The organism is Cupriavidus sp. DL-D2 (assembly GCF_039710735.1).
Lineage (GTDB): Bacteria > Pseudomonadota > Gammaproteobacteria > Burkholderiales > Burkholderiaceae > Cupriavidus.
In genome coordinates, this window is the sequence record NZ_JBDKXK010000006.1 from 1 (window position 1) to 54,824 (window position 54,824).

General features: G+C 64.3%; 57 protein-coding genes and 1 tRNA gene (1 of these 58 running past the window's edge). 22 read left to right on the forward strand and 36 right to left on the reverse strand.

The features are described 5' to 3' along the window. The 7 genes from ABDB81_RS05720 to phnG all read right to left on the reverse strand — a co-directional run. A partial coding sequence (locus ABDB81_RS05720; RefSeq protein ID WP_346810295.1) for an alpha-D-ribose 1-methylphosphonate 5-triphosphate diphosphatase occupies window positions 1-1,091 on the reverse strand: 1,091 nt, incomplete at its 3' end. Window positions 1,092-1,122: 31 nt separating this feature from the next. Further along, on the reverse strand, window positions 1,123-1,851 hold the full coding sequence (gene phnL / locus ABDB81_RS05725; protein WP_346810298.1) for a phosphonate C-P lyase system protein PhnL: 729 nt from the start codon (window positions 1,849-1,851) through the stop codon (window positions 1,123-1,125). Window positions 1,852-1,853: 2 nt separating this feature from the next. Next, the gene (gene phnK / locus ABDB81_RS05730; RefSeq protein WP_346810299.1) at window positions 1,854-2,630 is read right to left on the reverse strand and encodes a phosphonate C-P lyase system protein PhnK; all 777 of its coding nucleotides are present in this window, start codon (window positions 2,628-2,630) and stop codon (window positions 1,854-1,856) included. Beyond that, window positions 2,627-3,532 (reverse strand): alpha-D-ribose 1-methylphosphonate 5-phosphate C-P-lyase PhnJ, encoded by a 906-nt coding sequence (locus tag ABDB81_RS05735; RefSeq protein ID WP_346810301.1) that lies wholly within the window; start codon window positions 3,530-3,532, stop codon window positions 2,627-2,629. Before ABDB81_RS05735 ends, phnK begins: the two co-directional genes overlap by 4 nt. Continuing rightward, window positions 3,529-4,686, reverse strand: a complete 1,158-nt coding sequence (locus ABDB81_RS05740) for a carbon-phosphorus lyase complex subunit PhnI (protein ID WP_346810304.1) — start codon at window positions 4,684-4,686, stop codon at window positions 3,529-3,531. The genes ABDB81_RS05735 and ABDB81_RS05740 overlap by 4 nt, the downstream gene beginning before the upstream one ends. A 3-nt stretch (window positions 4,687-4,689) precedes the next feature. Next, on the reverse strand, window positions 4,690-5,322 hold the full coding sequence (gene phnH, locus ABDB81_RS05745) for a phosphonate C-P lyase system protein PhnH (protein WP_346810306.1): 633 nt from the start codon (window positions 5,320-5,322) through the stop codon (window positions 4,690-4,692). 1 nt (window position 5,323) lies between these two features. After that, a complete protein-coding gene (phnG, locus tag ABDB81_RS05750) occupies window positions 5,324-5,833 on the reverse strand; it encodes a phosphonate C-P lyase system protein PhnG (RefSeq protein ID WP_346810309.1) in 510 nt (169 codons plus the stop codon). A gap of 178 nt (window positions 5,834-6,011) precedes the next feature. Here phnG and phnF point away from each other — a divergent pair, with 178 nt between their 5' ends. From phnF to phnN, 4 genes are all read left to right on the forward strand, one after another. Beyond that, a complete protein-coding gene (gene phnF / locus ABDB81_RS05755) occupies window positions 6,012-6,746 on the forward strand; it encodes a phosphonate metabolism transcriptional regulator PhnF (protein WP_346810312.1) in 735 nt (244 codons plus the stop codon). An 87-nt stretch (window positions 6,747-6,833) separates the two neighbouring features. Further along, window positions 6,834-8,045 (forward strand): alpha-D-ribose 1-methylphosphonate 5-triphosphate diphosphatase, encoded by a 1,212-nt coding sequence (locus ABDB81_RS05760; RefSeq protein WP_346810315.1) that lies wholly within the window; start codon window positions 6,834-6,836, stop codon window positions 8,043-8,045. Next, a complete protein-coding gene (locus ABDB81_RS05765) occupies window positions 8,042-8,773 on the forward strand; it encodes a DUF1045 domain-containing protein (protein WP_346810318.1) in 732 nt (243 codons plus the stop codon). Before ABDB81_RS05760 ends, ABDB81_RS05765 begins: the two co-directional genes overlap by 4 nt. A gap of 35 nt (window positions 8,774-8,808) precedes the next feature. Beyond that, a complete protein-coding gene (phnN, locus tag ABDB81_RS05770; RefSeq protein WP_346810440.1) occupies window positions 8,809-9,339 on the forward strand; it encodes a phosphonate metabolism protein/1,5-bisphosphokinase (PRPP-forming) PhnN in 531 nt (176 codons plus the stop codon). 190 nt (window positions 9,340-9,529) lie between these two features. Here phnN and ABDB81_RS05775 read toward each other — a convergent pair whose 3' ends face one another. From ABDB81_RS05775 to ABDB81_RS05830, 12 genes are all read right to left on the reverse strand, one after another. Continuing rightward, window positions 9,530-10,066, reverse strand: coding sequence for a phosphonate degradation HD-domain oxygenase (locus ABDB81_RS05775; protein ID WP_346810320.1), 537 nt, complete (start codon window positions 10,064-10,066; stop codon window positions 9,530-9,532). 2 nt (window positions 10,067-10,068) lie between these two features. Next, entirely contained in the window at window positions 10,069-10,881 is an 813-nt protein-coding gene (gene phnE / locus ABDB81_RS05780; protein ID WP_346810323.1) for a phosphonate ABC transporter, permease protein PhnE, read from the reverse strand. A gap of 75 nt (window positions 10,882-10,956) precedes the next feature. Further along, window positions 10,957-11,946, reverse strand: a complete 990-nt coding sequence (gene phnD / locus ABDB81_RS05785) for a phosphonate ABC transporter substrate-binding protein (protein WP_346810325.1) — start codon at window positions 11,944-11,946, stop codon at window positions 10,957-10,959. A gap of 62 nt (window positions 11,947-12,008) precedes the next feature. Next, window positions 12,009-12,863 carry a phosphonate ABC transporter ATP-binding protein gene (gene phnC, locus ABDB81_RS05790; RefSeq protein ID WP_346810327.1) on the reverse strand — a complete coding sequence of 285 codons (855 nt, stop codon included), beginning with the start codon at window positions 12,861-12,863 and terminating at the stop codon, window positions 12,009-12,011. 94 nt (window positions 12,864-12,957) lie between these two features. Continuing rightward, window positions 12,958-14,415, reverse strand: a complete 1,458-nt coding sequence (gene rng / locus ABDB81_RS05795; RefSeq protein ID WP_346810329.1) for a ribonuclease G — start codon at window positions 14,413-14,415, stop codon at window positions 12,958-12,960. Window positions 14,416-14,496: 81 nt separating this feature from the next. Continuing rightward, window positions 14,497-15,099, reverse strand: coding sequence for a Maf family protein (locus ABDB81_RS05800; protein ID WP_346810331.1), 603 nt, complete (start codon window positions 15,097-15,099; stop codon window positions 14,497-14,499). A gap of 226 nt (window positions 15,100-15,325) precedes the next feature. Beyond that, window positions 15,326-15,805, reverse strand: coding sequence for a 23S rRNA (pseudouridine(1915)-N(3))-methyltransferase RlmH (gene rlmH, locus ABDB81_RS05805; RefSeq protein WP_160471714.1), 480 nt, complete (start codon window positions 15,803-15,805; stop codon window positions 15,326-15,328). Window positions 15,806-15,827: 22 nt separating this feature from the next. Continuing rightward, on the reverse strand, window positions 15,828-16,610 hold the full coding sequence (gene rsfS, locus ABDB81_RS05810; protein WP_346810335.1) for a ribosome silencing factor: 783 nt from the start codon (window positions 16,608-16,610) through the stop codon (window positions 15,828-15,830). 45 nt (window positions 16,611-16,655) lie between these two features. Continuing rightward, window positions 16,656-17,360, reverse strand: a complete 705-nt coding sequence (locus tag ABDB81_RS05815) for a nicotinate-nucleotide adenylyltransferase (RefSeq protein WP_346810441.1) — start codon at window positions 17,358-17,360, stop codon at window positions 16,656-16,658. 5 nt (window positions 17,361-17,365) lie between these two features. Next, window positions 17,366-18,286 (reverse strand): oxygen-dependent coproporphyrinogen oxidase, encoded by a 921-nt coding sequence (gene hemF / locus ABDB81_RS05820; protein WP_346810338.1) that lies wholly within the window; start codon window positions 18,284-18,286, stop codon window positions 17,366-17,368. A 176-nt stretch (window positions 18,287-18,462) separates the two neighbouring features. Further along, a complete protein-coding gene (gene purD / locus ABDB81_RS05825) occupies window positions 18,463-19,731 on the reverse strand; it encodes a phosphoribosylamine--glycine ligase (protein ID WP_137922917.1) in 1,269 nt (422 codons plus the stop codon). Between the two features lie 82 nt (window positions 19,732-19,813). After that, window positions 19,814-20,539, reverse strand: a complete 726-nt coding sequence (locus ABDB81_RS05830) for a YebC/PmpR family DNA-binding transcriptional regulator (protein WP_137922918.1) — start codon at window positions 20,537-20,539, stop codon at window positions 19,814-19,816. A 284-nt stretch (window positions 20,540-20,823) separates the two neighbouring features. On the opposite strand from ABDB81_RS05830, the gene ABDB81_RS05835 reads away from it, so the two are divergent. Next, window positions 20,824-22,356 carry a helicase HerA-like C-terminal domain-containing protein gene (locus ABDB81_RS05835; RefSeq protein ID WP_346810341.1) on the forward strand — a complete coding sequence of 511 codons (1,533 nt, stop codon included), beginning with the start codon at window positions 20,824-20,826 and terminating at the stop codon, window positions 22,354-22,356. A gap of 85 nt (window positions 22,357-22,441) precedes the next feature. Here ABDB81_RS05835 and ABDB81_RS05840 read toward each other — a convergent pair whose 3' ends face one another. The 3 genes from ABDB81_RS05840 to ABDB81_RS05850 form a co-directional block, all read right to left on the reverse strand. Continuing rightward, the gene (locus tag ABDB81_RS05840; protein ID WP_137922920.1) at window positions 22,442-22,600 is read right to left on the reverse strand and encodes a DUF3149 domain-containing protein; all 159 of its coding nucleotides are present in this window, start codon (window positions 22,598-22,600) and stop codon (window positions 22,442-22,444) included. Window positions 22,601-22,708: 108 nt separating this feature from the next. After that, the gene (upp, locus tag ABDB81_RS05845; RefSeq protein WP_137922921.1) at window positions 22,709-23,359 is read right to left on the reverse strand and encodes a uracil phosphoribosyltransferase; all 651 of its coding nucleotides are present in this window, start codon (window positions 23,357-23,359) and stop codon (window positions 22,709-22,711) included. 157 nt (window positions 23,360-23,516) lie between these two features. Beyond that, window positions 23,517-24,509: a tripartite tricarboxylate transporter substrate binding protein gene (locus tag ABDB81_RS05850; protein ID WP_137922922.1), complete on the reverse strand. Its 993-nt coding sequence runs from the start codon at window positions 24,507-24,509 to the stop codon at window positions 23,517-23,519. 210 nt (window positions 24,510-24,719) lie between these two features. Between ABDB81_RS05850 and ABDB81_RS05855 the strand changes: the two genes are divergently transcribed. Genes ABDB81_RS05855 through ABDB81_RS05865 form a run of 3 tightly spaced genes read left to right on the forward strand, consistent with a single transcriptional unit; the run spans window position 24,720 to window position 26,911 of the window. Then, window positions 24,720-25,652, forward strand: coding sequence for a DMT family transporter (locus ABDB81_RS05855; RefSeq protein ID WP_346810344.1), 933 nt, complete (start codon window positions 24,720-24,722; stop codon window positions 25,650-25,652). A 51-nt stretch (window positions 25,653-25,703) separates the two neighbouring features. Then, window positions 25,704-26,492, forward strand: a complete 789-nt coding sequence (locus ABDB81_RS05860) for an SDR family oxidoreductase (protein ID WP_137922923.1) — start codon at window positions 25,704-25,706, stop codon at window positions 26,490-26,492. Further along, window positions 26,492-26,911: a methylglyoxal synthase gene (locus ABDB81_RS05865; RefSeq protein ID WP_137922924.1), complete on the forward strand. Its 420-nt coding sequence runs from the start codon at window positions 26,492-26,494 to the stop codon at window positions 26,909-26,911. The genes ABDB81_RS05860 and ABDB81_RS05865 overlap by 1 nt, the downstream gene beginning before the upstream one ends. 62 nt (window positions 26,912-26,973) lie before the next feature. Here ABDB81_RS05865 and ABDB81_RS05870 read toward each other — a convergent pair whose 3' ends face one another. The 6 genes from ABDB81_RS05870 to ABDB81_RS05895 all read right to left on the reverse strand — a co-directional run bounded on the left by ABDB81_RS05870 (window position 26,974) and on the right by ABDB81_RS05895 (window position 33,468). Then, window positions 26,974-27,267 (reverse strand): YkvA family protein, encoded by a 294-nt coding sequence (locus ABDB81_RS05870; RefSeq protein ID WP_346810345.1) that lies wholly within the window; start codon window positions 27,265-27,267, stop codon window positions 26,974-26,976. A gap of 161 nt (window positions 27,268-27,428) precedes the next feature. Beyond that, the gene (locus tag ABDB81_RS05875; RefSeq protein WP_137922926.1) at window positions 27,429-28,568 is read right to left on the reverse strand and encodes a BMP family ABC transporter substrate-binding protein; all 1,140 of its coding nucleotides are present in this window, start codon (window positions 28,566-28,568) and stop codon (window positions 27,429-27,431) included. 97 nt (window positions 28,569-28,665) lie between these two features. Beyond that, window positions 28,666-29,586 carry an ABC transporter permease gene (locus ABDB81_RS05880; RefSeq protein WP_137922927.1) on the reverse strand — a complete coding sequence of 307 codons (921 nt, stop codon included), beginning with the start codon at window positions 29,584-29,586 and terminating at the stop codon, window positions 28,666-28,668. Between the two features lie 15 nt (window positions 29,587-29,601). Further along, window positions 29,602-30,696, reverse strand: a complete 1,095-nt coding sequence (locus tag ABDB81_RS05885; RefSeq protein ID WP_346810349.1) for an ABC transporter permease — start codon at window positions 30,694-30,696, stop codon at window positions 29,602-29,604. Further along, a complete protein-coding gene (locus tag ABDB81_RS05890; protein WP_346810352.1) occupies window positions 30,689-32,254 on the reverse strand; it encodes an ABC transporter ATP-binding protein in 1,566 nt (521 codons plus the stop codon). Before ABDB81_RS05890 ends, ABDB81_RS05885 begins: the two co-directional genes overlap by 8 nt. A 296-nt stretch (window positions 32,255-32,550) precedes the next feature. Further along, window positions 32,551-33,468 carry a pirin family protein gene (locus tag ABDB81_RS05895; RefSeq protein WP_346810355.1) on the reverse strand — a complete coding sequence of 306 codons (918 nt, stop codon included), beginning with the start codon at window positions 33,466-33,468 and terminating at the stop codon, window positions 32,551-32,553. 743 nt (window positions 33,469-34,211) lie between these two features. On the opposite strand from ABDB81_RS05895, the gene ABDB81_RS05900 reads away from it, so the two are divergent. Genes ABDB81_RS05900 through ABDB81_RS05915 form a run of 4 tightly spaced genes read left to right on the forward strand, consistent with a single transcriptional unit; the run spans window position 34,212 to window position 37,749 of the window. After that, window positions 34,212-34,925, forward strand: a complete 714-nt coding sequence (locus tag ABDB81_RS05900) for an ABC transporter permease (RefSeq protein ID WP_346810358.1) — start codon at window positions 34,212-34,214, stop codon at window positions 34,923-34,925. 15 nt (window positions 34,926-34,940) lie between these two features. Beyond that, on the forward strand, window positions 34,941-35,879 hold the full coding sequence (locus ABDB81_RS05905) for a glycine betaine ABC transporter substrate-binding protein (protein ID WP_137922932.1): 939 nt from the start codon (window positions 34,941-34,943) through the stop codon (window positions 35,877-35,879). Between the two features lie 11 nt (window positions 35,880-35,890). After that, window positions 35,891-36,535 carry an ABC transporter permease gene (locus ABDB81_RS05910; RefSeq protein ID WP_137922933.1) on the forward strand — a complete coding sequence of 215 codons (645 nt, stop codon included), beginning with the start codon at window positions 35,891-35,893 and terminating at the stop codon, window positions 36,533-36,535. After that, the gene (locus ABDB81_RS05915; RefSeq protein ID WP_137922934.1) at window positions 36,532-37,749 is read left to right on the forward strand and encodes an ABC transporter ATP-binding protein; all 1,218 of its coding nucleotides are present in this window, start codon (window positions 36,532-36,534) and stop codon (window positions 37,747-37,749) included. The genes ABDB81_RS05910 and ABDB81_RS05915 overlap by 4 nt, the downstream gene beginning before the upstream one ends. A gap of 116 nt (window positions 37,750-37,865) precedes the next feature. Here the strand turns inward: ABDB81_RS05915 and ABDB81_RS05920 are convergent, their stop codons facing one another. Both ABDB81_RS05920 and ABDB81_RS05925 read right to left on the reverse strand, forming a co-directional pair. Further along, window positions 37,866-39,443 carry an aldehyde dehydrogenase (NADP(+)) gene (locus ABDB81_RS05920; RefSeq protein ID WP_137922935.1) on the reverse strand — a complete coding sequence of 526 codons (1,578 nt, stop codon included), beginning with the start codon at window positions 39,441-39,443 and terminating at the stop codon, window positions 37,866-37,868. Between the two features lie 193 nt (window positions 39,444-39,636). Further along, window positions 39,637-40,386 (reverse strand): FadR/GntR family transcriptional regulator, encoded by a 750-nt coding sequence (locus ABDB81_RS05925; RefSeq protein WP_137922936.1) that lies wholly within the window; start codon window positions 40,384-40,386, stop codon window positions 39,637-39,639. 275 nt (window positions 40,387-40,661) lie between these two features. On the opposite strand from ABDB81_RS05925, the gene gudD reads away from it, so the two are divergent. From gudD to ABDB81_RS05950, 5 genes are all read left to right on the forward strand, one after another. Continuing rightward, window positions 40,662-42,011, forward strand: a complete 1,350-nt coding sequence (gene gudD, locus ABDB81_RS05930) for a glucarate dehydratase (RefSeq protein ID WP_137922937.1) — start codon at window positions 40,662-40,664, stop codon at window positions 42,009-42,011. A 60-nt stretch (window positions 42,012-42,071) separates the two neighbouring features. Beyond that, entirely contained in the window at window positions 42,072-43,100 is a 1,029-nt protein-coding gene (locus ABDB81_RS05935) for a tripartite tricarboxylate transporter substrate binding protein (protein ID WP_137922938.1), read from the forward strand. A gap of 351 nt (window positions 43,101-43,451) precedes the next feature. Beyond that, window positions 43,452-44,084, forward strand: coding sequence for a CsgG/HfaB family protein (locus ABDB81_RS05940; RefSeq protein WP_137923068.1), 633 nt, complete (start codon window positions 43,452-43,454; stop codon window positions 44,082-44,084). 30 nt (window positions 44,085-44,114) lie between these two features. Continuing rightward, window positions 44,115-44,558 carry a DUF4810 domain-containing protein gene (locus tag ABDB81_RS05945; RefSeq protein WP_137922939.1) on the forward strand — a complete coding sequence of 148 codons (444 nt, stop codon included), beginning with the start codon at window positions 44,115-44,117 and terminating at the stop codon, window positions 44,556-44,558. Then, a complete protein-coding gene (locus ABDB81_RS05950; protein WP_346810369.1) occupies window positions 44,555-45,217 on the forward strand; it encodes a DUF799 domain-containing protein in 663 nt (220 codons plus the stop codon). The genes ABDB81_RS05945 and ABDB81_RS05950 overlap by 4 nt, the downstream gene beginning before the upstream one ends. An 84-nt stretch (window positions 45,218-45,301) precedes the next feature. Here the strand turns inward: ABDB81_RS05950 and ABDB81_RS05955 are convergent. After that, window positions 45,302-45,391, reverse strand: a tRNA-Ser gene (locus ABDB81_RS05955). A 321-nt stretch (window positions 45,392-45,712) separates the two neighbouring features. Here ABDB81_RS05955 and ABDB81_RS05960 point away from each other — a divergent pair. Next, on the forward strand, window positions 45,713-46,204 hold the full coding sequence (locus tag ABDB81_RS05960) for a glycine zipper 2TM domain-containing protein (protein WP_171020300.1): 492 nt from the start codon (window positions 45,713-45,715) through the stop codon (window positions 46,202-46,204). Window positions 46,205-46,284: 80 nt separating this feature from the next. Here ABDB81_RS05960 and hemW read toward each other — a convergent pair whose 3' ends face one another. The 5 genes from hemW to ABDB81_RS05985 form a co-directional block, all read right to left on the reverse strand. Beyond that, on the reverse strand, window positions 46,285-47,547 hold the full coding sequence (gene hemW, locus ABDB81_RS05965; RefSeq protein ID WP_346810372.1) for a radical SAM family heme chaperone HemW: 1,263 nt from the start codon (window positions 47,545-47,547) through the stop codon (window positions 46,285-46,287). Next, window positions 47,544-48,158 (reverse strand): RdgB/HAM1 family non-canonical purine NTP pyrophosphatase, encoded by a 615-nt coding sequence (gene rdgB, locus ABDB81_RS05970; protein ID WP_137922943.1) that lies wholly within the window; start codon window positions 48,156-48,158, stop codon window positions 47,544-47,546. Before rdgB ends, hemW begins: the two co-directional genes overlap by 4 nt. Before the next feature lie 17 nt (window positions 48,159-48,175). Next, complete coding sequence (rph, locus tag ABDB81_RS05975; RefSeq protein WP_137922944.1) at window positions 48,176-48,892, reverse strand: ribonuclease PH; 717 nt, start codon at window positions 48,890-48,892, stop codon at window positions 48,176-48,178. Between the two features lie 115 nt (window positions 48,893-49,007). After that, complete coding sequence (locus ABDB81_RS05980) at window positions 49,008-49,922, reverse strand: PP2C family serine/threonine-protein phosphatase (RefSeq protein ID WP_137922945.1); 915 nt, start codon at window positions 49,920-49,922, stop codon at window positions 49,008-49,010. 87 nt (window positions 49,923-50,009) lie between these two features. Then, window positions 50,010-51,086: a serine/threonine-protein kinase gene (locus tag ABDB81_RS05985; RefSeq protein WP_137922946.1), complete on the reverse strand. Its 1,077-nt coding sequence runs from the start codon at window positions 51,084-51,086 to the stop codon at window positions 50,010-50,012. 206 nt (window positions 51,087-51,292) lie between these two features. Here ABDB81_RS05985 and ABDB81_RS05990 point away from each other — a divergent pair, with 206 nt between their 5' ends. The 4 genes from ABDB81_RS05990 to ABDB81_RS06005 form a co-directional block, all read left to right on the forward strand. Continuing rightward, complete coding sequence (locus tag ABDB81_RS05990) at window positions 51,293-52,228, forward strand: YicC/YloC family endoribonuclease (RefSeq protein ID WP_137922947.1); 936 nt, start codon at window positions 51,293-51,295, stop codon at window positions 52,226-52,228. A gap of 4 nt (window positions 52,229-52,232) precedes the next feature. Beyond that, window positions 52,233-52,883 (forward strand): guanylate kinase, encoded by a 651-nt coding sequence (gene gmk, locus ABDB81_RS05995; RefSeq protein ID WP_137922948.1) that lies wholly within the window; start codon window positions 52,233-52,235, stop codon window positions 52,881-52,883. A gap of 84 nt (window positions 52,884-52,967) precedes the next feature. Then, complete coding sequence (gene rpoZ, locus ABDB81_RS06000; protein WP_006578656.1) at window positions 52,968-53,171, forward strand: DNA-directed RNA polymerase subunit omega; 204 nt, start codon at window positions 52,968-52,970, stop codon at window positions 53,169-53,171. A 313-nt stretch (window positions 53,172-53,484) separates the two neighbouring features. After that, on the forward strand, window positions 53,485-54,824 hold the 5' portion of the coding sequence (locus ABDB81_RS06005; RefSeq protein WP_137922949.1) for a bifunctional (p)ppGpp synthetase/guanosine-3',5'-bis(diphosphate) 3'-pyrophosphohydrolase. The gene runs 1,081 nt beyond the window's last position; 1,340 of the gene's 2,421 nt are visible here — the first part of the coding sequence; the start codon lies at window positions 53,485-53,487; the stop codon falls past the right edge of the window.

The window sequence follows — 54,824 nt, forward strand, 5'->3', positions numbered from 1 at the left end:
TGGCCAGCTACGCTGGCCACGGCGATCACATCGGCGCGCTTGCCGACGGCCAGGCGACCGCGATCGTGCAGCAGGCAGGCGTCGGCCGGATTGGCGCTGACCAATGCCAGTGCCTCGTTGAGCGGCAGCTCTGCCTGCTGCGCGGCGGCAAACGCGGCGGCGATCAGCGTCGAGGGCTGGTAGTCCGAGCAGAGGATGTTGCCCACGCCTGCCAGGATGGCGTCGATGGCCCGCATCGATCCGCTCTGGCTCTTGCCGCGCAGCACGTTGGGTGCGCCAAGGATTGTCGGCAGCGCATGGCTTGATGCCGCCTGCGCCGTCTCCACGTTGATCGGGAATTCGCTCATGCGCACGCCAAGCGCCTGCATGGCAGCGATGCGCTGGGGCGAATCGTCGTCGTGGCTCGCAGTGGGAATGCCCAGTGCATGGGCTTTCGCTACCAGCTGGTTCACGCGCTCGGTGGCGCCATCCATATCGGCAAACTTCTTCGCGGCGGCCTCGGCGGCGGCCTCGCGGCTCATGCCGTGGTTGCCCATCATGTACGTGAGGTAGGCGTCGAGTGTCTTGAACTGACCCTGGCCCGGCGAGTGGTCCATGACCGACAGCAGGTCCACCACCCCTTCTGACATCAGCATTTCCAGCGCGGGCACGGCGGATGCGTCGCTCACTTCATAGCGGCAGTGGATGCGGTTATCGACAAGGCTGTGGCTGCGATAGGCGGCCACAGCGCGTACCAGCGTGGCCGCGGTCTCGTTGTTGCGCACGCCGAACGCATTGCTGGCGAACGACAGCGCGTGATACGGCGTGGTGATGCCGGCTGCGGCGTTGCGGCGATCGACCTGCGCCACGGCGAAATCGAGCGGGAACAGCACATTGGCGCGCGGCTCGGCTTCCTTTTCGATGGCGTCGCAATGCACGTCGATCAGGCCGGGCATCACGGTGTGGCCGCGCAGGTCGACGATCTGCGCGTGAGCCGGTGCCGAAGCCGGTTCGATGGCGGTGATCTGGCCGTCTGTGATCACCATCGCGCTGTCGTGCAGCACGCGGTCAGGCAGCACCAGCGTGGCGTGCGTGAGGTAGGTAGCAGTCATGTCCGGTTCCGGTTCAGAGCGTCGGGCAGGTTCAGGCGTTGGCGGCCACCACGGGCTGCAGCGGCAGCGCGCGGGTGGCGACGGCATCGCGTACGGCTTCGTCATGGAAGATGCCGATCAGCGCGCGGCCCTCGGCCAGCACTTCGCGAATCAGTTCGATCACCACGGCGCGGTTATCGGCGTCGAGCGATGCGGTGGGTTCGTCTAGCAGCAGGATCGGATGTCCGCCGATCAGACCGCGCGCGATGTTCACGCGTTGCTGTTCGCCGCCCGAGAACGTGGCGGGTGGCAGATCCCACAAACGGCGCGGCAGGTTCAGGCGTTCGAGCAGCACGGCAGCGCGGGCGCGGGCGTCTTCCATACTGGTGCCACGCTGCTGCAGCGGATCGGCCACCACGTCGAGCGCCGAGACGCGCGGGATGGCGCGCAGGAACTGCGAGACATAGCCGATCACATCGCGGCGCAGCTTCAGCACGCGTTGTTCAGGCGCCTGGGTCAGCTCCACCCACGGCTCGCCGGCTTCGCTCGTATCGCGCAGGCGGATGGTGCCTTCGGTGGCGAGGTAATTGCCATAAAGGCAGCGCAGCAGCGTGCTCTTGCCGGTGCCGGAACGGCCCGAGAGGACGAGGCATTCGCCACGCGAGGCATCGAAATCAATGGCCTGCAACACCGGCAGGCGGATGCCACCCTGGTTGTGCAGCGTGAACATCTTGCCGAGGCCGCGTACCTCGATGAGCTTGGCGGAATCGTTCTGCATCATGTTCAGCCCTGAAGAATGGAGGAGACCAGCAACTGCGTGTACGGGTGTTGCGGGTCGTCAAGAATCTGATCGGTCAGGCCCTGTTCCACCACGCGCCCGCCCTGCATCACCAGCGTGCGGTGTGCCAGCAGGCGTGCCACGGCCAGGTCGTGCGTGACGAGAATGGCGGCGAGACCAAGGTCGTTGACGAGGCGGCGCATCAGATCGAGCAGGCGCGCCTGCACGGAGACATCGAGCGATGCCGTGGGCTCGTCCATGAACACGAGACGCGGATGCGTGACGAGGTTGCGCGCGATCTGCAGGCGTTGCTGCATGCCGCCCGAGAACGTGCTCGGCACATCGTCGAGCCGCCCGAGATCGATCTCCATTTTTTCGAGCCACGCACCGGCGATTTCACGCAGATCACCGTAGTGTCGATTGCCCACGGCCATCAGGCGTTCGGCGATGTTGGCACCGGCGCTGACCTGCATGCGCAGGCCGTCGCGGGCATGCTGACGCACGAAGCCCCAGTCGGTACGTGCGAGCAGACGCATGCGTGCGCTGGAGAGTGCGGCGAGATCGGTCAGGCCGGTCTCGCGCATGTCATAGCTGACGCTGCCGCGTTGGGCGCGTACCTGCATCGACAGCGCTTGCAGCAGCGTGCTCTTGCCCGAGCCGGATTCACCGACCACGCAAAGCACTTCGCCGGGATAGAGATCGAAATTGACGTCGTGGCAGCCGTGCACGCCATCCCAGGTGTGCGTGAGGTTGCGGACGGAGAGCAGGGGCGTGGGGTTCATTGTGCGGCTCCTGCCTGATCCAGCGCCTGTGTCGCTTGCCGGTTGGCGCAGTACTCGGTGTCCGAGCACACGAACATGCGTGTACCAGCATCGTCGGTGATGATTTCGTCGAGGTAGCTGTCGGTGGCACCGCATTGCGCGCAGCAGCTTGCCCACTTCTCGACCGTGAACGGATGATCGACAAAATCGAGGCTCTTGACCGAGGTGTACGGCGGCACGGCATAGACACGCTTCTCGCGGCCAGCGCCGAACAGCATCAGCGCGGGGCTGCGGTCGAGCTTGGGATTGTCGAACTTCGGGATCGGCGACGGACGCATCATGTAGCGCTGGTTCACGATCACCGGATAGTCGTACGTGGTGGCGATGTGGCCGTGGTGCGCGATGTCCTCGTACAGCTTCACATGCATCGATCCGTACTCGGCCAGCGCATGCATCGTGCGCGTCTCGGTCTCACTCGGCTCCAGCCAGCGCAGCGGTTCGGGGATCGGTACCTGATAGACCATGGTCTGCCCAGCGCCCAGCTTTGTCTCCGGAATGCGGTGACGCGTCTGGATGATCGTCGCTTCGACGGTGCGCTGGGTGGTTTGCACACCGGTCACGCGGCCGAAGAAGCGGCGGATGTTGATCGCGTTCGTGGTGTCGTCCGATCCCTGGTCGATGACCTTGAGCACATCCTGTCGACCGATGATTGCAGCGGTGACCTGAATGCCGCCCGTGCCCCATCCATAGGGCAGAGGCATTTCGCGGCTGCCGAATGGCACCTGATAGCCGGGAATCGCCACGGCCTTCAGCAATGCGCGGCGCAGCATGCGCTTGGTGGATTCGTCGAGGTAGCCGAAGTTGTAGTGGTCGTCGCGCGCAACGCCCTGCGGCGGATTGTGGATCTGGGTGGCGGTGCTCATGCCAGGGATTCCTCTTGCGATTGCGATGCCGGTTGCGATTGCGGCGGCTGTTGCTGATCGGATGCAATGCCCGATGTGGACGATGCCGCTTCCTGCTCGGCGCGCAGGCGGCGCAGCAGCTCCAGATTGGCCTGGAAGTCCACGTAGTGGGGCAGCTTCAAATGCTGCACAAAGCCCGAGGCTTCCACGTTGTCGCTGTGGTACAACATGAACTCCACATCGTTGGCCGGATTGTCGGCGGCCTCGCCCAGTTCGGCGGCGCGCATCGCGCGGTCTGCCAGTGCCATCGACATGGCCTTGCGTTCGTTGTAGCCGAACACGAGTCCGTAACCGCGCGTGAGACGCGGCGATTCATCGGCGTTGCCATCGAACTGGCTGATCATCTGGCACTCGGTGACTTCCACTTCGCCGATGGTCACGGCGAAGCCAAGTTCCTCGATGAACATTTCCACTTCGGTGCTGCCGTAGCGGATTTCCGCTGCAAACGGGTGCGAGTTGCCGTAGCCGCGCTGCGTGGAGTAACCCATCGACAGCAGGAAGCCTTCGTCGGCGCGCGCCAGGTTTTGCAGGCGCGCGGGACGTTCGGCGGGGAACGTCAGCGGTTCGCGCGTGAGGTCCGGCGGTGTGGGATCTCCAGCAGGAATCGTGTCGGCTTCGACAAACGATTCGGCTTCGAGCAGTCCCGTCACGCGCGGCATGTTCGGGGAGAGCGGTTCGGGCGACGGCGGCAGCGGCGCGGGATCGCGGCCCGCTTCGAGCGAGAAGTCAAGCAGGCGCTGCGTGTAGTCGTACGTGGGTCCAAGCACCTGCCCACCGGGGACGTCCTTGAACGTGGACGAGATGCGGCGCTGCAGCTTCATCTTGCCGGTATCGAGCGGTGCGGTGTAGCCGAAGCGCGCAAGCGTGGTGCGGTAGGCGCGCAGCAGGAAGATCGCTTCGATCTGATCGCCGGCTGCCTGTTTGATGGCGAGCGCCGCGAGGTGCGGGTCGTAGAGCGAGCCTTCGGCCATCACACGCGATACGGCCAGTGGCATCTGTTCGCGGATCTGCGTGAGCGTGAGTTCGGGCACCGACGTGTCGCCGCGACGGTATGTGTCGAGCATCTGGTAGGAGTTCAGGATGGCGCGTTCACCACCCTTGACGGCTACGTACATGGCTCAGTCCTCCAGTGCCACTTGCGTGGTGCGCGTCATCGCGCAGAATTGGTTGCCGCTGGCGAGCAACACATCGACGCCGAGCGGGAACAGCGCATTGTTTGCGTGCCATTGCGCAACGAAATCGGCGGGCAAGCCGATGGCACGCAGCGTCTGCGTGGTCTCGATGCCAGGGCCGCGCAGCGTGTACGTGGTGCCGTCGGTGAGCGATGGCAGCTCGACGATCAGCGTGGCCGAGCGATCGGGATACTCGGGCAGGCCCTGCGCGCATGCGGCGAGTGCAGGCATCGCATAGCCAGCAGGCACGCAGACGAACGTGGCATCGCCCACGGTATCGACCAGCGGACAGCCGCAATGAAAACGCAGGAAGGCGCGTGCCGCAGCAGGAATCTCGGCGGGCAGCCATACGGGCGTGTCGGGATCGGCCAGCGTCAGCAGCAGGGCCGAAAGCGCGGGCGACAGGCCATCGGGTTGGCCGGTGGCGACTGGCAGGGTGTCGAGCCGACCCGGATGCGCGAACGCTTCGAGCGTGGCGCGGAAGACCTGCTGGGCATCGTCGACGGGATTGTCGAAGCCGGACAGCAGCGAAGTAGCGGGGGTTTGCATCGGATTCTGCGTGGAGATCTGGGAAGGCATATCAGTCTTCTCCGCGTGCCATCGTGAAGAACTCCACGCGGGTTTGCGCGGCGGTGGCGGCCTGGTGTGCAGCGTGCGCATCGAGCGCCTGCGAGAGCGGGGCGATCACGGTGTCCTGCACACGCTGGTGCCAAGTGGGGCGTTGCAGCAGTGCATCGAGCACGGCAGCCTGTTCGGCGTGGCGCGTGCCGCGTCCCTGTACATAGGACACGCCTGCGGTGGCTGCCTGTCCTTCAACTGCGTCGAGCACCACGGCGCAACGCGTGACCGACATCTCGCCCAAGTTGAACTGCACGCCGGTGCCGCCGGCACGCGCCCGCACCATGGCCATGCCAGATTCGGGCTTGCGCAGCAGGCGATACGTGGGCGGGGTCGTTGCTTCCAGCAAGCGCGAGTAGGCAGCGTCAAGCGCATCCGACTGGGTCAGGGCCAGAATCCGCAGCCACGCGGCGCGCGCCCGATTCGCCGCATCCGCCTCACGGCTGCCCGGATTGGCGGTTTCTTTTTGCATGATCACCCCTATACGTCTATACGTTTAGATGTAAACTAACACAACACGGCGATACTAGACCACAGCCAGATGAACGTTTCATGACGGGTGCCGGCTTTGCTCGGACACGCCAACGGCGCTGCCGGAGTGAGGCACAATCGCACGCTATCGATGAAGCATTGATGACACAGGGTTGAAGATGTCTGAACGGGAAGTGGAACGCGGCTCGGGCGTAGCCGTATGGCGCCAGATTGGCGAGGCCTTGGCGGACGACATCCGCAACAAGCTCTATGGTCCTGGCGAGCAACTGCCACCGGAGCCGGAACTGGCCACGCGCTTCAGCGTCAATCGTCACACCATCCGGCGTGCGATGGGCGAACTGGAACTGAGCGGCCTGGTGCGGATCGAGCAAGGACGTGGCACGTTCGTGCAGGAACATGCTATCGATTACGCGATTGGACGCCGCACGCGTTTCTCGCAGAATCTCGCTGCGCAAGGCATGCGCGGTCACCTGGAAATTGTGGAGAGCCAGAAGATCCGCGCGCCGGAAGTGGCCAAGCATCTGGGCCTGTCGCGGACGGCTGACGTGCTGCATATCCAGATGGTGGGCAAGGCCGAGGGACGCACCATCGACGTGGCCGAGCACTACTTCGATCTGAAGCGCTTTCCGGAGCTGGACGAACTGGCGCGTGAAACGCAATCGATCTCGCGCGCACTCGCCAAGTACGGAATTGCCGACTACACGCGCAAGTGGTCGCGTATCACCGCTGCCATGCCCAGTGCGCCGGTGGCACGGTTGTTGAACCAGCCGAAGACCCGGCCCGTGCTGCAAGTGGAGGCGCTCAACGTCGACATCGATGGCGAGCCAGTGCAGTACAGCATGACCCGCTTTGCCGGAGACTGGGTACAACTCACGGTGGCCGACAACGACTAAACTGGGACGTGTCGTGGATCGATGCGGCGGTCCGGTCGCATTGGTCTAGACATCTGTCTGTCATGTGCCCACGCTAACGTAACGCCCATGCATACGACCACGCAAAACCATACGGCCGCCCTGAGCGGCATCACCGGCCGCCGGGTGCTTGGCGCAGCCGGCATTGCCCCCGCTACCCTCGGCTTTGCGCAAGGCAGCATTGCCCCGCAAACGCCGACGAACGGCCCCTGCATCGATGCACGCAACCTGCTTGTGCTGCCGGGCATCGTCGACATCCACGGTGACGCGTTCGAACGTTCGGTCATGCCGCGTCCCGGCGTGAGCTTTCCGTACCGCCCGGCGCTCCTCGACGTGGATCGGCAGTTGCTGGCCCACGGTATCACCACCGAGTTTCACGGTGTGACGCTCTCGTGGGAAGGCGGCCTGCGCGGCGAAGCCTATGCGATTCGCATGTTCGAGGCGCTGGCGCAACTGCAGCCGGTGCTTGGCGCGTCGCACAAGGTGCATCTGCGCTTCGAGGCGTATCACCTCGCCGGCGTGGAAACCGCTATGCAGTGGATGAAGGAAGGGCGTGTCAACCTGCTGGCGATCAACGATCACCTGCCGACGCTGGCGCGCCGCATGAACGACGATCGCAAGCTTGCGCAGTACGCGGAGCGTGCCGAGTGCGAGATGGAAGCCTTCCGCACGCGCTTGCGAAACGCCAGCCGCCACGCGCAGGATGTACCCGCCGAGATGTCGCGATTGATCGCTGCGGCGCGCGCCGCCCATCTTCCCGTCGCATCGCACGATGATCCGGATGCGGCCACGCGTCAGCACTATCATCGCCAGGGCTGCGGCATCGCAGAGTTCCCGCTGACTGTCGAGGTGGCCGCACTGGCGCGGCAGCTTGGGGACGAGACCGTCTTCGGCGCCCCCAATGTGCTGCGCGGCAAGAGCCACACCGGCGCACCCAACGCCACCGAGATGATTGCGGCGGGACTGTGCACCGTGCTGGCATCCGATTACTACTATCCCGCGCCTTTGCAGGCAGCGTTCCGGCTTGTGCAACTGGGTATTTGCGATCTCCCCGCTGCGTGGCATCTGGTTTCGCGTAACCCGGCACGCGCGGCGGGGTTGCGCGATCGCGGAGTGCTGATGCCGGGCATGCGCGCTGACGCCATTCTCGTGGACGACAGCGATCCGGGCCTGCCGCGCGTATGCGCCGCCATCGTCAATGGCGAGCTGCGCCATGCCAGCACCGCGCTGCCGATGATCGATGCAGCGTCACTTGGCCAGCGCGCCAGCCTGGCCGCATGAGCCGCGCTGCGCATCGCTACGCCATCTACCTGGCCCCTGCAGAGCCGTTTCGCAGCTTTGGTGCGCAATGGCTGGGACGGGATGCGGAAAGCGGCGAGGCCATGCCTCTACCGCCCGGCATCGATCAGCGTCCCGCTGATTGGGTTGAGGCACCCGCTCACTACGCGCTGCACGCTACGCTAAAGCCGCCGTTCCGTTTGGCTGAAGGCATGGACGCCACGATGCTCGACCATGCCGCACGCGAGTTTGTCGCGAGCCGTTCGTCGTTCAACGCGCCGCTGGTGCTGCGTGCCTTACGCGGGTTTCTGGCGTGGTGTCTCGCGGATACGAAAGGGCATGGCGGCCGGCAGATGCACGCGCTGGCCGATGCCTGCGTGCGCGACTTCGACCGTTTTCGTGCGGCCCCCTCTGCTGCCGATATCGCGCGGCGCAATCCCTCGGCATTGAGCGCCGTCCAGCGCGCCATGCTGGATACGTGGGGCTATCCGTACGTGTTCGATACCTTCACTTTCCACATCACGCTGACGGGCATGCTCGACGCAGCGGATGAGACTGCCGCGCTGGAGATGCTTCATAAGGCCGGTGGTGCATTGCTGGAGCAGCCGCTGCGCGTCGATGGCATCAGCATTTTCGCGCAGGCCGAACCCGGCGCAGATTTCGTGCTGGCCCGGCACTATCGCTTCGACGGCACCACTGCCGACGGCGCGGGCGCGGAGTTTCTGGCGTGACGAAGATATCGAAAGGCAACGGCCTGTTCTACGTGATGGGGCCATCGGGCAGCGGCAAGGATTCGCTGCTGCGCGCACTACGCGAGCGCATACAACCTGCAGACCCGATCGTGGTCGCGCATCGCTACATTACCCGTGCGGCCGATGCCAACGAGGCATCTGTTGCGCTGACCTCTGACGAATTCCAGCGCCGTATCGGCCTGGGTTGCCTGGCACTGCACTGGCAGAGCCACGGCTTGCATTACGGCATTGGCGTGGAGATCGACCAGTGGCTGGCGCGCGGCCTCAAGGTCATCGTCAATGGTTCGCGCGAATATCTGCCTGTTGCCGCAAAGCGGTACCCGGAGCTTTGCGCCGTGCAAGTGCGCGTGAAACCCGATGTGCTGGCCGCGCGGTTGCGGCAGCGTGGGCGGGAATCGGAAGAAGGGATTGCACGGAGATTGCAACGTGCGGCGCAGGGGTTCGATGTGCCGGAAGGCGTGCGCGTGGTGGAGATCGATAACAGCGGGGTGCTGGAGGAATCGGCGCAACGGTTGGTGGATCTGGTTCAGACGGATCGCGTTTGAATTGAATCACCAACGGCCCCTAAATCCCTGACGGTTTGCTCCCCTCTCCCGCTTTGCGGGAGAGGGGCGGGGGAGAGGGCCAGCGGTGCAAGCTGCGACAAGTCGGCAAGCAGAGCCACCATGCCCTCTCCCCCAACCCCTCTCCCATTTCATGGGAGAGGGGAGCAAAGCAAAAGCAAATCAAAGACCCTCAGACCGCTGCCCGCAAACACCGTCCCGCCATCTCCAGATAGTGTTCCAGCGGTGGCGTTTCCAGATCCACCACCTTAGCCAGGTCGTCATAGCGTCGTAGCCGCACGGCCTCCAGCGCATGCGGCCGCGCCGCAAACGCCTCGGCCTCGTCACGGCCATAGATCCCGCCCTGCAACTGCAAACTGTGCACCGACACCGGCGATAGCGTATCGAAGTACGACGCATCCACCGCGCAAAGGTAGCGCTTGGCGGCAACGTGCAGTCGAATCGGTTCGGTCACATCGGCACCAAACAGCGTGCTCAGTGCATCGGCGCCGGTTTCCTGGTGGCGCATATCCGTGGTGATGCTTTCGGCCAGCATCAGGTGTCCCACGTCATGGAGCAGCGCGGCAACGATCAGCGCTTCGCTTTCGCCGGCCCGCTCGGCCAGCAGGGCGCATTGCAGCGCGTGAGCGGTCTGGCTGATGTCCTCGCCGCCGTAGTAGGCAGTGCCGTGCTGGGCGAACAGGTTTTCGATATGGGGAAGCGTCAGCATGATCAGACCAGTACCTTGCGAATTTGCGCGGAGACGATATCGATGGCCGTCACGAACACGATGATGATCAGCATCACGGCGCACGTCTGGCCGTACTGGAAGCTGCGGATGATTTCCCACAGCACGGTGCCGATGCCACCGGCACCGACGATGCCCACCACCGACGCCGAGCGCACATTCGATTCAAAGCGATACAGCGCGAACGACAGCCACAACGGCAGTACCTGCGGAATCACGCCGTAGACGATCTCGGCAAGCGGGCCAGCACCCGTGGCGCGCACACCTTCGACGGGACGCGGGTCGATGGCTTCCACGGCTTCGGCAAACAGCTTGGCCAGCACACCCATCGTGTGTATCCAGATGGCCAGCACCCCAGCGAACGGACCCAGGCCCACGGCTACGATGAAGAGCATCGCGAACACCATCTCGTTGATGGCGCGGCATGCATCCATGATGCGGCGGGCGGGCTGATAGATCCATACCGGCACGATATTGGCCGAGCACAGCAGGCCCAGCGGCACGGCCAGCACCACGGCCAGTGCAGTGCCCCACAGCGCGATCTGTACGGTCACCAGCATCTCTTCGAGATAGTGGCGCCAGTCGCGGAAATCGGGCGGGAAGAATTCGGCGGCGAATTTCGCCATGTTGCCGGAATCGCGCAACAGGTCCATCGGACGCATGTCGGCGCCTTGCCATGACAGGGCGAGCATGGCCAGCACGATGCCCCATACCATCATCATCGGTAGCGATGTACGAGGCGGGCGAACAGTGCTTTGGGGCGAGGGGGGCAGGCCAGGCTTGGCAGTGACGGTCATCGGGTCAATCCGGAAGTCATACGGAGCGGGAGGGCGGGCGTCGATGCCAGTCCTCCCGTAAGGCTTGCTACGTGCTTACTGCGTACTCGTTGCAGCGGCAGCCTTGTCGAGATCGGCCAGGCGGCGCGTCAAGTCGGCCAGCTTCTTTTCCTTGTCGGCGTCGGCCAGCGTGGTGTCGGATTCAATGCGGCTCTTTTCGCGCGCCAGTTCGATCTGGCGAATCGGTACCAGTTGCGCATCGGACGATGCGCGGAAGCCCTGGTACGTCAGCGTGGTCAGGATCTGCTTTTCGCGTGCAGCGTCGGCACCCTTGCCGTAGTTGACGAAGAAGGTCTGGATCTTCTTCTTCATTTCCGGCGTCAGGTCCTTGCGATACACCATCGGGTCAGCCGGAATCAGCGGCGACTTCCACAGCACGCGCAGATCGTCATAGGCGTTCTTGCCCGTGTTGATGCGATAGCGTTCCAGGTTCTCGGTGTTGTTCACGGCCACGTCGATCTGCTTGTTCAGCACGGAGAGCAGATTCGTTTCGTGGTTGCCGATGCGTACGGCCTTGAACAGCGTCTTCGGATCTACCTTGTTGGCGTTCCACAGGTAGTAGCCCGGCACGGCCGTGCCCGACGTCGAGTTCGGATCGCCGGCGCCGTAGGTCAGATCCTTGCCGCGCTTGATCACATCTTCCACGGACTTGATGTTGCTGTCCTTGCGCACCACCAGCAGCGACCAGTAGCCCGGGTTGCCGTCCTTGTCGATCACCGAGGCGAACACTTCGCCGTTGGCGCGGTCCACGGCTTCCATGGCCGATTTGTTGCCGAACCAGGCGATCTGCACCTTGTTGAAGCGCATGCCTTCGATGATGCCGGCATAGTCGGAAGCGAAGAACGGCTTGACCTGCACGCCGAGCGTCTTGCTCAGATCGTCGATCAGGGGCTGCCAGGCGCTCTTGAGGTTCGACGACGATTCCGTCGAGATGAAGCCAATGTTCAGGGTCTTGGCGTCCTGGGCGAAAGCGGGCAGCGCCACGACACCCGAGGCCACCACGGCGAGAAAGGTTCTGCGAAGCATCGAAAACTCCGTTGGGAAAGCTGATGGACTGATGGGAAACGCTTGGGGGAATACAGTGCGGATCAGGCCGCGGCCAGATCCATGCGGACCATGGCCGGGACTGCCACGCCAATGGCGGGCGCCGGTTCTTCCGGCACGCTGTCGTGCAGCAGTTCGTCGGCTTCGGTGCCGTAGAGGTCGCGCAGCATGCTTGTTGTCAGCGCAGCCGAAGGGCCGTCGTACACCACCTTGCCGTGCCGCAATGCCACCACGCGCGGGCAGTAGCGCATCGCCACATCCACCTGATGCAGCGACACCACCACGGCCACCTTGCGGGTGCGATTGATCTGGGTGAGCAGCGACATCACGCGGCGCGACGATTCCGGATCGAGCGAGGCGATCGGCTCGTCGGCCAGGATCACGCGAGCGTTCTGCACCAGCGTGCGCGCGATGGCCGCACGTTGCTGCTGACCGCCGGACAGCGTCGATGCACGCTGAAACGCATAGTCGTCTATACCAACCTGAGCCAAGGCATCGAGCCCGGCCTGCACTTCCTCGGCCTTGAAAATGCGGGTCAGTGCACGCCACGCGGGGATGCGCGTCAGCATGCCTACCAGCACGTTGGTGATCACTGGCAGGCGGCCTACCAGATTGAACTGCTGGAATACGAAACCGGTCTCGGCGCGCACCTTGCGAACATCGCGGGCCAGACGGCCATGGCGCTGCACGGTGCGGCCGTTGACGAGGATCTCGCCGGAACCTGCATCGCCCGTGACGAAGCCGGCCACGTGGCGCAGCAGCGTCGACTTGCCCGAACCCGATGCGCCCAGCAGCGCAACCATTTCGCCGGGGGCGATGTGTAGCGTGACATCGTCGAGCGCCTTGCGGTCCGCGCGGAACGATTTGCTCAGTCCGCGGACTTCAATTGCATGCGTCATGCCGACTCCCTTGCTTGAATGACCTGCGCATTCTGGGGGGAGTCGATGACAGAACGATGACTTGTACCGGAGGTTTTCCGATGGGGAGCAAAGGCTACATCAGGATGATGTCGTACTGCTCCTGGTGAAACGTAGACTCCACTTGCAGCGAGATCGGCTTGCCGATGAAGTCACCGAGCATGGCCAGATGCTGGCTTTCTTCTTCGAGGAACAGGTCGATCACATCCTGCGAGGCGAGGATGCGGAATTCGCGCGGATTGAACTGGCGCGATTCGCGCATGATCTCGCGGAAGATGTCGTAGCAGACCGTGCGCGGCGTCTTGACCTGACCCTTGCCCGTGCAGACCGGGCACTGTTCGCACAGCACATGCGCGAGCGATTCGCGCGTGCGCTTGCGCGTCATCTCGACCAGGCCGAGTTGCGAGAAACCGTTGACCGTGATGCGCGTGCGATCACGCGACAGCGCGCGCTTCAACTCCGACAGCACCGCATCGCGATGCTCGACATTTTCCATGTCGATGAAGTCGATGATGATGATGCCGCCCAGGTTGCGCAGGCGAAGCTGGCGCGCGATGGTGTGCGCCGCTTCGAGGTTGGTCTTGAAGATCGTGTCGTCGAAGTTCCGCGCGCCGACGTAACCGCCGGTGTTGACGTCGATGGTCGTCATCGCCTCGGTCTGGTCGATCATCAGGTAACCGCCGGACTTCAGGTCCACGCGCCGCGACAGCGCCTTCTCGATCTCGGCATCGATATTGAACAGGTCGAAGATCGGCCGCTCGCCGGTGTAGTGCGACAGCCGCGACAGCACGGCCGGCGTGTACTCCTGCGCGAACTCCACGAGCTTCTGGTAGTTCTCGCGCGAGTCCACCTGGATCACGCCGGTGGCATCGTTGATGAAGTCGCGCAGCACACGCTGCGCAAGATTCAGATCCTGATAAAGCAGGCTGGGCGACGGTTGCGTGGTGGCGTTCTGGCGGATCGACGCCCAGATCTTGCGCAGGTAGGATATATCGTTGCCGAGCTCCTCGTTGCTGGCTTCCTCGGCGATGGTGCGCACGATGAAACCGCCACGCTCGTCAGTGGGGACGAGTCCCTGCACGCGGGCACGCAGCGCTTCGCGATCCACTTCGCCCTCGATGCGTTGCGAGATGCCGATGTGTGGGTCCTGCGGCAGGTAGACCAGCGTACGGCCAGCGATGCTGACCTGCGTGGAAAGCCGCGCGCCCTTCGTGCCGATCGGGTCCTTGATGACCTGCACCATGAGCGCCTGGCCTTCGAACAGCGTTTTTTCGATGGCAGCGTGGCCGTTCTTCTCGCCATCGCGCGGATGCCAGATGTCCGCCACATGCAGGAAGGCCGCACGCTCGAGTCCGATATCGATGAAAGCGGACTGCATGCCCGGCAGGACTCGCACGACCTTGCCTAGGTAGATGTTGCCGACCAGCCCGCGGGTGAGCGTGCGTTCGACATGCAATTCCTGCACGGCCGCCTGCTGCACGATGGCCACGCGCGTCTCTTGGGGCGTGATATTGACGAGGATGTCTTCGGTCATGGCGATAGATGCGGCTGGATGCGCGTCGCCGGTTGGCCGGCGCTTGTTGTTGTCGCCCGGTGCGACCGGGCATCGTGCCTGTCAGAAGCGCAGATCCGCTTCGCGCAGCAGCGCCGCCGTCTCGAACAAGGGCAAGCCCATGATACCCGAATAGCTTCCGTCGATTCGCTCGACAAACTCCGCCGCGCGGCCCTGGATGCCATACGCACCGGCCTTTCCGAGCGGCTCGCCACTGGCCACATAGCGCTCGATCTCGGCACCGCTCATCGCACGGAAAGTGACGTGGGAGATCGACAGCGCATGGCGCTGGCCTCGCGCCGACACTACGGTCACGGCGGTCAGCACCCGATGCGTGGCGCCGGACAGTGCCGACAGCATCCTTGCTGCATCGGCCGCATCGGCGGGTTTGCCGAGAATCTCGCCACCCAGGCAGACCGTGGTATCCGAAGTCAGAATCGGCGCCTCGGCCAGCCCACGCCGGATGCGGCGCTGCAGCGCAGCGTCGGCCTTGAGTGCGCACACGCGCTGCACGTAGGCATCGGGGGTCTCGCCGGGTAACTCGACCTCCAGCGCCTCGGCATCCTCGCTGGCATCGGCAAGCAGCAATTCATGCGTGACGCCAAGCTGGGTCAGCAGTTCACGACGGCGGGGAGATTGGGAGGCGAGATAGAGGAGGGCGGTCACGGGGATCGGTGCGAAAAAGGAGTGCGCCGATTGTACGCGTGGTAGCGAGGTGCCGAGTGTTTGCTCCCTCTCGGTTTTCTCCCCTCTCCCGCTTGCGGGAGAGGGGCGGGGGTGAGGGCCAGCGGTTCTATCCACGACAAGTCGCAATTTGTACCGCTATGCCCTCACCCCCAACCCCTCTCCCATTGCATGGGAGAGGGGAGCACAACAATAGGAAGCGAGAAACTCACACCCGATGATACGGATGCCCCTGCGTCACCGACCACGCGCGATACAACTGCTCGGCCAGCAGTACCCGCACCATGCCGTGCGGCAAGGTCAGGCTGGAGAGTCGGAATAACGTGTGCGCGCGCGCCTTGAGCGCGGGGTCGAGGCCATCGGCGCCGCCGATCAGGAAGGCGACGTCGCCGCCTTCGCGTTGCCAGCCGGTCAGTTGCTCGGACAACTGGACAGTCGTCCAGTCCTTGCCGCGCTCGTCGAGCGCGACGATGCGGCATTGCTTCGACAATGACCCGAGCACGGCGTCGATGCGCGCGGCTTCGCGCTGCATCACCGTGGCGGCGTTGTTGCTGGAAGAGCGGGCTTCCGGCTTGACCTCGCGCAGTTCGATGCGCAGTTCAGGCGGCATCCGCTTTGCATACTCCGCAAAGCCGGATTCGATCCACGCGGGCATCTTGTGGCCGACGGCCACGATCACGAGTTGCATGTGCGATGCCCGGTGGCTCGGGTCAGGCCGAGCGCTTGCGCGCTGCGGTCTTGGCAGGGGCCTTGGCGGCCGTCTTGGTGGCGGCAGTCTTGCGAGCCGGTGCCTTGGCGGCCGTGCCGGTGGCAGTCTTGCGAGCCGGTGCCTTGGCAGCGGTGCCGGTGGCGGTCTTGCGAGCGGGCGCCTTGGCAGCGGTGCCCGTGGCGGTCTTGCGGGCCGGAGCCTTCTTGACAGCCGTGCCAGTCGAAGTCGTGCGCTTGGCCGGCGTCTTGCGGGCGCGGGCGCCCATCGTGGCCAATGCGTCGGAATCGGTATCCTCGTGGCCCATCGGCGGGGAGGGTTCCTTCATGCCTTCCGGCAGGCGGGCCAATGCCGGACGCAGGTTGGACGGGCGACGCACGCGCGGCGATGGTTCCGAGTCCTCGTCGTCCATCGGTTCGCTGGCCTTGGCCAGGCCCTTTGCGGACGACAGCTTCACGCGCACCGGCTTGTCACCCCAGATTTCCTCGAGGTTGTAGTACATGCGCAGTTGCGGCTGCAGGATGTGCACCACGGCATCGCCGCAGTCCACCAGCACCCATTCACCGGTTTCCAGACCTTCGACGGCGATGATATGACCGCCGGCGTCCTTGACCGTTTCCCGTACCGACGCCGCCAGCGCCTTGGTCTGGCGGTTCGAACTACCGCTGGCGATCACCACCCGGTCGAACAGTTCGGTCAGGTGAGTGGTGTCGAACACCTTGATGTCCTGCGCCTTCACATCCTCGAGTCCGTCGACGATCGCGCGCTGCAGTTTACGAATATCCATGGTGTCTTTCTTGTTCAGCTTCATTCGGGTAGGGTGCGCGTCGGCTCAGGGGTTCTGGTATAGCCCGTGACGCGCGATGTAGTGTGCCACGCCGGCCGGCAGTTGGTCATCTGCCTGGTCCGGCAGCACGCCGCCTGCCAGATGCTGGCGCAGGCCGGTGGACGACAGGTCGACGGCAAGCGTCTGGTCGATCCACATATGTCCGGAGGGCGTGCATTGTATCAGGTGCGTGTCCGCCTGACGTTGCTGCATGGCTTCCAGCACCGGACCCTCCAGCGCATCGAGATGGAAACCCGGGCGCGTGGCGATGCACAGGTGCACATATTTGAACAGTGCCTCCCAGCCGTGCCATGTGTGCAGGCGCAGCAATTGGTCGGCACCCATCAGCCAGGACAGCGATGCCTGGGCGCCATAGGCCTCGCGCAGGTGCCGCACGGTATCGATGGTGTAGCTGGGGCCCTCGCGCTCCACCTCCATGCGGCTCACGCGTACCTTGCCGCGTGCCGGGGCGAGCGTGGCCGCAGCCAGTTCCGTCATCGCCAGCCGGTCGGCGGCGGGTGTCACGTGATCACCCTTCTGCCAGGATTGCCCGGTCGGAATCCAGACCAGTTCATCGAGATCGAGGTGGTCCAGCGCAAGCTCCGCCAGTGCGATATGGCCACGATGCGGCGGGTCGAAAGTGCCGCCCAGGATACCCAGGCGATAGGGGCGAGTCGTTTCAGTGCCGGTCGGGCGGGTGGCTTCGGTCATCGACATCAGGCCCAGTCCCGCGCGGGCAGGAAATCGGTATAGAGCGCCGCTTCCGGCGTGCCCGGCTCCGGTTGCCAGTCGTAACGCCACGAGACCTGCGGCGGCATCGACATCAGGATGGATTCGGCGCGGCCGCCCGACTGCAGGCCAAACAGTGTGCCGCGGTCGAAGACCAGGTTGAACTCGACATAGCGGCCGCGCCGATACGCCTGGAAATCCCGCTCGCGTTCGCCATAGGGCGTGTCCTTGCGCGCATTCAGGATCGGCAGGTAGGCGTCCAGAAATGCATCGCCAGCCGAGCGCATCATCGCGAAACTCTGCTCGAAACCCAGCGCCGAGAAGTCATCGAAGAAGATGCCGCCGATGCCGCGCGCTTCGCCGCGGTGTTTCAGGAAGAAATATTCGTCGCACCATTGCTTGAAGCGCGGATAGAGATCGTCGCCGAACGGTGCCAGCGCAGCCTGGCAGGTCCGGTGGAAGTGCGTGCAGTCGTCCGCATTGCCGTAGTAGGGCGTCAGGTCCATGCCGCCGCCGAACCACCAGACCGGTTCTTCATCGGGCGCGTCGGGCTTGCGGGCGATGAAGCAGCGCACGTTCATATGGACCGTCGGGACATACGGATTGCGCGGATGAAAGACCAGCGAGACGCCCATCGCCTCGAAGCCACGTCCCGCCAGCTCCGGCCGGTTGGCGGTGGCCGACGGCGGCAACGTGCTGCCCCGCACGTGCGAGAAACCCACGCCGGCCCGTTCCATGATCTTGCCGCCTTCCAGGATGCGGGTGCGGCCATTGCCCTGCAAGCGCTCCATGGGAGGCTTTTCCCAGTTGTCTGTCAGGAACGGCTGGCCATCGACAGCAGCGATGGCGTCGGTGATGCGGTCTTGCAGGCCGAGCAGATAGTCACGGACTGCCTGGGATTCGATCATGATCGTGGATGGGGGTGGGCCGGTGGCAAAACGGCCGGGCTGCGTGCGCCGGCCGTCATTGCGGTGTCATGATTGTACCGGCTTGATCCGCCCCGCGGGCTGCGGGGGCAATGTGGGCCGACTTCGAGACCCACTTCACGCCAACGCTGGCCGGATCCGTGCGGGTGACCGACTCGTTAGCGCTTGATCGCGCGATAGCCGATGTCGGTGCGGAACTGCATGCCGTCGAAGCGGATCTGCTCCACGGCGGCATAGGCGTTCTTCTGCGCGGCCTTGACCGTGTCGGCCAGGCCTACCACGCACAGCACGCGTCCACCGGACGTCAGCAGCGTGCCATCGGTCAGGGTGGTGCCCGCATGGAACGTCACGGCGTCGTCGGTCTCGGCCGGGATGCCGGTAATGGCATCGCCCTTGCGCGGGTTCTCGGGGTAGTCGTACGCGGCCATGACCACGCCCAGCGCGGTGCGGCGATCCCAATCCAGTTCAATCTGGTCGAGCTTGCCGTCCACGGCCGCTTCCATCACGTCCACGAGGTCGGTCTTCAGGCGCGCCATGATCGGCTGCGTCTCCGGATCGCCCATGCGGCAGTTGAATTCGAGCGTCTTCGGGTTGCCGTCCTTGTCGATCATCAGGCCGGCGTACAGGAAACCGGTAAACGGGATGCCGTCCTTTTCCATGCCGCGCACGGTGGGCAGGATGATCTCGCGCAGCGCACGGGCGTGCAGCGCAGGCGTGACCACCGGGGCCGGCGAATACGCGCCCATGCCGCCGGTATTCGGGCCCGCATCCGCGTCCAGCAGGCGCTTGTGGTCCTGGCTCGTGGCCAGGGCCAGCACGTTCTTGCCGTCGACCATGACGATGAAGCTCGCTTCCTCGCCCTCCAGGAACTCCTCGATCACCACGCGCGCACCGGCGTCACCGAGCTTGTTGTCGGCCAGCATCATGTCCACGGCGCTATGCGCTTCTTCCAGCGTCATGGCCACGACCACGCCCTTGCCAGCGGCCAGGCCATCGGCCTTGATCACGATCGGCGCACCTTGTGCGTCGATGTAGGCATGGGCGCCGGCTGCGTCCGAGAACGTCTGATAGTAGGCGGTGGGGATGCCGTGGCGATGCATGAACGCCTTGGCGAAGTCCTTCGACGATTCGAGCTGGGCAGCGGCCTTCGTCGGTCCGAAGATGCGCAGACCGCGTGCGCGGAACACGTCGACGATACCAGCGGCCAGCGGCGCCTCGGGGCCGACTACGGTGAACGCCACGCCTTCACGCTCCACAAAGGCGGCGAGCACCTCTGGATCGGTCAGCGGCACGTTCTGCAGACGCTTGTCGAGCGCCGTGCCCCCGTTGCCCGGGGCCACGTAGACGACCTGCATCTTGGGCGACTGGGCCAACTTCCAGGCCAGTGCGTGCTCACGCCCACCCGAACCGACAACCAAAACTTTCATGATCCACTGCCAGAAAAGAAACGCATGCGAGAAGCGGCAGCTGGACGAGGCCGGGCTGCCGCCATGGGGCGCGGTGCGAGGGTCAGTCCTCGATCACCGCGTTGGTAAAGACTTCCTGTACGTCGTCCAGGTTTTCCAGCGCGTCCAGCAGCTTTTGCATCTTGACGGCGTCGTCGCCGGTGAAGCTCACGTCGTTCTGCGGCTTCATGACCACATCGGCCACCTCGGCCTTGAAGCCGGCGGCTTCCAGCGCCGCCTTGACCTCGCCGAAATCGTTCGGCGGGCAGGTCACTTCGATCGAGCCATCTTCATTGGTCACCACGTCGTCGGCACCGGCTTCCAGTGCGGCGTCCATCAGCTTGTCCTCGGGCGTGCCGGGGGCGAACAGGAACTGGCCGCAGTGGGTGAACATGAACGCCACCGAACCTTCGGTGCCCATGTTGCCGCCGTGCTTCGAGAACGCGTGGCGGACTTCGGCCACGGTGCGGGTACGGTTGTCGGTCAGGCAGTCCACGATGATCGCGGCGCCCGACAGGCCGTAGCCTTCGTAACGGATTTCTTCGTAGTTCGCGCCTTCCAGGCCACCCACGCCGCGCTGGATCGCGCGCTGCATGTTGTCCTTGGGCATGTTCGCGTCCATGGCCTTTTCCATGGCCAGGCGCAGGCGCGGATTCGATTCGGCCTCACCGCCGCCAAGCTTGGCGGCCACGGTGATTTCCTTGATCAGACGCGTCCAGACCTTGCCGCGCTTCGCGTCAGCGGCGGCTTTCTTGTGTTTGATATTGGCCCATTTTGAATGACCGGCCATGTTTCTCTCCGAAGCGGAAAACGTGTCGTGTGATGTGGGAGCCCGGTGGCATGGCGCCGGCGGGATGCCGCGCGTGACCGGTTTCGGGTCGGTTTCCAGGTTTGTCCCTGACGATCCGGTGGCCACGCCATGTGATTGATGTGCCAATCTGCTGGCTATAATCAGCGCAGGATTTTATCACGCGCCCCTGCCGTGCCGCACCATGATCGATGGCCGGACACCGAGCGCCGCGCGGTTTCCTGCCTGTTTTCTGTCAATTGACACGCCGACTGCCGAGACCCGCCATGGCCGACCCCATCCTCATTGCCAAAAATGCCGATCACGACCTGATGCTGCTGCCCGAAATGGGGAACCGGCACGGCCTGATCACCGGCGCCACCGGTACCGGCAAGACCGTCACGCTGCAGACCCTGGCCCAAGGGTTCTCGCGCCTGGGTGTCCCCGTTTTCATGGCGGACGTCAAAGGTGATCTAACGGGCATTTCCCAGGCCGGCGTGGCATCGGACAAGCTCAAGGCCCGACTGTCCGAACATGGCTTGCCCGAACCCCTTTGGTGGGCCTGCCCGACTACGCTCTGGGATGTCTTCGGCGAGAAGGGGCACCCGGTGCGTGCCACGGTGTCGCACATGGGGCCGCTGCTGCTGTCCCGCATGCTCGAACTCAATGACACGCAGCAGGGGGTGCTGAACCTCGTGTTCCGCATTGCCGATGCCAATGGGCTGCTGCTGCTCGACGCCAAGGATCTGCGCGCGATGCTCCAGTACGTGGGCGATAACGCGAGCCAGTTCACGACCGAGTACGGGAATATTTCGTCGGCGTCGATCGGGGCCATCCAGCGCGGGTTGGTCGCACTGGAATCGCAGGGTGCGGACAAGTTCTTCGGCGAGCCGATGCTGAACCTGGAGGACTTCATCCAGACCGAGAAGGGGCAGGGCGTCATCAATATCCTGGCAGCGGACAAGCTCATGAATGCGCCACGGTTGTACGCCACCTTCCTGCTCTGGATGCTGTCGGAACTGTTCGAGAAGTTGCCCGAAGCCGGCGACCTGGACAAGCCCAAGCTCGTCTTCTTCTTCGACGAGGCCCACCTGCTGTTCAACGACGCGCCGAAAGGACTGCTCGACAAGATCGAGCAAGTCGTGCGGCTGGTGCGGTCCAAGGGTGTGGGCGTGTACTTCGTGACGCAGAACCCGGTCGATATCCCGGACACGGTCCTCGGCCAGCTTGGCAACCGCGTGCAGCACGCCCTGCGTGCGTTTACGCCGCGCGACCAGAAGGCAGTGAAGGTGGCAGCCACTACGATGCGTGCGAATCCAAAGCTCGATCTGGAGCAGGCGATCAGCGAACTGGGTGTTGGCGAGGCCCTGGTGTCATGCCTCGACGCCAAGGGTACGCCTGGTGTGACCGAGCGGGCGTGGGTGCTGCCGCCTGGGAGCCGCATCGGCCCGGCCACCGATGAGGAGCGCCGCGCCCTGATCGCCAACTCGCTTGTCGCTGGCACCTATGAAAAAACCATCGACCGCGAGTCGGCCTATGAAAAGCTGCGCGGCGAGGCCGTTGGCGCGGCGCGCGGCGCACCGACCGGCGCGAGCGACAAGGCGGGCGCAAAGCCTGCACCCGACGCAAAGGAAGAAGAAGGCAGCTGGGCTGGCGAGATCTTCGGCTCGCTGACACGCGGCACTGGCAAGACCGGCCGCGGCGATTCGATCCTGGAGTCGATGGCGAAATCCGCTGCCCGCACCGTGGGCTCGCAGGTCGGACGTGAACTGATCCGAGGCGTGCTCGGCAGTCTGCTGGGCGGGGGCAAGCGGAAGTAACAATACGTCTTCCGGCTTTCAGAAACGACATCGCCCGCATCTGGCGGGCGATTGTCATTGCGACTGTGCGGCTGCAGGAAACTCGTCACGGCTTGCCGACTGCTTTTCTTGCCGCCTCCGCATCCTCTCTTGCCTTGCGCGAGAACAGGCAGACGAAGAACGCTGCCATGCCGATGATGAATGCGATGACGGCCAGGCTGGCGAGGCCGGTGGCCGTGGAGGTCAGGATCTTCAGTGCTTCCATGGGGAGACTCCTTGTTGACGCCGGAAACGATGCCCGGACACGCGTCCCCAGTGTAGAAAGAGTCCACCCCGTAAAACGTTGAGGCGCGTCAAGCGCGCCCCATCGACTTCAGTTTTTGGTGCCGAACAGACGGTCGCCCGCGTCGCCGAGACCCGGGATGATATAGGCGTGCTCGTCGAGGTGGCTGTCCAGCGAGGCCACGAAGAGCTTCACGCCGGGGTGGGCCTTCTGGAAGACCTCGACACCTTCGGGGGCTGCCACCAGCGCAACGAAGGTGATGGCCTCGTCGGGCACGCCGCGGCGCTTGAGCACGTCCACGGCATGGGCCGCCGAGTAGCCGGTGGCGACCATCGGATCGCACAGGATGAACGAGCGGTCTTCCACATCGGGCAGGCGCACCAGGTATTCCACCGGGCGATGCTGCTCGTCGCGATACACGCCGATATGCCCGATGCGCGCCGACGGAATCAGTTCGACCAGGCCATCGCTCATGCCCACGCCCGCGCGCAGCACCGGCACGATCGTCAGCTTCTTGCCGGCGATGACAGGTGCTTCCAGCGGCACCAGCGGCGTGTCGATATGGCGGGTGGTCAGCGGAAGGTTGCGCGTGATCTCGTAACCCATCAGCAGCGTGATCTCGCGGAGCAACTCCCGGAACGTACGCGTCGACGTTTCCTTGTCGCGCATGTGCGAGAGTTTGTGCTGGATCAGTGGGTGATTGAGGATGAACAGATTGGGAAAGCGCGGATCTTGTTTCATGGCGGCTCGGCAGAGGCTCGACGAACTTTGTCGAAGTTCGGCAAAAGGAGGAGGCCCTCCCGGATACGGGAGGGCCGATGCAGCCGGATTGTAATGGATGGGGGCTGACCGCCGTTGCGCAGCGGCAGGAATTGCCGGGTGAAGGCAGCCGGGCGGGTCAGTCCACCGTGATGGCTGCCGATTTCGCCACCTTGCCGAACCGCTCGTACTCGGCCTGCGTCAGTGCCTGCAGTTCAGCCGCGCTGGACCCCTTCGGATTGAAGCCTGCCTGGGCCAGCTTGTCGCGCACCTCCGGCCGGGCCAGCGCCTCGACGAACGCGGAGTTGAGTGCCTGGACGATCGGTGCGGGCAGGTTGGCAGGGCCATAGACGCCAAACCACGGTTCCACGGCATAGCCAGACAGGCCGGCCTCGGCCAGCGTCGGCACGTTGGGCAGCGACGGCGCGCGTGTCTTGCCCGCCACCGCCAACGCACGCAGCTTTCCAGCCTGGATGTGCGGCAACGACGCGGGCAGGTTGTCGAACATCACGTTGACGTGGCCGCCGAGCATGTCGTTGATGGCCGGGCTGCTGCCTTTGTAGGGCACATGAACCAGTCCCGTCTGCGTCATCTGCGAGAACATGGCGCCCGCCAGATGCATCGAGGTACCCGTGCCGGCCGTGGCGTACGTCAGGCCGGGATGGGCCTTGGCATAGGCGATCAGTTCGGGCACGGTCTTGACCGGCAGGCTTTCGCTGACCTCCAGGACGATGGTCGACGTGCCGAGCAGGCTGATGGCCGTGAAGTCGCGGCGTGGGTCGAACGGGACGTGCTTGTAGATATGAGGATTCAGCGCATTCGTCGAAATGGCGCCGAAGCCGATGGTGTAGCCATCCGCCGCTGCCTTGGCCACGGCTTCCATGCCGATGTTGCCGCCCGCGCCGGGCCGGTTTTCGATCACCACGGGCTGGCCGAGCTTCTCGCCGACACGCTGGCCCACCGTGCGCGCCACCAGGTCGGTGGTGCCGCCCGCGGCGTACGGCACGATGAACCGGATCGGCTTGGACGGGAAGCCGTCAGCGGCGAAGGCGGGGGACATGCCTCCGGCAGCGAGCAACGTGGCGAGAAGCAGAAAAGCGCGCCGCGGCGCGGCGGTGGGGTGGGACGGCATGCGTCGGGTCTCCTTGATCTTTTTATCGGTTGCACCGTCCGGCCGGATCGCTCCCGTGCCGGGTCGGGCGCGGGTCATTGTATGGGAAAGCAGGTCATGCCGCCGGGGCCAGCCCGGGCGCCTTTTGACTTACAATCGGCGGGTTCGCCGGGTGCCATCGGCACACGACACCGACCGCCAGCGGCGACCACGCCCCAACCTGCTTTTCCCGTGTCCGCTTCCCAGAAGTCGCTCCCCTCGTCCCCGTCAGCAGGCGTTCACGCCGCGCATCGTGTCGGACTCGCCACTGCCGCCATCGGCGCGGTGCTCTTCTCCGCCAAGGCCATCGTGGCCAAGCTCATGTACCGCTACAACGTGGATGCCGTGATGGTCATCACGCTGCGCATGCTGCTATCGGCACCACTGTTCATGGCGATCGGCTGGTGGCAGGCGCGCAAGCTGCCGGCGTTGTCATGGGCGGATCGCGGGCGCGTGGTGTTCCTGGGCATCATCGGCTACTACCTGTCGAGCTTCCTCGACTTCCTCGGCCTGCAATACATCACCGCCGGGCTGGAGCGGCTGATCCTCTTTCTGACGCCGTCGTTCGTGCTGCTGTTCACCGCGCTGGTGTTCCGCCGTCCCATCCATGGTCGCCAATGGATTTCGCTGTTATTGGCTTACGCAGGTATCGTGCTCGTGTTCGTGCATGACCTCGACGTCAGTGGCGCGAAGGTCTGGCTGGGCGGAGCGCTGGTGCTGGCCAGTGCGTTGTCGTATGGTGTCTACCTGATTCTGAGCGGCGAGCTGGTACAGCGGGTGGGCTCGCTGCGGCTTGTGGCCTACGCCATGTGCGTGTCCACGCTTTGCTGTGTGATCCAGTATGCGGTGCTGGGCCGGCCCGTAGCCGAACTGGCGCAACCGGCGCCGGTGCTGTGGCTGTCGGCCATCAACGCGGTGTTCTGCACGGTGCTGCCGGTCTCGCTGACGATGATCGCGGTGGCGCGCATCGGCGCGCCGCTGGCGTCGCAAGCCGGCATGATCGGCCCGGTGTCCACGCTGGCCCTGGCGTTCTGGGTGCTGGGCGAGCCGATCACCGGGGTGCAACTGGCCGGTGGCGCGCTGGTGATGGGCGGCATGTATCTGCTGTCGATGAAGAAAGTCTGAAGCAAACCCTGAAACTAGTTTTGACGGTTCAACCAAGGAAGGAGAGAGACCATGGATTTCGGACTGCGCGGTAAGCATGCATTGGTGTGCGGCGCCAGCAAGGGCCTCGGGTTCGCGTGTGCCGAAGCGCTCGCGGCGGAAGGTGTCGACGTGGTGATCGTCGCGCGCGGTGCGGAGGCACTGGAGAAGGCTGCTGCCGACCTGCGCGCCCGCTACGGCCGCCGCGTGCTGGCGGTGGCGACCGACATCACCACGCCGGAAGGCCGCAAGCTGGCGCTTGACGCCGTAGCCAAGCTCGGTGATCTCGACATCCTCGTGAACAACGCCGGTGGTCCGCCCCCGGGCAACTTCCGGGATTGGGGCCGCGACGAATGGCTGGCCGCACTCGACGCCAACATGCTGACCCCGATCGAACTGATCAAGGCCACCGTGGACGGCATGATCGCGCGCCGCTGGGGCCGCATCGTCAATATCACGAGCGGGGCGGTCAAGGCACCGATCGACGTGCTGGGCCTGTCCAACGGCGCCCGTTCTGGCCTGACTGGCTTCGTGGCCGGCCTGGCGCGCGAAGTGGCGCAGCATGGCGTGACCGTGAACAACCTGCTGCCAGGGCCGTTCGACACCGACCGCCTGAAGAAAACGATGGAAGGCGGTGCCCAGAAGGCTGGCATCAGCATCGACGAAATGGCCAAGCGTCGTGCCGCGCTGAATCCGTCGCGCCGCTTCGGCGAAGCGTCCGAGTTTGGCGCCACCTGCGCGTTCCTGTGCAGCAAGCAGGCCGCTTTCATGACGGGCCAGAACGTGCTGCTCGACGGCGGCGCCTACCCGGGGACATTCTGATGGCTGTCCTGCGGCCTGACGGGGGGTGCAAGGCCCGCATCGCGTTGATTGCCCACGATCACAAGAAGGATGACATCGTCGCCTTCGCGGGCCGTCATCGCGAATTCCTCGCCCGCTGCGACCTGCTGGCGACGGGTACGACGGGCGGACGGATCGCCGACGAAACCGGGTTGCCCGTCTCACGGATGCTGTCCGGTCCGTGGGGTGGCGACCTGCAGATCGGCTCGCAACTGGCCGAGGGCAGGGTGACCGCCGTGATTTTCCTGCGCGATCCGATGACGCCTCAACCGCACGAACCGGACATCAACGCGCTGGTTCGTGCATGCGATGTCCACAACGTGCCGTGCGCCACCAACCTGGCAACGGCCGAACTGCTGATTGCGGAACTGGCGCGGCAGTGTGCGGAGGCGGAGAAGTAGTAAGCGAGACGAAAAAAACCGCTGCCAATGCAGCGGCTTTTTTTACCTCGACGCAGACACCGTCAGCGCGGCCTGACGGTCGTCGCCGTCGCCCGCAGTTCCGCTTGCCTCAGGATATGCGGCGGCAGTCGCTTGAGGATCAGGTGGACGGCCAGGGGGATGATCACTACGTCGTCGACGATGCCGAGTCCGGCGATGACGTCGGGCACCACGTCGATCGGAGAGAGTGCATAGGCCAGCAGGCCGAATGCAGCAGGCTTGAGCCAGGGCGGTGCATCGGGGTGGCGCAGGGCGTACCAGAACAGGCGGCCGTCACGGCGCACCAGTGTCCAGAGGGCAGAGAATCGCTTCCACATGATGGGCCTCCTTGGTCACACGATCAGCGGGTATGAGCAAGTAGCTTGGGCCGGTGTGGGTCGATTCAAGTTCCCCGGCGCGGGGAACGAAACAATCCGGCAGAAAAAACGCCGGCACGAGGCCGGCGTTTTCGTCACAGGGCAGAAGCTGCCACGGGATATCAGCCCGGCACGTTGCCTTCCACACCTTCCACGTAGAACTTCACGTTGTGCAGGAACGCGTCGTCTGCGGCCTTGCCGTCAGCCAGTTGTTCCTTGCCCGTGTTGTCCTTGAGCGGACCCTTCCAGATCGGTGCGGAGCCGTCGATGATGCCCTTCTTGCGTTCTTCCACAAGTGCCTTGACGTCCTCAGGCACCACGGCGTTGAACGCCTTCAGGTCGATCATGTTTTCCTTCAGGCCCCACCAGATGGTGCTGTTCTTCCACTGGTTGTTCAGCACGTCTTCCACGACCTTGTTGTAGTACACGCCCCACGAGATCACGGAGGCGGCCAGGTGGGCCTTCTCGCCAAAGCGGGTCATGTCGCTATCCCAGCCGAATGCGTAGACACCCTTTTCCTGGGCCGTCTGCACCACGGCGGCGGAGTCGGTGTTCTGCATCAGCATGTCCACGCCCTGGCCGATCAGCGTGGTGGCGGCTTCGCGCTCCTTGCCCGGATCGAACCACTTGTTCACCCATACCACCTTGACGGTAGCCTTCGGGTTCACCGAACGCGCACCCAGGGCGAAAGAGTCGATGTTGCGGATGACTTCGGGAATCGGTACCGATGCCACCACGCCCATCTTGCCGCTCTTGCTCATCTTGCCCGCCACCACGCCAGCCAGGTACGCGCCTTCATAGGTGCGCACATCGTACTGGGCAAGGTTGTCGGCAGTCTTGAAGCCCGTGGCGTGTTCGAACTTCACGTCCGGGAATTCCTTCGCCACCTTGAGCATCGACTCCATGTAGCCGAACGTGGTGCCGAAGATCAGCTTGTTGCCCTGGCTGGCCAGGTCACGGAACACGCGCTCCGCATCGGCGGCGGATTCGGGCACGTTCTCGACGAACGTGGTCTTCACCTTGTCGCCGAACTTGGCTTCCACAGCCTTGCGGCCGGCATCGTGGGCGTAAGTCCAGCCGGCATCGCCAACCGGTCCGATGTAGACGAAAGCCACCTTGAGCGGCTCGGCGGCCGCAGCGGCCGGTGCCGAGGCAGCACCGGTCTCGGCGGGCTTGTCGGCTTCCTTCTTGCCGCAGCCGGCCAGGGCCAGCACAGCGGTAGCGGCCAGGGCCGCCAGCGTGGTCCTGCGTGTCACGATCATCGATCTCTCCTTGATAAAGCGTCTTTGTGATGTGGTTTGACTTCGGGTTGATGCTTTCTTGTTGAAGCTTTGGTGATGCGTTTTCGGTGATGCGTTTTCAGGCGCTGCCTGGACGGAACGGCTTGCCTAGCGACGCCGGCATATTGAGTCGGATCCACGCAGGATTCCGAGAGATCAGTGCCAGCACGACGATGGTGGCCGCGTACGGCAGCATCGACAGGAACTGCGATGGCACGGAGACGCCGATGCCTTGCAGATAGAACTGCAGGATCGTCACGCCGCCAAACAACCACGCGCCGATCAGCACGCGCCCGGGCCGCCAGGTGGCGAAGGTGGTCAGCGCCAGCGCAATCCAGCCGCGCCCCGCGACAAGGTTTTCCACCCACATCGGCGTGTAGACCAGCGACAGGTAAGCGCCAGCCAGTCCGCAGCAGGCGCCGCCAAACAGCAGCGCGCAGAACCGGATCCAGCGCACCGGGTAACCCAGCGCATGGGCCGATTCCGGCGATTCGCCGATGGCGCGCAGCGTCAGTCCGGCCCGCGTGCGGAACAGGAACCACATGATGGCAAAGCACAGCAGCAGGCTGAAATAGACCATCCAGTGATGCTGGAAGAAGGCGGGGCCGACGAAGGGCAGGTCGGCCAGTCCGGGCACGGCCTTGGCCTGCGCTGGCATGGCGAAGCCGACGAAGCGTTGCGCCATGAAAGCAGACAGGCCCGTGCCGAAGATCGACAGTGCGAGCCCGGTTGCCACCTGGTTGGTCGCCAGCACCAGCGCGAGCCAGGAGAACAGCGTGGCCATCAGCATGCCGGCGCCCGCGCCGGCGATGAAACCGAGCATGGGCGACTGGGTTTGATAGCCGACCATGAAGCCGAACGCGGCGGCTACCAGCATCATGCCTTCGGCGCCGAGGTTCAGCACGCCAGCGCGTTCGTTGACGAGCAGGCCGAGTGCGGCCAGCAGCAGCGGGGTACCGGCGTTGATCGCCGTGGCGATCAGGGGAGCGAGTTGTTCCATGTTGTCAGCTCCGGGTCAGGCGGCACGAGCGCGCCAGCGCAAGCGGTTGTCGATCAGCGTGTCGCACGCCAGCAGGAAGAACAGCAGCATGCCCTGGAACACCCATCCAAGCGCCGAAGGCAGGCCCAGCCGCGACTGCGCCATTTCTCCGCCGATATAGAACAGCGACATCACGATGCCGCCGAACACGGCGCCCACCGGATGCAGCCGGCCCACGAACGCCACGATGATGGCGGTGAAGCCGTAGCCCGGGGAGATCGATGGCAGCAACTGTCCGATCGGACCCGTCACCTCGAACGCGCCGGCCAGTCCGGCCGTGGCGCCCGAAATCAGCAGCGCGCTCCACAGCGCGCTGCGCGACGAGAATCCCGCATAGCGCGCGGCAAGCGGCGCGGTGCCGCCCACCTGCAGCCGGTATCCGGCAAAGCTGCGGAAGATGAAGATCGACATGATCACCACCAGCACCAGCATCACCGCAAAGCCCACATGCAGGCGCGAACCGGGCAGCAGGTTGGGCAGCAGGAAGGCCGAGGCGAACACCTTCGACTGCGGGAAGTTCATGCCGTTGGGGTCTTTCAGCGGACCATTGACCACCCAGAGCAGCAACTGCTGGGCAATGTAGGTCAGCATGAGCGACACCAGGATCTCGTTGGCGTTGAAACGGTCCTTGAGCAGCGCGGTCAGCGAGGCCCACACCATGCCGCCGACGCAGCCGGCCAGCGCCGCCAGCGTCAGCACGACAAAGCCGCTCGTCGTGTTGCCGGGCACATCGAACCACAGCACGGTGGCGCCAGCAAAAATGCCACCGAGGATCAACTGCCCATCGGCGCCGATGTTCCAGATGTTGGCGCGGTAGCACACCGACAACCCGAGCGCGCACAGCACCAGCGGTACGGTCTTGAGCAGCACCTCGCCAATGGCGCGCGTGTCCTTTACCGGATCGACGAGAAACACCTTGAGCCCGGCCACCGGGTCCTTGCCGATGGCGAGGAACAGCAGCGCACCGAACAGCAGCGTCAGCACGAGAGCGAAGACGGGCGAGGCGTAGGCGAGGGCGCGCGACGGTGTGCCGCGCGGCGAGAGCGTGATGGGAGATTGCAATTTAGCCATGAGTGGGTGCCTCCGCGGTGGCGTCCCGCTCGCTGGCGGGACCGCCTTCCCAGAGGCCGCTCATCCAGAGTCCTACCTGCTCGCGCGTGGCGGTTTCGACGGAGATCGATGGCGAGAGGTGGCCTTTGGCGATGACGTGGAGCCGGTCGCAGATCGCGAACAGTTCATCGAGTTCTTCGGAGACGACGAGGATCGCGCAGCCGGTGGCCTTGAGCGCGAGGATCTCGTTGTGGATCTGCGCGGCGGCGCCCACGTCCACGCCCCAGGTGGGTTGCGCGACGATCAGTACTTTCGGGCCGGCCTCGATTTCTCGTCCGACGATGAACTTCTGCAGGTTGCCGCCCGAGAGGCTGCGCGCCAGCGCGTCAGGGCCGCTGGCCTTGACGCGGAAACGTTTGATGATGCTGGCGGCCAAGCCTTCGGCCGCGCCGGTAGAGACCATGCCGCTGCGCACGTACGGCGGCGTCTGATGCGACAGCAGCACGTTCGACGACAGGCTCATGCCCGGCACCGCGCCGCGTCCCAGCCGCTCCTCGGGTACGAACGCCAGCCCGGCCCGGCGGCGCTCACGCGCGTCGAGCTTTCCTGCGGGGCGGCCGTCGAGGTGCACGGCGGCAGCGGCGCCGCGTGCGTCCTCGCCTGACAGCGCCGCCAGAAGTTCCTGTTGTCCGTTGCCCGATACCCCGGCGATGCCGACGATCTCGCCCGCATGCACGTCCAGCGAAATGCGTTCCAGTGCCGTGCCGAACTGGTGCGCGCGCGCCATCGTGAGGTCGCGCACGGCAAGTCGCACCGGTCCGCGCTCGGTGGTCACGCGCGCCTCGCGCGGCGGCTCGCCGCCAATCATCATGCGCGACAGCGACGCCGCGCTTTGCTCGCGCGGATCGCACACGCCGGTCACGCGACCCATCCGCATGACGGTGGCGTGGTGGCACAGCGCGCGGATCTCGTCGAGCTTGTGGCTGATGTAAAGGATGCTCGTACCCTCGGCGGCTAGCTTGCGCAGCGTGACGAAGAGCGTTTCCACGGCCTGAGGCGTCAGCACCGAAGTGGGCTCGTCGAGGATCAGCAGTTGCGGATCGGCCAGCAATGCGCGGACGATTTCCACGCGCTGGCGCTCGCCCACGGACAGCGTGTGAACGTGGCGGCCAGGCTCCAGCGGCAGGCCATAGCGTTCGGCCGTGGCGCGGATACGCTCGCTGAGCTGCTTCATGTTGCCGGCGTCTTTCGGCGGCAGGCCCAGCGCGATGTTCTCGGCCACGGTCAGCGTGTCGAACAGCGAGAAATGCTGGAAGACCATGGCGATGCCCAGATTACGGGCGTCGTGCGGACTGGCGATCGAGACTGGCGCCCCGTTGAAGTGCATCTCGCCAGCGTCGGGTCGAACCGCGCCGAAGATGATCTTCATGAGGGTGGATTTGCCGGCGCCATTCTCGCCGAGGACGGCATGGATCTCGCCCGGTGCGACGGTCAGGCTGACGTCGTCATTGGCGGTCACGCCGGGGTAGCGCTTGGTGATATGCGCAAGCGCCAGCCTGGGGGGTGTTTGTAATGTCACTGAGGCGGCTCGAATTATTGTGGCAGCAACGTTTGGGCACTTGTGACGGCGGCTGTGCGTGGCGCAGCATCGCCGCGCACCATGCCTTCATCATCATGAATGCGTGATGATCGGAATTAGCGTTGAATTATATAAGTGCGTGGGGGCTGGCCGGACCACATTGACCCTCTAACCGTGCCCCACAACGGTTACGGGGAGGTTGCAAGTCGCGTGCCGGCCACACTGGCAAAGAAAAACCGCCGCGCTGCCGGTCAGGGCAGGGCGGCGGTCTGGGTTGACCTCAGTCAAGGCCAGGGTTACCCGGCGCTGGCACGTATCGTGGCGAAGCGGCCGTCGCGGAAGTCGGCCAGGGTCTGGTAGATCTGTTCCTGCGTGTTCATCACGAACGGGCCGTACTGTGCGATCGGCTCGTTCAGCGGCTGTCCGGCGATCAGCAGGAAGCGGGCATCCTCGCTGGCTTCCACCACCACGCCGTCGGATTGCCCGGCGTTGTCGAGTACTCCCATTCGCTGGGCTTCGAGCACGGCGGCATCCGCCTCGCCGACCTTCACTGTGCCCCGGTACACGTAGAGGAACGCGTTATGGCCAGCGGGCAGCGTCTGCGCAAAGGTCTGGCCGGCAGGCAGATGCACGTCGAGATACAGTGGCTCGGTCACGGGCCGCGTTACCGCGCCCGCCACGCCGTGCGAGGCGCCAGCCAGCACGCGAACGGTGCCGCCCGACGGCAGCGCCACGGTCGGAACCTCCGCCGACGGAATGTCGCGATACCACGGCGTCGTCATCTTGTCCGCGGCCGGCAGGTTCAGCCAGAGCTGGAATCCTTCCATGCGGCCATCTTCCTGTTCAGGCAATTCCGAGTGCACCACGCCGGAACCCGCCACCATCCACTGCGCGCCGCCGTTCTCCAGCAGCCCTTCATGCCCGGCGCTGTCGCGATGGCGCATGCGCCCGGCCAGCATGTACGTGATGGTTTCGAAGCCGCGATGCGGATGATCGGGGAACCCGCCGATGTAGTCGTCCTTGTTGTCGGTGCCGAAGGCGTCGAGCATCAGGAACGGGTCCAGGCGGCGCTGCAGGTTCTGCGTGAGGACGCGCGTCAGCTTGACGCCGGCGCCGTCGGATGTGGCAATGCCACGCACCACGCGGTCCACGACGCGTGAGCGCTGCACGGTTTCCGTGGCGGTGGCTGGTACGGTGGAAATGCGAGTGGTCATGTCTGTTCTCCGGTTGCGACGGCCGGGGCGGAAAACGCAAGGCCCGCCGTTCGATCTACCCATGCAATGTAAGGGTTTGGCGGAAAAGCGGTAGACGGCAGGCCGGCAACAGATCGTTCCAAAGTTGGGACGAAGTTGGCGCGACAGCAGTGAAAAATAGAACGACAGGGCGCGTGGATCGGATCAGGACCCGAGGTCTCTCCCTCGTCGGAAAACGCCGATGGTCAGCGCGCTACCTCCCGTTCCCCAATAGCCGGATTTCCGCAATTTTCCCGCCGGGAAGCGCCGGATTTGGGCGGAAGATGACAGGATGACGGAAGTTGTGTAGAATAGCGGTCTCTTTGTCATCCGTTGCTGAGAATTGTGGTGGGCGAGCCTGCACTCCGAACCCCCGCAATCCGTTGTACAGCAACGGCCGATTGACCGACGGCGCCAACCGAAAGCGCGTTCAACACGACATCAGTCGCCGTCACGGGCCAACCTGGGTTTCACCTCAGCGTTGCGCCGCACCTGCGGGTTCGGGCCTCACGCCTGAATCCCATCAACGGGTGATTCGCTGATCTCCGGTCGGCGTCGCACCCAAGTCCGTCCGCTGGCAATCCTGCCAGTCATGGCGGCAAGGCAATCTGAATCGGGCCCCGGCGGGCACCCATCGACAAATACCGCCGGCCCTATTGTTTTCCGCATCTGAAATGTGGCGATTGATCCATTTTCGTCGCAGTTCGGAGTTGGAGAGGGGAAGTATGTCAAAGCAAACCATCCGGGCTGTGGCCTGGGGCGGCGTCGTTGCCGTTGCATTGGTCGGGCTCGTCTCGTGGATCGGCGTCGATGTCATCCGCCAGTACCAGGAGCGCCTGCTCTACAACGTAGCCGACCACCTTCGCCTTGTGGCGATCTCGATGACGCTTGCGCTGCTGACCGGCTTGCCGGCAGGCATTGCACTGAGCCGCCCGTGCATGCGCCGCTGGGCGGACAAGCTGATGCAGGTCTTCAATATCGGCAACACCGTGCCGTCGCTGGCAGTACTGGCCCTCGCGCTGGCTGTGCTGGGCATCGGCGAGCGACCGGCCATTCTGGCCCTGTGGCTCGCCTCGCTGCTGCCGATCGTGCGCAATACCTATGAAGGGCTGCGCACGGTATCGCCCGCGCTCAAGGAAGCCGCACGCGGTATCGGCATGACGCCGTGCCAGCGTCTGGTGCGCGTGGAACTGCCCAATGCGCTGCCAGTCATCCTTGCCGGCGTGCGAATCAGCCTGGTGATCAATGTCGGCACCGTGCCGCTGTCGTTCCTGATCGGCGCGAACAGCCTCGGCGAAATGATTTTCCCGGGCATTTACCTGAACAACCAGCCGCTGTTGTTGCTGGGCGCCGCCGCCACCGCGCTGCTGGCCCTGGCGCTGGACGCGCTGTTCGCCGCGGCGGGGCATGTGTACCTGCGCCGACGCGGACTCGCCTGAGTGAGGAATCGCATCATGACCAAACCGATACACCGCCTGACCGAAGGCCGGGCGTTCTGGCTGCTGGCCGCCATTGGCGTGGCCGCCGCCGCACTGCTGCTTGGCACGGCCCCGGCGCGCGCCCAGGAAGGCGCCAGCCAAGTGCGCGTGGGTGGCAAGAATTTCACCGAGCAGTTGATCCTGTCGTCGATGACCACGCAGTACCTCAAGGCCAAGGGCATCGACGCCACGCTGACGTCGGGCCTGGGCAGCACGCTGATGCGCCAGGCCATGGAGTCGAACCAGCTCGACGTGGTGTGGGATTACACCGGCACTGCGCTAATCGTTTTCAACAAGGTCGAGGAGAAACTCGATGGCCCCGCCGCCTACGCCCGCGTGAAGGAAATGGACGCCGGCAAGGGGCTGGTCTGGCTCGCGCCCTCCGAGATCAACAACACCTATGCGCTGGCCATGCCGAAGGAGCGCGCGGCAGGCATTACCAAACTTTCGGCCTACGCCGCGAAGATGCGCGCCGACGGCGAGGACACGAAGCATCCGCTGGCCGTGGACATGGAGTTCGCCGCCCGTCCCGATGGCCTGGAGCCACTGAAGGCTGCCTACAAGCTGCCTTTCACGCGAAAGGACGTGATCCAGCTCGATCCGGGTCTGGTCTATCTAGCCCTCAGGAACAACCAGGTGGACCTCGGGCTGGTCTACGCGACCGATGGGCGCGTGAAGGGCTTCGACCTCGTGCTGCTCGAGGACGACCTGGGTTTCTTCCCGCCGTATAACGCTGTTCCCGTGGTGCGCAAGGCTGTACTCGACGCGCGGCCCGAACTGGCGAACCTGCTGAATGCGCTGTCAGCAAAGCTCGACAACGCCGCGATGACCGACATGAACTACCAGGTCGACATCAACCATGAGCCCGTTGACAAGGTGGCTGGCGATTTCCTGCGCAGCCACGGCCTGATCTGAGGAGCCAGAACATGTGGAATTACCTCCAGAACAACTGGGCCATGCTGCTGCGCCTGACGGGCGAACATCTCGCCCTCGTCGGGTCGGCCGTGGGCATGGCCATCGTGATCGGTGTGCCGCTCGGCATCCTGATTACCCGCCACCGCTTCCTGGCCACGCCGCTGCTGGCGCTGGCCACTGTGGTGCTGACGTTGCCGTCCATCGCACTGTTCGGGCTGATGATCCCGATCTTCGCGCGCTTCGGACACGCGCTCGGTTATGTGCCGGCCGTGACCGCCGTCTTCCTCTACTCGTTGCTGCCGATCATGCGCAACACGTACACGGCATTAGCCAACGTTGATGCCGGCATCCAGGAGGCGGGACGCGGCATCGGCATGACCACCTGGCAGCGCATGCGGCTGGTGGACCTGCCGCTGGCCGTGCCGGTGATCCTCGGCGGGGTACGTACTGCCGTGGTGATGAACATCGGCGTGGCCACCATTGCCGCCGTCGTAGGCGCGGGCGGCCTCGGCGTGCTGATCCTGCAAGCGATCGGCCAGACCAACATGACCAATGTGGCCGTGGGCGCGGTACTCGTCAGCCTGCTCGCCATCGTCGCCGACGTCGCCCTGCAGTCCCTGCAGCGCGCACTGACACCGAAAGGAATCCGACAATGATCGAACTCGACAAACTCACGAAAGCCTTCCCCCAGAAGGACGGTTCCGAAGTGCGGGCCGTGAACGAGGTCAGCATGACCGTGCCGCGCGGCGAGATCTGCGTGTTCCTGGGGCCGTCCGGCTGCGGCAAGACCACCACGCTCAAGATGATCAACCGGCTGATCGAGCCGACTTCGGGCACGGTGCGCATCGATGGCGAGGACACTGCCGGTATCGACGGCGTGGCGCTGCGTCGCAAGATCGGCTACGTGATCCAGCAGATCGGCCTGTTCCCGAACATGACCATCGAGGAAAACATCATGGTCGTGCCGCGCCTGCTGGGCTGGGACAAGAAACAGTGCCGCGAGCGCGCCCGCGAACTGATCCGCATGGTGCAACTGGACCCGGACAAGATGCTCAAGCGGTATCCGCGCGAACTCTCGGGCGGCCAGCAACAGCGGATCGGCGTGATCCGCGCACTCGCCGCCGACGCGCCGGTGCTGCTGATGGACGAGCCGTTCGGCGCCGTGGACCCGATCAACCGGGAGAGCATCCAGAACGAGTTTTTCCAGATGCAGCGTGCGCTTGGCAAGACCGTGATCATGGTCTCGCACGACATCGACGAGGCCATCAAGCTCGGCGACAAGGTGGCCGTATTCCGCGGCGGCCGGCTCGTGCAGTTCGATCATCCCGACGCACTGCTGGCACACCCTGCCGATGACTTCGTGCAGGCCTTCGTGGGCCACGACAACACGCTGAAGCGCCTGCTGCTGGTGCGCGCTGGCGATGCCGCCACGATGCCGCCGACGGCCCGCCCGGACATGTCGCTGGCGGAAGCCTTCGGCGTCATGGATGAAGCGGATGTGCGCCATTTGCCCGTGGTGGACGATCAGCGCGCCCTCGGCTACGTCACGCGCCGCGACGTGCGCGCTGCGTTAGCCAAGGGCGGCAACTGCGCGGAAGTTATGCGACAGTTCACCACCACGGCGGCCTTCGACGAACACTTGCGCATCGTGCTGTCGCGCATGTACCAGCACAACACGAGCTGGCTGCCCGTGATCGATGGCGATGGCATGTACCTCGGTGAAGTGACGCAGGAATCGATCGCCGACTACCTCAGCTCGGGACGCTCGCGCGGCAACGCGCCAGTGATCCAGCCACCGGCGAGTTCGCCGCTGGCGATGATCGGGCCGGCGGAGGCGCCGGTGCCGGGTAGGGAGAAGGTGGCGGCGTAAGTCGCTCCCCTCTCTATGGGGCGCTCCCCTCTCCCACTTTGTGGGAGAGGGGAGCGCCCCGAAGCAGTATCAAAAAAAACGGCCACGTGGCCGTTTTTTTCACTCCAACACGCCAATCAAGCGTGACCCAGTTCGCCGTCCTTCAGGCGCCACAGGTTCAGCGGGTTGCCATCCTTCAGCGCTTCAGGCAGCAGGCCGGCCGGCAGATTCTGGTAGCAGACCGGGCGCAGGAAGCGGTCCAGCGCCGAGGTGCCCACCGACGTCGTGCGCGTATCGGACGTGGCCGGGAACGGGCCGCCGTGGACCATGGCGAAGCAGACTTCCACGCCAGTCGGGTAGCCGTTGAACAGGATACGGCCGACCTTGCGTTCCAGTGCCGGCAGCAGCTTGGCCGCGATTGCCTGATCGCCAGCGTCGGCTTGTACCGTGGCGGTCAGTTGGCCTTCCAGGATGCGCGTGACGGCCACCAGGGCATCGGCGTCCTTGCAGACCACGAGTACCGTCGAAGGACCGAACACTTCGGCGTGCATGCGGTGATCGGCAACGAACTTGTCTGCCGACGTTTCAAAGAACACCGGACGAGCCTGGTTCGGGCCCGTTGCATCCACACCGCAAGCGGCGCGCGTCAGACCCGCGACTTCCGACAGTTGCGCCACACCGCGCTCGAATGCGGCGTGGATGCCCGGCGTCAGCATCGTGCCAGCCGGCTTGCCGGTCAGCGCGGTGTGCGCAGCGGCACGGAATTTCTCCAGCGCCGGACCTTCAACTGCCAGCAGCAGGCCCGGATTCGTGCAGAACTGGCCCACGCCCATCACGAGCGAATCCACCAGGTCACGGGCGATCTGCTCGCCGCGTGCGTTGAGCGCTTCCGGCAGCAGGTACACCGGGTTGATGCTGCTCATTTCCGCATACACCGGAATCGGTACCGGACGGCTGTTGGCCACGTTCATCAGCGCCAGACCGCCAGCGCGCGAACCCGTGAAGCCCACGGCTTGAATGACCGGATGGGCCACCAGTGCGGTGCCGATGGCGTTGCCTACGCCTTGCACCATCGAGAACACGCCTTCCGGCAGGCCCGCATCGGCCACAGCCTTTTGAATCACGCGACCCACCAGTTCGGACGTGCCCGGGTGCGCCGGGTGCGCCTTGGCGACCACCGGGCAACCTGCTGCCAGTGCCGACGCGGTATCGCCACCGGCCACCGAGAAGGCCAGCGGGAAGTTGCTGGCGCCAAACACGGCCACGGGACCCACGGCGATGCGCTGCATGCGCAGGTCGGGGCGCGGCGGGGTGCGCTCGGGCAGGGCGCTGTCGAGCGTGGCGCCTTGCCAGCGGCCATCGCGAAGCACGCGTGCGAACAGGCGCAACTGGCCGGCAGTGCGGCCGCGCTCGCCTTGCAGGCGGGCGATCGGCAGGGCCGTTTCAGCGTGCGCACGCTGGATCAGTTCATCGCCGAGACCTTCCAGGCCCGTAGCGATGGCTTCCAGGAACGTCGCGCGTTGGTCGGGCGAGGTGGCGCGGAAGGTGTCGAATGCGGCTTCGGCCAGCGCGCAGGCGCGGTCCACATCCGCGGCGGTGCTGCCCTGGTAGGCGGGTTCGAGCTTCTCGCCCGTGGCCGGGTTGATGCCGTGGAAAGTCTCTTCAGTGCCGCGCGCGGCGATGGCGCCGATCAGCATTTCGCCAGAAATCGTCATGATTGGGTCCTGCGGGAAAAGTGATGAAAGGACGGCCAGAACACCGTCACGCAAGGGGAGAGGCAGGCAATGGTGCCTGCCGATGGAACTGCATGGGATGCCGACCGGAAGCGTCGTAAGACATCATATGACATCGCTTCCCGTCTCGCAACCGCACCATCCGTCCGGACAACGCGCGGATGGCGCATGCCGCTCAGGCGGGCGATCCGGCCATGGCCGACGCCTTGCGCAGGCGTTCACGGCTGTTGGTCAGGTGCATGCGCATGGCAGCTTTTGCCGCTTCCGGATCGCGTCGCTCGATCGCATCGAAAATGCTTTCGTGCTCGAAGTTCACGCGCTCCAGGTACTGTTCGCGTTCGGGCCGGCTCACCTGCAGGCGGCTGCGCGGAATCACCATCGTGCCGAGGTGGCCCATGATGTCCGTGAAATAGCGATTTCCCGTGGCACGCGCGATCGACAGGTGAAACTCGAAATCCGAACCCACTGCGTCGCTGCCTTCAGCGGCATTGCGCTTCATGTCGTCCAGCGCGCGGCGCATGGCCAGCAGATGTTCGTCGTTGCGGCGCGTGGCCGCCAGGCTGGCAGCCTCGGCTTCCAGGCTCACGCGGAATTCAAGCATCGCCAGCACGTCCATGGCCGTGACAATGGCCGAAGGATCGATGCGGAATGGGGAGTGGGTTTCAAGTGGGCGGTTCAGCACGAACGTGCCGATCCCGTGCCGCGTTTCCACCAGGCCGCTGGCCTGGAGGCGCGACAGCGCTTCACGCACCACCGTGCGGCTCACGCCGAGCGTGGCCATGATTTCGGATTCCGTGGGAAGCTTGTCACCCGGCTTGATCTGGCCCTGCTGGATGCTGTCGGTCAGGTTGCTGACCACTTCCTCGGCAAGCGTGCGGCCGCGGCGGCGCAGGGGAGCGGGCGAAGACATCGAGACGTTGGACATGGGCGTGCAGGTATGGGAACCAATGTGGGGATGACCCTGACGGTCGTACTGTTGACCGGTCGGGCACGCGCTCATTATACTGCGTCATAAGTCATACGACGACCGATAACGCACAGGACATTGCGGCCGTTTGGCCAATGTGGCAGCCGCGCCGCAATTTTCTTTCGGTCAGCTAATGTATTAGCGTATGAGCTACGATAGCAGGGCGCATTTCCACGTCATGGGGAGAGCGCGATCCCGGCGGTAAAACAGACCAGGACTCGGAGACGATCCACATGAACGCAACCTCTCTCGCCAATGGCGCGACCCCTGTCGTGACCGAACTGACTGTCGTGCCGGTGGCCGGTCACGACAGCATGCTGATGAACCTGTCGGGCGCCCACGGCCCGTACTTCACCCGCAACATCGTCATCCTGAAGGACAGCGCAGGGAACATCGGCGTGGGTGAGGTGCCCGGCGGCGAGAGCATCCGCCAGACGCTGGAGGATGCGCGTCCGCTGGTGGTGGGGCAGGGCATCGGCCAATATCTCGCGATCCTGAACCGCGTGCGCGAGCAGTTCGCCAGCCGCGACGCTGGCGGCCGGGGCCTGCAGACGTTCGACCTGCGCATCACCATCCACGCTGTGACCGCGCTGGAAGCCGCGCTGCTCGACCTGCTCGGCAAGCATCTGCAGGTGCCGGTGGCTGCGCTGCTCGGCGAAGGCCAGCAACGCGATGCCGTGGAGATGCTGGGCTATCTCTTCTACGTGGGCGACCGCCAGAAGACCACGCTCGACTATCGCACCGAACCCAATGGCGACAACGCATGGTTCCGCGTGCGCAACGAAGTGGCAATGGATGCCAAGGGCGTGGTGCGCCTGGCCGAAGCCGCCTACGAGCGCTATGGCTTCAACGACTTCAAGCTGAAGGGCGGCGTGCTGCGCGGCGAAGAGGAGATGGAGGCGATCATCGCGCTGCATGAGCGCTTCCCCAAGGCACGCGTGACGCTCGATCCGAACGGTGGCTGGCTGCTGAAGGACGCCATCCGCCTGTGCCGCGACAAGCACGGCATCCTGGCCTATGCAGAAGATCCGTGCGGCGCGGAAGACGGTTACTCGGGCCGCGAGATCATGGCCGAATTCCGCACGGCCACCGGCCTGCCGACCGCCACCAACATGGTGGCCACGGACTGGCGCCAGATGGGCCACGCGGTGCGTTTGCAGTCGGTGGATATTCCGCTGGCCGATCCGCACTTCTGGACGATGCAGGGCTCGGTGCGCGTGGCGCAGATGTGCTCGGAATGGGGTCTCACGTGGGGCTCGCATTCGAACAACCACTTCGATATCTCGCTGGCGATGTTCACGCACGTGGCGGCTGCCGCGCCGGGCCGCGTCACGGCCATCGACACGCACTGGATCTGGCAGGACGGCGAACACCTGACGCGCAACCCGCTGAAGATCGAAGGCGGGCTCGTGCAGGTGCCGAAGACGCCGGGCCTGGGCGTGGAACTCGATATGGACGCACTGGCGCGCGCCAATCGTCTCTATCAGGAAAAGGGTCTGGGGGCGCGCGATGACGCGATTGCCATGCAGTTCCTGATTCCCAACTGGAAGTTCAACAACAAGATGCCTTGCATGGTGCGCTAAGCGTCCATCTCGACGATTCCCAGAAATAGAAAACCTTCGATTCAGCAGGAGACACACAACATGGTTCAACCCTCGAAGGCCGCCCCGCGCGCGGCCCGTATTTCCACGCTGCTGCGCCGCTTTGCGGGCGTGGCGATTGCCCTGGCTGCCGGCGTGACCGTCAGCGGTGTTGCGCAGGCATCGAGTGCGGCGTGGCCGCAGAAGCCGGTGTCGATCGTCGTGCCGTTCCCGGCCGGTGGTTCGACAGACACCATCGCGCGCTACCTGGCGCAGCCGCTCAATGAGAAGCTGGGCCAGCCGTTCGTGATCGACAACAAGCCGGGCGCCACGGGCGCTATCGGCGCAACGTTCGTCAAGCGTGCGCCAGCCGATGGCTACACGATGATGGTGGCCTCGATTGGCGTGTTCGCGGTCAACCCGTTTCTGCAGAAGAGCCTGCAATATGATCCGGCGAAGGATTTCGACCTGCTGACCGTGGCCGTACGCGCGCCAAACGTGCTCGTGGCCAATCCGAACTTCCCGGCCAAGTCGCTGGCCGAGCTGGTGGCGTACATGAAGAAGAACCCGGGCAAGGTCACGTTTGCCACGTCGGGTGCCGGTTCATCGGACCACCTGACGGCCGCGCTGTTCTGGCAAAAGACCGGCACCGAAGGGCTGCACGTCCCGTATAAGGGCGGTGCCCCGGCCATCTCGGATCTGCTCGCCGGGCAGGTGGATGTATCGTTCCAGAACGTCAACGCGGTGCTGCAACACATCCGCACCGGCAAGCTCAAGGCGCTGGCCGTGACGTCGGGCAAGCGCTCCGCCGTGTTGCCCGATGTGCCGACCATGGCCGAAGGCGGCACCAAGGATGTGGAAGTCTATTCGTGGCAGGGCATCGCTGCGCCCAAGGGCATCCCGGCCGATGTGAAGACGCGCCTACACGGCGCTATCGTCGGCGCGCTCAAGGACCCGGCGATGCAGAAGAAGCTGGGCGAGCAAGGCTTCGAGGTAGTGGCCAACACGCCCGAGCAGTTCGTCGAGTTCGAGAACCAGGAACTGAAACGCTGGAAGACCGTGATCGAGCAGGGCAAGATCACGGCCGAGTAAGCCGGCATCGTCGCTGTCCACGTCAAAACCTCGCCAACCGGCGGGGTTTTTTTCGTCAGGAACCGATTCCCCCCTGTAGTGGGGCGTCCGCTCGCGCGCGCTAAATATGGGTGAATTCGTACCGATAGACGCTAAGGCGCTCAATCGGTCAAAGCAGTGTGAACAAGGTACGCAACAAATCTGGCGAAAAAGCTGGGGCTTTGTAAAAATTCACGTTTTGCCTATTGATCCTGGCTGCCGTTCAGCCACATTGGGCGCCGGCACCTTTTCGGCTGCCGTTCGATCTATCTCTCTTGGAGAAACGAAGTGAAAAGTTTGAAGTCCTGCTGTCTGCTCGGCGTAGTCGCCGCCATGGGCATGGCTGGCTGTGCGACGGAAACGTCGACCGCATTGCCGGTGCAGAAGGTGGAGAGCGCCAGCCGCCCGTATAACGGCCTGCGGACCCCGATCGCCGTGGGCAAGTTCGACAACCGTTCGAACTACATGCGCGGCGTGTTCTCGGACGGCATCGACCGCCTGAGCGGCCAGGCCAAGACGAGCCTGGTGACCCACCTGCAGCAAACCAACCGCTTCACGGTGCTGGAGCGCGAGAATCTCGACGAGATCAAGCGCGAGGCGACGATCAAGAACCAGGCGCAAAAGCTCAAGGGCGCCGATTTCGTGGTGACTGGTGACATCACCGAGTTCGGCCGCAAGGAAGTGGGCGATGTGCAGTTGTTCGGCATCCTGGGGCGTGGCCGTGAGCAGGTCGCCTACGCGAAGGTCAACCTGAACATCGTCAATATCACGACGTCCGAGGTGGTTTTCTCCACCCAGGGGGCTGGCGAATACAAGCTGTCGAACCGCGAGGTCATCGGGTTTGGCGGCACGGCCAGCTATGACTCCACGCTGAACGGCAAGGTGATGGACCTGGCCATGCGCGAAGCCATCAACAACCTTGTCAGCGCCATCGACGGTGGCATCTGGAAGCCGGTCCAGCAGTAACAGGCATTCGTCAAACTACGAGAAAAACAAATGATTAACTTGGTCACGCTGCGCAATGCGGCGTTTTTGTCGGTCGCCGCCGCGGTGCTCGCCGGCTGCGCTGCGCCCCAGCCGTCGCTCTATCAATGGGAAGGCTATCAGGCTCAGGTCTACCAATACTTCAAGGGCGAGTCGAAGGAAGAGCAGGTCATCGCGCTGGAGAAGGGCCTTGAAACCATCAAGGCGAAAGGGGGAGCGGTGCCACCCGGCTATCACGCGCAGCTCGGCATGCTGTACCTGAACCTCGGCAAGGACGACCAGATGGTCAAGGAGTTCCAGACCGAGAAGACGCTTTTCCCGGAATCCACGCCGTTCATGGATTTCCTGACGCGGAATATGAAGACGGATACGCGCAAGGATGTCGCGGTACCGGCCCAGCCGACCACCGCCGCGGTAGGAACCAAGGCTGACAACAACACCGGGAGCGCCAAATGATCCGTCGCGTGATGACCTATATGGCTACGCTGGCCGCGGTGGCGCTGTTTGCCGGTTGTGCCACGAAGCCGCCCGAGGTGGACTACTCGGCGTTCCGGTCGGCCAAGCCGCGTTCGATCGTGGTGCTGCCGCCGCTGAACGAATCGGCCGACATCAAGGCCACGTACGCCATGCTGTCGCTGGCCACGTATCCGCTGGCCGAGTCGGGCTACTACGTACTGCCCGTGGCACTGGTCGACGAGACGTTCCGCCAGAACGGCTTGACCGTCCCCGGTGAGATCCACACCGTCCCGGTGCCCAAGCTGCGCGAGATCTTCGGCGCCGACGCCGCGCTGTATGTCACCGTGACCGACTACGGCTCGCGTTACCAGGTGTTGAGCAGCGTCACGCGCGTCGCGGCCAAGGCCAAGCTTGTGGATCTGCGCAGCGGCGATGTCCTGTGGAGTGGCACCGCCGTGACGGCCAACGATGGTGGCAACACCAGTGGCGGCGGACTGATCGGCATGCTGATCAGCGCCGCCATCAACCAGGCGGTGAATCACCTCACCGATGCGGCCTATCCCATAGCGGGAACGACGAGCTATCGTTTGCTGTCAGCCGGCATGCCGGGCGGCATCCTGTACGGCCCGCGTTCGCCGAAGTACGACAAGGTGGATTGAGTGCCGCACTGACGCGGCTTCCGCGAAAAAAATGCCGCAGCACGCTCCCTCGTTCGAGGGAATATGCTGCGGCATTTTCGTATCTGGCGGAAGCGGTGAGATTCGAACTCACGGATGGGTCACCCCATCGGCAGTTTTCAAGACTGCTGCCTTAAACCACTCGGCCACGCTTCCTTGAAGGCGATTCTGATTGAACCGGCATTGTATCGCGTCAGCGGATACGGCCGGCCGCGCATTATACAGGGATGGCCGGGCTGGCGTGTATTGCGCTTGACGCATGCCCATGGATGATGAGGGAAAGCCTCAACGATGTGTCGTTCTCTGTCGACGTTGTCAGTGTTTGTCGGACAGCGCGGAACCATGTGAGGGTCGAGCATCTCCTATGATCACGACATGCGATCTTGGCGTGTCACGAAGTCGGCTTTTCAAACAGCTATTCGAGGAGAGGAATCGATGCAACGCAACGAACAACGCAAGGATCAACGTCAGCCGTGGATGGCGCTGGGCGGCCTCGGCGCCCTGGTGCTGGTGGCCGGGCTGGCCGGTTGCGCGCAACCTGGGTATGGCGGCTATGGCAACTACAACTCGACGCCGCAGCCTACGGGTTATCAACAGCCCGGCAGCGTGTATCAGGCGCCGCAGGGTTCGGTGTTCACCGGCCGAGTGGAATCGATCGAGCCGATCCAGAATACGCAGGGTAGCTCGGGCATTCTGGGTACGGTGATCGGTGGCGCCGCGGGCGGGCTGCTCGGCCATCAGATTGGTGGCGGGCGTGGCCAGACGGCGGCGACGATCGTGGGCGCAGTGGGTGGTGCCGTGGCAGGTAACCAGATCGAGAAGCGCACGGGTAGCAGTACGCAGACCGCGTATCGCGTCAATGTCCGGCTCGACGATGGGCGCGTAGCAACGGTGACGCAATCGAACATCGGCAATCTGCGTGTGGGTGACCGCGCCCGGGTGGCGAACGACATGGCCACGCCGTACTGATCGAACGCCGTAATAAAGAACGCCACACGGTTTGCGCCGTGTGGCGTTTTTGCTTTCGCATGCCAACCGACGAAGCCGGCTCAATCCTTCAGGAACATCTCCTGCAGATCATTGAGGAAGCGCCGCCCGAGGTCGGTGGGCTTGATCATCGTCGGGTCGGCTTCGAGCAATCCCTTTTTCTCGGCTGCCGCCAGCGTCTTGCCGATGGTGTGCAAGGGCAGGCCGGTGTAGTCGTGGAAGCTCGATGCCGGGACGCCATCGGTGAGGCGCAGCGCGTTGAGCATGAACTCGAAGGGCAGGTCGTCGGCGCTCACATCGCGCGACTCCTGCACGGCATTGCCCGCCAGTGCCTGCTCCATATAGGCGGCAGGATGCTTGTGGCGCATCTGCCGCAGGATGCGGTGCGGGAACGACAGTTTGCCGTGCGCGCCCGCCCCAATACCGAGGTAATCACCGAATCGCCAGTAGTTCAGGTTGTGCCTGGCTTCGCGATGTGGCTTACCGTAGGCCGAGGTTTCGTAATGTCGGAACCCGGCCTCCGCTGTGCGGGACTCGATGAGATCCTGCATCTCGTAGGCGATGTCTTCATCGGGCAGTGCCGGCGGAAACTTCGCGAACAGCGTGTTCGGCTCCAGCGTCAGGTGATACATCGACAGGTGTGTGGTGCTGTACGACAACGCCGCTTCGAGGTCGCTCACGCACTGGTCCATCGTCTGACCCGGCAGTGCATACATCAGGTCCAGATTGACGTTGTCGAAGTGCTGCAATGCGATGTCGATGGCGGCCCGCGCTTCGCGCTCGCCGTGGATGCGACCTAGCGCCTGCAGGTGGGCATCGTTGAAACTCTGAATGCCGATGGACAGACGGTTGATCCCGCTGGCCCGGTAGCTCGCAAAGCGCTCGGCCTCGAAGGTGCCGGGATTCGCTTCCATCGTGATCTCGGCATCGGCGTCCAGCGGCAACAGCGCGCGGATATCCGACAGCAGCCGGTCCATGCCGGCCGCCGACAACAGGCTCGGCGTGCCGCCACCAATGAAGATCGTATGCACGGGACGTCCCCAGACCAAGGGCAGCGACTGCTCGAGGTCGGCGCGCAGCGCGTCGAGATACGCGTCCTCGGGGATGTCGTGGCGATCGGCCTTTCCGGGTGCCGCGTGCGAGTTGAAATCGCAGTACGGACACTTGCGCACGCACCACGGAATATGAACGTAGAGCGATAGCGGCGGTGAGCCGGGCAGGGCGATCTTTCCCGGCTTGAGCCAGAGTTGCTGGTTGTCCGCCGGAGAAACCTGTCGCGAGGCTGGGGACGAAGGCGGGGACGACGCCGGGATGATCGGAATCATGCGCTGGTCCTGGCGCGCGAAGCTTGCAAGCGGGCAACCAGGCCCTGCAGCGCCAGTGCGCGATGGCTGACGCCGTTCTTCTCGTCGGCAGACAGTTCGGCGGCAGTTTTGCCGAGCGTAGGCAGCAGGAAGTGCGGGTCATAGCCGAAGCCACCCGCGCCGCGCGGGGCATCGACGACTTCGCCGGCCCAGGTGCCCTCGGCGATGATCGGGCACGGATCTTCGGGATGCCGCACCATGACCAGCACGCAGTAGTAATGCGCGTGACGGTTCAGCTTGCCGGCCAGTTGGGAAATCAGATGCGCGTTGTTGGCGGCGTCGGACTTCGGCTTGCCGACCATCTGCGCGTAGCGTGCCGAGTAGACGCCGGGAGCGCCATCGAGCGCATCGACACAGATGCCCGAATCGTCGGCCAGCGCCGGCATGCCGGACAGCCGGCTGGCGTGGCGCGCCTTGGTCAGTGCGTTCTCGACGAACGTGCCGAAGGGCTCCTCGGCCTCGGGAATCCCGAGTTCGCCCTGTGGCAGTACGTCAAAGCCGAGCGGTGACAAAAGTGCGCTAAATTCGCGCAGCTTGCCAGCGTTGTTCGAAGCCAGGACCAGGCGTTGCATCGTCACTCCTCCCGCGCTCAGAGTCCGAGCGCCTGCTTTTGCTGGCGCACCAACTCGGCAATGCCGGCCTCGGCCAGACGCGTCATGGCGTCCAGGTCCGCGCGGCTGAATGGCGCACCCTCGGCCGTACCCTGGACTTCGACGAAACCGCCGCTACCAGTCATGACCACATTCATGTCTGTGTCGCAGTTGCTGTCCTCGGCGTAGTCGAGGTCGAGCACCGGCACGCCGTCGACCATGCCCACGGAGATGGCCGCGACGAAATCGCGGATCGGACTCGTCGAAATCGAGCCGGCGCGCAGCATGGTGGAAACGGCGTCGTGGGCGGCCACGAAGGCGCCCGTGATGGCAGCGGTGCGGGTGCCGCCATCGGCCTGCAAGACGTCGCAATCGAGGTGGATCGTGTGCTCGCCCAGTGCGGCGAGATCGAACACCGACCGCATGGCCCGGCCGATCAGGCGCTGGATTTCCTGCGTGCGGCCGGTCTGCTTGCCCCGTGCGGCTTCGCGGTCCGAGCGCGTGTGCGTGGCACGAGGCAGCATGCCGTATTCGGCGGTGACCCAGCCTTCGCCGCTGCCTTTCTTGTGCGGAGGCACTTTGGTCAGCACGCTGGCCGTGCAGAGTACCTTGGTGTCGCCAAAGGCACACAGCACCGAACCTTCGGCGTGGCGCGTGTAGTGGCGGGTCAGGGTGATGGGTCGCAGCGCATCGGCCGCGCGTCCGCTGGGTCGCATGGGGAGTTTTCGTTGGAATCGGGTAAGACCGCGATTCTAACGCCGACAGGCTTCGAATGCCTGTCGCGCCGGCTGCGACCCCGGCAAACTGAAGCGAACGTTTCTCCGCCGTGGCTCAGCGCATCAGATTGCTGGTCTTGTCGATCGCGGCACGAATCTCGGCAATCGAGCGTTCGATTTCCTCTTCGCTGAGCAAATCGGTCTCGTTGCCGGTGCGTTCCAGGATTGATGTCGTGAAGGTGTTCAGGGGCAGCGTATCCGTCAGCACGGCGTCGTCATCGGGCACTGTGGCGTCGGCTTCCCACATCATCGAGATCGCTGTGGTGTTGTCGGCACCTTCGCCGGCATTGGCGAGCGCGCGTTCGATCAGGTCGGGAATGGCGTGGACGACCGACAGGTGCGTGACCTTGTCCACGATCACGCTCTCTTCCAGGCTGCCCCACAGGCCGTCGGAGCACAGCATCGCCACGTCGCCCGGCTCCAGCCGCACTGGCCCACCGATATCGATCAACGGCAGGTTGGGCGATCCAAGGCAGTTGTAGAGCTTGTTGCGCTCGGGATGATTGGCCACTTCCATGGGCAGGACGCGCTCCTGCTGCAGCAGGTTTTCTATCTTCGAGTGGTCCCGCGTACGTGTGAGGAGGGCGGCCTTGCGCATCAGGTAGAAACGCGAATCGCCGGCGTGGGCCCAGTGGATCTGGCCGTTCTGGATCAGGCAGCAGACCACCGTTGTACGCGGCACATCTGAGAGGCGATTGGCCTCGGCATAGCGATGGATGTCGCGGTGCGCCAGCATGATCGTGTCCTGCAGGAAGTCGGCAGGATTGCGGATCGATGGGCGCGCCTGCGCCTGGAACTGGCGCGCCAGAGTTTGCAGTGCCTGCTGCGCGGCAACCTCGCCAAAGGCGTGGCCGCCCAGGCCATCGGCCAGCACCATCAACAGGGCGTCACGCGTAAAGCAGTAGCCCATGCGGTCCTGGTTGATCCGGCGGCCGCCTTTCCGGCTTTCCTGGTAGACGGAGAATCGCATGCTTTATTCGTTATTGGTTTGGTGCGCTTGTCTGCGCAGGCATCGGCGCGTGGGGCGTTGTGTTGAACGTCGCATCATGCGGGGGCATCAGTCGCTGGAGCCGTCGGCCTGCGCAGTCTGCGATGGCTTGTCGGCGTTTCGTTCCTCGCGGCGGCGCAGCAGCGTCATGAAACGGCTCGTGGCGTTCATGCGCTCTCCTGCGGGCACAGTTGCGGGGCCGGCCGCTGCTGCGGCAGCCGATTGCTCGCCCAGCGCATTGCTCTGGTCGCGCAGTTCCTTCTGCAGCCGGAACACGCTCTGCGGCCGCTCCGACGGCGTCAGGCGCAGGCACCACTCCACCAGATCCACGAGGCCATTCGTATAGGTGCTGCGCAACCGCGCGATGGATTCCGCCATACGGTCTTCCTTTTCGCGCTGGTTGGCTTCCTGGGGCGGCATGCCGGCCATGCACGCGTACAGCGTGGCACCCAGGCTGTAGATGTCGGTCCAGGGGCCGAGGTCGCTGTGCTTGCCGTAGAGCTCGGGCGCGGCAAAGCCGGGCGTGTACATCGGCTGGAAACGTGCGGCTTCCATGGTCAGAGTCTGGCGTGCGGCACCGAAATCGAGCAGGATCGGCGATTCGTCCTCGCGCAGGTAGATGTTTCCGGGCTTGATGTCGAGGTGCAGAAGCTTGTGGATATGCACTTCGCGCAGCCCGCTCATGAGGTCGTGGAAGACTTTGCGGATAAATCGCTCGCGCAGCACCTTGGGCTTGCCCTGCTGCCGGGCCTGCAGAATGTGTTCCTGCAGTGTTTTGCCCAGTTCGTAGTTCATCACCATGTAGACCGTGGAGTTCTCGCGGAAGAAATTCACCACGCGAACCACGCTGGGATGCGAAATACGAGCCAGCGACCGGCCTTCCTCGAAGAAGTACTTCAGGCCGAGCCGGAACGATGCGGCATTTTCATCGGGAACGACAGGAATCAGTTCGCCGGGGCTGCGGCGCGCCAGCGACGACGGCAGGTATTCCTTGATGGCGACCGGAGTGCCGGTGTCGTCCGTGGCAAGGTAGACGAAACTGAACCCCCCGCTGGCCAACTTCTTTACAATACGGTAGTTGGCAAGCAGCGTGCCGATAGGAAGCGGCGCGCTCTTGGGTGTATTGGCGCCCTTGGACTCTGTCATAGGATTCGGGACCTCATTTGCTCCCGGATTCTCCGGTCTAATCGGTCACTTGTAAAGAAATCCGTAGCGGGGTGTGTTGCCAAAACTCCGCGCTTTTCCACGACCGATTTCCCTTGATTTTGTGGGCGCTCTGCCGTCCGCTCGGGTACATCGCGCCGTCTATAGCCGATCCCTTATTTTTCGACTCTTTCGCGAGATAAACGACAATGATCCACAGCATGACAGGCTATGGCCTGGCTACCGGCCAGGCACCGCTGACCAACGCTCAGGGCGAGCCCAGCGGCCGCACCGCCTCGGTTTCGGTGGAATTCCGCACTGTCAATTCGCGTTTTCTCGACCTGCTGTTCCGTGCGCCCGAAGAGTGCCGCGCGTTCGAACCCGCCCTGCGCGAAATGCTCATGGGCGAACTCTCGCGCGGCAAGCTCGAGTGCCGCATCAATCTGCAGCGCACCGATGCCGGTGGCGCCACGCTGGCATTGAACCAGGGTCTGCTGGACCAGATCCGCGCACTGGAATCCACGGTGTCGGCCACCTTTGCCAACGCCGGCACCATGCGCATGGGCGAACTGCTGCGCTGGCCCGGCGTGCTGGTGGAGCCCGAGCTGTCCCAGGAAGCGCTGCGTGACGCCGTGACTGGTGCCGCTCGCGAGGCGCTCAAGCAACTGCTGGAAGCCCGCCGCCGTGAAGGCGCAGCACTCAAGGCAACGCTTGAGGAACGCATCGACGCCATGCTGGCCATCGTCGAGCGCCTGACGCCGACGATTCCGCAACTCATTGCACATCATCAAGAAAAACTGACCGAGCGCCTGCAGGAAGCCTTCAACCTGGCCGCGCCGAACGGCATGCCGAACATGACCCGTGACGAGATTGGCGAGCGTATCCGCCAGGAAGCCACGGTGTATGGCATCCGCATCGATATCGCCGAAGAGCTGTCGCGGCTGCAGGCGCACCTCGTCGAAACGCGGCATATCCTGAAGAAGGGCGGCCAGGTGGGCAAGCGGCTGGATTTCATGATGCAGGAACTCAACCGCGAAGCGAACACGCTCGGCTCAAAGGCCGCTGCCAAGGAACTCGCCGATGCCTCGATGGAGCTCAAGCTCCTGATCGAGCAGATGCGCGAGCAGATTCAAAACCTCGAATAAGATCATGAGCGAAACGACCCACACCGCCATCGACACCGTCTATCCCGGCAACCTGTTCATGGTGGTGGCACCGTCAGGGGCCGGCAAGTCTACGCTGGTCAACGCGCTGCTGGCGCAGGATCAGTCCATTCGCCTGTCTATCTCGCATACCACGCGCAAGCCGCGTCCGGGCGAGGAGAATGGCCGCGAATACCATTTCACGACCGTCGACGAGTTCCGCGCCGCACGTGACCGCGGTGAATTCCTGGAATGGGCGGAGGTGCACGGCAATTACTACGCCACGTCGCGCGTATGGATCGAGCAGCAGATGGCGCAAGGCAACGACGTGCTGCTGGAGATCGACTGGCAGGGCGCCCAGCAGGTGCACACGCGTTTCTCCAACGCCATGGAGATCTTCATCCTGCCGCCGTCGCTGACGGCGCTGGAGGAACGGTTGAAGAAGCGCGGCCAGGACGAGCCGAACGTGATCACCCGGCGCCTGCTGGCCGCGGGTAGCGAAATGGCGCATGCATCGGAGTCGGACTACGTGATCATCAACGAGGTCTTCGAGGATGCGCTGCGACAGTTGCAAAACGTCGTTCACGCGACCCGTCTGCGCTTTTCGTCGCAAAAGGCGCGGCATGCAGAGCTGTTTATCGAGCTCGGCATTCACTGATGCAAGGGGCGGCCGGCAAGGTTTCGGCCGCGTGCTGTAAAATGACGGCCTGTCGAACAGGTTTCATCCCAAGGTGGATTTCATATGGCGCGTATTACCGTCGAAGATTGTCTGAAACACATTCCGAACCGCTTTGAGCTCGCGCTGGCCGCGACTTACCGCGCACGTCAGCTCGTGCAGGGCCATACGCCCAAGGTAGAGGCCAAGGACAAGCCCACCGTTGTGGCGCTGCGCGAAATCGCGTCGGGCCAGGTCGGCATCGAGATGCTGAAGAAGGTCCCGACCTGATTGCCAGGGCGGCCCGTGGTTCATCCTTGCTTCGCGTGCGTACGCATCCAGCCGCGCATCCAGCCGAATTCCAGGGGCCGCCGCCATGCCTTCATTGCCGACCGAACCCGCCATCGCACCGCCGGAAACCTCCGGCGCGGACGACTCGCGTGGAGCGCCGGCAACGAAGGCTTCATCTGTTTTGGGCGGCGCATCCGCCACTTCGGTGGCGCCTGGTACGCCGTCTCCAGAGGCCGTTCCGGTCTCTCCCTCCTTGACTGCCGCACCGTCAGCTACCGTCCCAGGACGTAAGCGCTCCGGACAATCTCCTTCTGTGACTGCCCGAACTGGTGCTCCCAATCTTCCCGATCCGCTCGGCGACAACGTCGTCGGGGAACGTGCCGTTGTCCCGCCGATGCAGCAGGGCAAGTCGCGTGCTGCACTGGCGAATGATCTGGTAGCGGAGCCCGTGGCCGGTACCGTGCCTGCGCCGCCGGGTGGTGATCTGTTCATCGACGCGGTGCTGGCGCAGTCATACCGGCACTTCTTCGGGCCGACCTCGCAGCCGGCGGTGCCGCCGCGCCAGCAGGTTATCTCCATCACGCGCCTGATGGAGAAGCTGGCCTATCTGAAGCCGGCTGACCAGACATTGGTGCGCGAGGCGTTCCAGTTCTCGGACGAGGCGCATCTCGGACAGTACCGGCAGAGCGGCGAGCCGTACATTACGCATCCGGTTGCCGTGGCGGAGTTGTGCGCGGACTGGAAGCTCGATGTGCAATCCATCATGGCGGCATTGCTGCATGACGTGATGGAAGATCAGGGCATCACGAAGAGCGAACTGGCCGAGAAATTCGGTCCGAAGGTCGCCGAACTCGTCGATGGTCTGACCAAGCTGGACAAGCTCGAATTCCAGAGCCGCGAGCAGGCGCAGGCGGAGAGCTTCCGCAAGATGCTGCTGGCGATGGCGCGCGATGTGCGGGTGATCCTGGTCAAGCTGGCTGATCGCACGCACAACATGCGCACGCTCGATTTCGTGCCGCCCGAGAAGCGGCGCCGGATCGCGCTGGAAACAATGGAGATCTATGCGCCGATCGCGCACCGGCTGGGTCTCAACACGATCTACCGCGAACTGCAGGAGTTGTCGTTCAAGGTAGGCTCGCCGTTCCGTTATGCCACGCTGGAGAAAGCCGTCAAGGCCGCGCGCGGCAATCGGCGCGAAGTGGTGAAGCGGATTCTCGAAGCCGCGCAGGCGTCGCTGGCGCAGGCGGGCATCGTGGCCGAACTCTCGGGGCGCGAGAAGACGCTGTACAGCATCTATCGCAAGATGCACGACAAGCAGTTGTCGTTCTCGCAAGTGCTTGATGTCTATGGTTTCCGCGTGGTCGTGGAAACGCAGATGCACTGCTACATGGCAATGGGCGCGCTGCACGGCTTGTACAAGCCTATGCCTGGCAAGTTCAAGGACTACATCGCGATTCCGAAGATCAACGGCTATCAGTCGCTGCATACGACTCTGGTGGGACCGTTCGGCACGCCGGTGGAGTTCCAGATCCGTACACGCGGGATGCACCAGATCGCCGAGGCCGGCGTGGCTGCGCACTGGATGTACAAGCACCAGGCCGACCACGCCAACGATATCCAGCATCAGGCCCACCAGTGGCTGCAGTCGCTGCT

Excerpts from the sequence above, each read along its gene's own strand:
- phnL (WP_346810298.1), bottom strand. The coding sequence starts at position 1,851 with ATGATGCAGAACGATTCCGCCAAGCTCATCGAGGTACGCGGCCTCGGC.
- phnK (WP_346810299.1), bottom strand. The coding sequence starts at position 2,630 with ATGAACCCCACGCCCCTGCTCTCCGTCCGCAACCTCACGCACACCTGG.
- ABDB81_RS05735 (WP_346810301.1), bottom strand. The coding sequence starts at position 3,532 with ATGAGCACCGCCACCCAGATCCACAATCCGCCGCAGGGCGTTGCGCGC.
- ABDB81_RS05740 (WP_346810304.1), bottom strand. The coding sequence starts at position 4,686 with ATGTACGTAGCCGTCAAGGGTGGTGAACGCGCCATCCTGAACTCCTAC.
- phnH (WP_346810306.1), bottom strand. The coding sequence starts at position 5,322 with ATGCCTTCCCAGATCTCCACGCAGAATCCGATGCAAACCCCCGCTACT.
- phnG (WP_346810309.1), bottom strand. The coding sequence starts at position 5,833 with ATGCAAAAAGAAACCGCCAATCCGGGCAGCCGTGAGGCGGATGCGGCG.
- phnF (WP_346810312.1), top strand. The coding sequence starts at position 6,012 with ATGTCTGAACGGGAAGTGGAACGCGGCTCGGGCGTAGCCGTATGGCGC.
- ABDB81_RS05760 (WP_346810315.1), top strand. The coding sequence starts at position 6,834 with ATGCATACGACCACGCAAAACCATACGGCCGCCCTGAGCGGCATCACC.
- ABDB81_RS05765 (WP_346810318.1), top strand. The coding sequence starts at position 8,042 with ATGAGCCGCGCTGCGCATCGCTACGCCATCTACCTGGCCCCTGCAGAG.
- phnN (WP_346810440.1), top strand. The coding sequence starts at position 8,809 with ATGGGGCCATCGGGCAGCGGCAAGGATTCGCTGCTGCGCGCACTACGC.
- ABDB81_RS05775 (WP_346810320.1), bottom strand. The coding sequence starts at position 10,066 with ATGCTGACGCTTCCCCATATCGAAAACCTGTTCGCCCAGCACGGCACT.
- phnE (WP_346810323.1), bottom strand. The coding sequence starts at position 10,881 with ATGACCGTCACTGCCAAGCCTGGCCTGCCCCCCTCGCCCCAAAGCACT.
- phnD (WP_346810325.1), bottom strand. The coding sequence starts at position 11,946 with ATGCTTCGCAGAACCTTTCTCGCCGTGGTGGCCTCGGGTGTCGTGGCG.
- phnC (WP_346810327.1), bottom strand. The coding sequence starts at position 12,863 with ATGACGCATGCAATTGAAGTCCGCGGACTGAGCAAATCGTTCCGCGCG.
- rng (WP_346810329.1), bottom strand. The coding sequence starts at position 14,415 with ATGACCGAAGACATCCTCGTCAATATCACGCCCCAAGAGACGCGCGTG.
- rlmH (WP_160471714.1), bottom strand. The coding sequence starts at position 15,805 with ATGCAACTCGTGATCGTGGCCGTCGGCCACAAGATGCCCGCGTGGATC.
- rsfS (WP_346810335.1), bottom strand. The coding sequence starts at position 16,610 with ATGGATATTCGTAAACTGCAGCGCGCGATCGTCGACGGACTCGAGGAT.
- ABDB81_RS05815 (WP_346810441.1), bottom strand. The coding sequence starts at position 17,360 with ATGACCGAAGCCACCCGCCCGACCGGCACTGAAACGACTCGCCCCTAT.
- hemF (WP_346810338.1), bottom strand. The coding sequence starts at position 18,286 with ATGATCGAATCCCAGGCAGTCCGTGACTATCTGCTCGGCCTGCAAGAC.
- purD (WP_137922917.1), bottom strand. The coding sequence starts at position 19,731 with ATGAAAGTTTTGGTTGTCGGTTCGGGTGGGCGTGAGCACGCACTGGCC.
- ABDB81_RS05830 (WP_137922918.1), bottom strand. The coding sequence starts at position 20,539 with ATGGCCGGTCATTCAAAATGGGCCAATATCAAACACAAGAAAGCCGCC.
- ABDB81_RS05835 (WP_346810341.1), top strand. The coding sequence starts at position 20,824 with ATGGCCGACCCCATCCTCATTGCCAAAAATGCCGATCACGACCTGATG.
- ABDB81_RS05840 (WP_137922920.1), bottom strand. The coding sequence starts at position 22,600 with ATGGAAGCACTGAAGATCCTGACCTCCACGGCCACCGGCCTCGCCAGC.
- upp (WP_137922921.1), bottom strand. The coding sequence starts at position 23,359 with ATGAAACAAGATCCGCGCTTTCCCAATCTGTTCATCCTCAATCACCCA.
- ABDB81_RS05850 (WP_137922922.1), bottom strand. The coding sequence starts at position 24,509 with ATGCCGTCCCACCCCACCGCCGCGCCGCGGCGCGCTTTTCTGCTTCTC.
- ABDB81_RS05860 (WP_137922923.1), top strand. The coding sequence starts at position 25,704 with ATGGATTTCGGACTGCGCGGTAAGCATGCATTGGTGTGCGGCGCCAGC.
- ABDB81_RS05865 (WP_137922924.1), top strand. The coding sequence starts at position 26,492 with ATGGCTGTCCTGCGGCCTGACGGGGGGTGCAAGGCCCGCATCGCGTTG.
- ABDB81_RS05870 (WP_346810345.1), bottom strand. The coding sequence starts at position 27,267 with ATGTGGAAGCGATTCTCTGCCCTCTGGACACTGGTGCGCCGTGACGGC.
- ABDB81_RS05875 (WP_137922926.1), bottom strand. The coding sequence starts at position 28,568 with ATGATCGTGACACGCAGGACCACGCTGGCGGCCCTGGCCGCTACCGCT.
- ABDB81_RS05880 (WP_137922927.1), bottom strand. The coding sequence starts at position 29,586 with ATGGAACAACTCGCTCCCCTGATCGCCACGGCGATCAACGCCGGTACC.
- ABDB81_RS05885 (WP_346810349.1), bottom strand. The coding sequence starts at position 30,696 with ATGGCTAAATTGCAATCTCCCATCACGCTCTCGCCGCGCGGCACACCG.
- ABDB81_RS05895 (WP_346810355.1), bottom strand. The coding sequence starts at position 33,468 with ATGACCACTCGCATTTCCACCGTACCAGCCACCGCCACGGAAACCGTG.
- ABDB81_RS05900 (WP_346810358.1), top strand. The coding sequence starts at position 34,212 with ATGTCAAAGCAAACCATCCGGGCTGTGGCCTGGGGCGGCGTCGTTGCC.
- ABDB81_RS05905 (WP_137922932.1), top strand. The coding sequence starts at position 34,941 with ATGACCAAACCGATACACCGCCTGACCGAAGGCCGGGCGTTCTGGCTG.
- ABDB81_RS05910 (WP_137922933.1), top strand. The coding sequence starts at position 35,891 with ATGTGGAATTACCTCCAGAACAACTGGGCCATGCTGCTGCGCCTGACG.
- ABDB81_RS05915 (WP_137922934.1), top strand. The coding sequence starts at position 36,532 with ATGATCGAACTCGACAAACTCACGAAAGCCTTCCCCCAGAAGGACGGT.
- ABDB81_RS05920 (WP_137922935.1), bottom strand. The coding sequence starts at position 39,443 with ATGACGATTTCTGGCGAAATGCTGATCGGCGCCATCGCCGCGCGCGGC.
- ABDB81_RS05925 (WP_137922936.1), bottom strand. The coding sequence starts at position 40,386 with ATGTCCAACGTCTCGATGTCTTCGCCCGCTCCCCTGCGCCGCCGCGGC.
- gudD (WP_137922937.1), top strand. The coding sequence starts at position 40,662 with ATGAACGCAACCTCTCTCGCCAATGGCGCGACCCCTGTCGTGACCGAA.
- ABDB81_RS05935 (WP_137922938.1), top strand. The coding sequence starts at position 42,072 with ATGGTTCAACCCTCGAAGGCCGCCCCGCGCGCGGCCCGTATTTCCACG.
- ABDB81_RS05940 (WP_137923068.1), top strand. The coding sequence starts at position 43,452 with ATGGGCATGGCTGGCTGTGCGACGGAAACGTCGACCGCATTGCCGGTG.
- ABDB81_RS05945 (WP_137922939.1), top strand. The coding sequence starts at position 44,115 with ATGATTAACTTGGTCACGCTGCGCAATGCGGCGTTTTTGTCGGTCGCC.
- ABDB81_RS05950 (WP_346810369.1), top strand. The coding sequence starts at position 44,555 with ATGATCCGTCGCGTGATGACCTATATGGCTACGCTGGCCGCGGTGGCG.
- ABDB81_RS05960 (WP_171020300.1), top strand. The coding sequence starts at position 45,713 with ATGGCGCTGGGCGGCCTCGGCGCCCTGGTGCTGGTGGCCGGGCTGGCC.
- hemW (WP_346810372.1), bottom strand. The coding sequence starts at position 47,547 with ATGATTCCGATCATCCCGGCGTCGTCCCCGCCTTCGTCCCCAGCCTCG.
- rdgB (WP_137922943.1), bottom strand. The coding sequence starts at position 48,158 with ATGCAACGCCTGGTCCTGGCTTCGAACAACGCTGGCAAGCTGCGCGAA.
- rph (WP_137922944.1), bottom strand. The coding sequence starts at position 48,892 with ATGCGACCCAGCGGACGCGCGGCCGATGCGCTGCGACCCATCACCCTG.
- ABDB81_RS05980 (WP_137922945.1), bottom strand. The coding sequence starts at position 49,922 with ATGCGATTCTCCGTCTACCAGGAAAGCCGGAAAGGCGGCCGCCGGATC.
- ABDB81_RS05985 (WP_137922946.1), bottom strand. The coding sequence starts at position 51,086 with ATGACAGAGTCCAAGGGCGCCAATACACCCAAGAGCGCGCCGCTTCCT.
- ABDB81_RS05990 (WP_137922947.1), top strand. The coding sequence starts at position 51,293 with ATGATCCACAGCATGACAGGCTATGGCCTGGCTACCGGCCAGGCACCG.
- gmk (WP_137922948.1), top strand. The coding sequence starts at position 52,233 with ATGAGCGAAACGACCCACACCGCCATCGACACCGTCTATCCCGGCAAC.
- rpoZ (WP_006578656.1), top strand. The coding sequence starts at position 52,968 with ATGGCGCGTATTACCGTCGAAGATTGTCTGAAACACATTCCGAACCGC.